Annotated in this window: 50 protein-coding genes and 2 pseudogenes (1 of these 52 running past the window's edge); 20 read left to right on the top strand and 32 right to left on the bottom strand. The window is 53.7% G+C overall.

The features are described from left to right. A pseudogene (csiE, locus tag OGV85_RS03540) lies at positions 1-826 on the top strand (stationary phase inducible protein CsiE); it begins 452 nt to the left of the window's first position. On the opposite strand, the gene OGV85_RS03535 reads toward csiE, so the two are convergent. The 4 genes from OGV85_RS03535 to OGV85_RS03520 all read right to left on the bottom strand — a co-directional run bounded on the left by OGV85_RS03535 (position 821) and on the right by OGV85_RS03520 (position 7679). Then, on the bottom strand, positions 821-1969 hold the full coding sequence (locus tag OGV85_RS03535; protein WP_003037650.1) for a 3-phenylpropionate MFS transporter: 1149 nt from the start codon (positions 1967-1969) through the stop codon (positions 821-823). The pseudogene csiE and the gene OGV85_RS03535 overlap by 6 nt on opposite strands. Positions 1970-2057: 88 nt before the next feature. Next, on the bottom strand, positions 2058-2900 hold the full coding sequence (locus OGV85_RS03530) for an aldose 1-epimerase (RefSeq protein WP_061547737.1): 843 nt from the start codon (positions 2898-2900) through the stop codon (positions 2058-2060). After that, entirely contained in the window at positions 2900-4339 is a 1440-nt protein-coding gene (locus tag OGV85_RS03525; RefSeq protein ID WP_003838420.1) for a sugar porter family MFS transporter, read from the bottom strand. Before OGV85_RS03525 ends, OGV85_RS03530 begins: the two co-directional genes overlap by 1 nt. A gap of 73 nt (positions 4340-4412) precedes the next feature. Beyond that, a complete protein-coding gene (locus OGV85_RS03520; protein ID WP_286553012.1) occupies positions 4413-7679 on the bottom strand; it encodes a DUF5107 domain-containing protein in 3267 nt (1088 codons plus the stop codon). A 114-nt stretch (positions 7680-7793) separates the two neighbouring features. Between OGV85_RS03520 and OGV85_RS03515 the strand changes: the two genes are divergently transcribed. Next, entirely contained in the window at positions 7794-8987 is a 1194-nt protein-coding gene (locus OGV85_RS03515; RefSeq protein ID WP_003037640.1) for an ROK family transcriptional regulator, read from the top strand. A 3-nt stretch (positions 8988-8990) separates the two neighbouring features. On the opposite strand, the gene hcaR is transcribed toward OGV85_RS03515, so the two are convergent. After that, positions 8991-9884: a DNA-binding transcriptional regulator HcaR gene (gene hcaR, locus OGV85_RS03510; RefSeq protein ID WP_003037638.1), complete on the bottom strand. Its 894-nt coding sequence runs from the start codon at positions 9882-9884 to the stop codon at positions 8991-8993. 135 nt (positions 9885-10019) lie between these two features. On the opposite strand from hcaR, the pseudogene hcaE reads away from it, so the two are divergent. The 5 genes and pseudogenes from hcaE (at position 10020) to hcaD (ending at position 14235) form a co-directional block, all read left to right on the top strand. Further along, positions 10020-11379, top strand: a pseudogene (gene hcaE, locus OGV85_RS03505) (3-phenylpropionate/cinnamic acid dioxygenase subunit alpha). After that, positions 11376-11894, top strand: coding sequence for a 3-phenylpropionate/cinnamic acid dioxygenase subunit beta (hcaF, locus tag OGV85_RS03500; RefSeq protein ID WP_016150770.1), 519 nt, complete (start codon positions 11376-11378; stop codon positions 11892-11894). The pseudogene hcaE and the gene hcaF overlap by 4 nt, the downstream one beginning before the upstream one ends. Next, on the top strand, positions 11894-12214 hold the full coding sequence (gene hcaC / locus OGV85_RS03495) for a 3-phenylpropionate/cinnamic acid dioxygenase ferredoxin subunit (RefSeq protein WP_003838408.1): 321 nt from the start codon (positions 11894-11896) through the stop codon (positions 12212-12214). Before hcaF ends, hcaC begins: the two co-directional genes overlap by 1 nt. Then, on the top strand, positions 12211-13023 hold the full coding sequence (hcaB, locus tag OGV85_RS03490; RefSeq protein ID WP_061547739.1) for a 3-phenylpropionate-dihydrodiol/cinnamic acid-dihydrodiol dehydrogenase: 813 nt from the start codon (positions 12211-12213) through the stop codon (positions 13021-13023). The genes hcaC and hcaB overlap by 4 nt, the downstream gene beginning before the upstream one ends. Positions 13024-13032: 9 nt before the next feature. Further along, positions 13033-14235, top strand: a complete 1203-nt coding sequence (gene hcaD, locus OGV85_RS03485) for a phenylpropionate dioxygenase ferredoxin reductase subunit (RefSeq protein ID WP_061547740.1) — start codon at positions 13033-13035, stop codon at positions 14233-14235. Positions 14236-14327: 92 nt separating this feature from the next. On the opposite strand, the gene glyA is transcribed toward hcaD, so the two are convergent. After that, positions 14328-15581 carry a serine hydroxymethyltransferase gene (gene glyA, locus OGV85_RS03480; RefSeq protein WP_003037627.1) on the bottom strand — a complete coding sequence of 418 codons (1254 nt, stop codon included), beginning with the start codon at positions 15579-15581 and terminating at the stop codon, positions 14328-14330. Between the two features lie 325 nt (positions 15582-15906). Here glyA and hmpA point away from each other — a divergent pair, with 325 nt between their 5' ends. Next, the gene (gene hmpA / locus OGV85_RS03475) at positions 15907-17097 is read left to right on the top strand and encodes an NO-inducible flavohemoprotein (protein WP_049002473.1); all 1191 of its coding nucleotides are present in this window, start codon (positions 15907-15909) and stop codon (positions 17095-17097) included. A 101-nt stretch (positions 17098-17198) separates the two neighbouring features. On the opposite strand, the gene glnB is transcribed toward hmpA, so the two are convergent. The 5 genes from glnB to purL form a co-directional block, all read right to left on the bottom strand. Continuing rightward, positions 17199-17537 carry a nitrogen regulatory protein P-II gene (gene glnB / locus OGV85_RS03470; RefSeq protein ID WP_002914032.1) on the bottom strand — a complete coding sequence of 113 codons (339 nt, stop codon included), beginning with the start codon at positions 17535-17537 and terminating at the stop codon, positions 17199-17201. Positions 17538-17597: 60 nt separating this feature from the next. Continuing rightward, positions 17598-18932 carry a two-component system response regulator GlrR gene (glrR, locus tag OGV85_RS03465; protein ID WP_304411975.1) on the bottom strand — a complete coding sequence of 445 codons (1335 nt, stop codon included), beginning with the start codon at positions 18930-18932 and terminating at the stop codon, positions 17598-17600. After that, positions 18932-19675 carry a two-component system QseEF-associated lipoprotein QseG gene (gene qseG, locus OGV85_RS03460; protein ID WP_003037617.1) on the bottom strand — a complete coding sequence of 248 codons (744 nt, stop codon included), beginning with the start codon at positions 19673-19675 and terminating at the stop codon, positions 18932-18934. Before qseG ends, glrR begins: the two co-directional genes overlap by 1 nt. A gap of 22 nt (positions 19676-19697) precedes the next feature. After that, positions 19698-21128 carry a two component system sensor histidine kinase QseE/GlrK gene (qseE, locus tag OGV85_RS03455; RefSeq protein WP_003037614.1) on the bottom strand — a complete coding sequence of 477 codons (1431 nt, stop codon included), beginning with the start codon at positions 21126-21128 and terminating at the stop codon, positions 19698-19700. Between the two features lie 636 nt (positions 21129-21764). Then, the gene (gene purL / locus OGV85_RS03450) at positions 21765-25652 is read right to left on the bottom strand and encodes a phosphoribosylformylglycinamidine synthase (RefSeq protein WP_061547741.1); all 3888 of its coding nucleotides are present in this window, start codon (positions 25650-25652) and stop codon (positions 21765-21767) included. Positions 25653-25908: 256 nt separating this feature from the next. Between purL and mltF the strand changes: the two genes are divergently transcribed. After that, positions 25909-27459 carry a membrane-bound lytic murein transglycosylase MltF gene (mltF, locus tag OGV85_RS03445; RefSeq protein ID WP_003037607.1) on the top strand — a complete coding sequence of 517 codons (1551 nt, stop codon included), beginning with the start codon at positions 25909-25911 and terminating at the stop codon, positions 27457-27459. Positions 27460-27471: 12 nt separating this feature from the next. Here mltF and tadA read toward each other — a convergent pair whose 3' ends face one another. The 4 genes from tadA to murQ are packed head-to-tail and all read right to left on the bottom strand — an operon-like array spanning position 27472 to position 30932. Further along, positions 27472-28008, bottom strand: coding sequence for a tRNA adenosine(34) deaminase TadA (gene tadA / locus OGV85_RS03440; RefSeq protein ID WP_071524296.1), 537 nt, complete (start codon positions 28006-28008; stop codon positions 27472-27474). Positions 28009-28025: 17 nt separating this feature from the next. Continuing rightward, positions 28026-28661 (bottom strand): phosphatidylglycerophosphatase C, encoded by a 636-nt coding sequence (gene yfhb, locus OGV85_RS03435; RefSeq protein WP_003037603.1) that lies wholly within the window; start codon positions 28659-28661, stop codon positions 28026-28028. A 3-nt stretch (positions 28662-28664) separates the two neighbouring features. Beyond that, positions 28665-30029, bottom strand: coding sequence for a PTS transporter subunit EIIC (locus OGV85_RS03430; RefSeq protein ID WP_061547742.1), 1365 nt, complete (start codon positions 30027-30029; stop codon positions 28665-28667). Positions 30030-30038: 9 nt separating this feature from the next. Then, positions 30039-30932: an N-acetylmuramic acid 6-phosphate etherase gene (murQ, locus tag OGV85_RS03425; RefSeq protein ID WP_003037596.1), complete on the bottom strand. Its 894-nt coding sequence runs from the start codon at positions 30930-30932 to the stop codon at positions 30039-30041. 117 nt (positions 30933-31049) lie between these two features. On the opposite strand from murQ, the gene OGV85_RS03420 reads away from it, so the two are divergent. Both OGV85_RS03420 and OGV85_RS03415 read left to right on the top strand, forming a co-directional pair. Beyond that, complete coding sequence (locus OGV85_RS03420) at positions 31050-31898, top strand: MurR/RpiR family transcriptional regulator (RefSeq protein ID WP_003037593.1); 849 nt, start codon at positions 31050-31052, stop codon at positions 31896-31898. Positions 31899-31953: 55 nt separating this feature from the next. Next, the gene (locus tag OGV85_RS03415) at positions 31954-32214 is read left to right on the top strand and encodes a YfhL family 4Fe-4S dicluster ferredoxin (protein ID WP_003037590.1); all 261 of its coding nucleotides are present in this window, start codon (positions 31954-31956) and stop codon (positions 32212-32214) included. Positions 32215-32243: 29 nt separating this feature from the next. On the opposite strand, the gene acpS is transcribed toward OGV85_RS03415, so the two are convergent. From acpS to rseD, 12 genes are all read right to left on the bottom strand, one after another. Beyond that, on the bottom strand, positions 32244-32624 hold the full coding sequence (gene acpS / locus OGV85_RS03410) for a holo-ACP synthase (RefSeq protein WP_003037588.1): 381 nt from the start codon (positions 32622-32624) through the stop codon (positions 32244-32246). After that, entirely contained in the window at positions 32624-33355 is a 732-nt protein-coding gene (gene pdxJ, locus OGV85_RS03405) for a pyridoxine 5'-phosphate synthase (protein ID WP_016150781.1), read from the bottom strand. The genes acpS and pdxJ overlap by 1 nt, the downstream gene beginning before the upstream one ends. Positions 33356-33366: 11 nt before the next feature. Further along, positions 33367-34095 carry a DNA repair protein RecO gene (gene recO, locus OGV85_RS03400; RefSeq protein WP_003037583.1) on the bottom strand — a complete coding sequence of 243 codons (729 nt, stop codon included), beginning with the start codon at positions 34093-34095 and terminating at the stop codon, positions 33367-33369. 27 nt (positions 34096-34122) lie between these two features. Then, positions 34123-35028, bottom strand: a complete 906-nt coding sequence (era, locus tag OGV85_RS03395; RefSeq protein WP_003037581.1) for a GTPase Era — start codon at positions 35026-35028, stop codon at positions 34123-34125. Continuing rightward, complete coding sequence (gene rnc / locus OGV85_RS03390; protein WP_003037579.1) at positions 35025-35705, bottom strand: ribonuclease III; 681 nt, start codon at positions 35703-35705, stop codon at positions 35025-35027. Before rnc ends, era begins: the two co-directional genes overlap by 4 nt. 269 nt (positions 35706-35974) lie before the next feature. After that, positions 35975-36949, bottom strand: a complete 975-nt coding sequence (lepB, locus tag OGV85_RS03385; protein ID WP_003037578.1) for a signal peptidase I — start codon at positions 36947-36949, stop codon at positions 35975-35977. A 15-nt stretch (positions 36950-36964) separates the two neighbouring features. Next, positions 36965-38764 carry a translation elongation factor 4 gene (gene lepA, locus OGV85_RS03380; RefSeq protein WP_003037577.1) on the bottom strand — a complete coding sequence of 600 codons (1800 nt, stop codon included), beginning with the start codon at positions 38762-38764 and terminating at the stop codon, positions 36965-36967. A gap of 270 nt (positions 38765-39034) precedes the next feature. Next, positions 39035-39499 carry a SoxR-reducing system protein RseC gene (gene rseC / locus OGV85_RS03375; RefSeq protein WP_061547743.1) on the bottom strand — a complete coding sequence of 155 codons (465 nt, stop codon included), beginning with the start codon at positions 39497-39499 and terminating at the stop codon, positions 39035-39037. Then, on the bottom strand, positions 39496-40452 hold the full coding sequence (gene rseB, locus OGV85_RS03370) for a sigma-E factor regulatory protein RseB (protein WP_032949816.1): 957 nt from the start codon (positions 40450-40452) through the stop codon (positions 39496-39498). The genes rseC and rseB overlap by 4 nt, the downstream gene beginning before the upstream one ends. Next, complete coding sequence (gene rseA / locus OGV85_RS03365; RefSeq protein WP_003037574.1) at positions 40452-41102, bottom strand: anti-sigma-E factor RseA; 651 nt, start codon at positions 41100-41102, stop codon at positions 40452-40454. The genes rseB and rseA overlap by 1 nt, the downstream gene beginning before the upstream one ends. A 31-nt stretch (positions 41103-41133) precedes the next feature. After that, positions 41134-41709 (bottom strand): RNA polymerase sigma factor RpoE, encoded by a 576-nt coding sequence (rpoE, locus tag OGV85_RS03360; protein ID WP_003037573.1) that lies wholly within the window; start codon positions 41707-41709, stop codon positions 41134-41136. Further along, entirely contained in the window at positions 41706-41870 is a 165-nt protein-coding gene (rseD, locus tag OGV85_RS03355; RefSeq protein ID WP_156485344.1) for a rpoE leader peptide RseD, read from the bottom strand. Before rseD ends, rpoE begins: the two co-directional genes overlap by 4 nt. Before the next feature lie 263 nt (positions 41871-42133). Between rseD and nadB the strand changes: the two genes are divergently transcribed. Beyond that, positions 42134-43756, top strand: a complete 1623-nt coding sequence (gene nadB / locus OGV85_RS03350; protein ID WP_003037572.1) for an L-aspartate oxidase — start codon at positions 42134-42136, stop codon at positions 43754-43756. Here the strand turns inward: nadB and trmN are convergent. After that, positions 43741-44478 carry a tRNA(1)(Val) (adenine(37)-N(6))-methyltransferase TrmN gene (gene trmN, locus OGV85_RS03345; protein ID WP_048232567.1) on the bottom strand — a complete coding sequence of 246 codons (738 nt, stop codon included), beginning with the start codon at positions 44476-44478 and terminating at the stop codon, positions 43741-43743. The genes nadB and trmN overlap by 16 nt on opposite strands. Positions 44479-44608: 130 nt before the next feature. Between trmN and srmB the strand changes: the two genes are divergently transcribed. Further along, positions 44609-45937 carry an ATP-dependent RNA helicase SrmB gene (srmB, locus tag OGV85_RS03340; protein WP_003037569.1) on the top strand — a complete coding sequence of 443 codons (1329 nt, stop codon included), beginning with the start codon at positions 44609-44611 and terminating at the stop codon, positions 45935-45937. Positions 45938-45954: 17 nt separating this feature from the next. On the opposite strand, the gene OGV85_RS03335 is transcribed toward srmB, so the two are convergent. Beyond that, entirely contained in the window at positions 45955-46851 is an 897-nt protein-coding gene (locus OGV85_RS03335; protein ID WP_086504434.1) for a LysR family transcriptional regulator, read from the bottom strand. A 102-nt stretch (positions 46852-46953) separates the two neighbouring features. On the opposite strand from OGV85_RS03335, the gene eamB reads away from it, so the two are divergent. Further along, the gene (gene eamB / locus OGV85_RS03330; protein WP_061547744.1) at positions 46954-47541 is read left to right on the top strand and encodes a cysteine/O-acetylserine transporter; all 588 of its coding nucleotides are present in this window, start codon (positions 46954-46956) and stop codon (positions 47539-47541) included. Between the two features lie 79 nt (positions 47542-47620). Here eamB and grcA read toward each other — a convergent pair whose 3' ends face one another. Then, a complete protein-coding gene (gene grcA / locus OGV85_RS03325) occupies positions 47621-48004 on the bottom strand; it encodes an autonomous glycyl radical cofactor GrcA (RefSeq protein ID WP_003037563.1) in 384 nt (127 codons plus the stop codon). Positions 48005-48321: 317 nt separating this feature from the next. Between grcA and ung the strand changes: the two genes are divergently transcribed. Next, complete coding sequence (gene ung, locus OGV85_RS03320) at positions 48322-49011, top strand: uracil-DNA glycosylase (RefSeq protein ID WP_003037561.1); 690 nt, start codon at positions 48322-48324, stop codon at positions 49009-49011. A 33-nt stretch (positions 49012-49044) separates the two neighbouring features. Here ung and OGV85_RS03315 read toward each other — a convergent pair whose 3' ends face one another. Continuing rightward, complete coding sequence (locus OGV85_RS03315; protein ID WP_061547746.1) at positions 49045-50124, bottom strand: tRNA/rRNA methyltransferase; 1080 nt, start codon at positions 50122-50124, stop codon at positions 49045-49047. A 207-nt stretch (positions 50125-50331) separates the two neighbouring features. Here OGV85_RS03315 and trxC point away from each other — a divergent pair, with 207 nt between their 5' ends. The 5 genes from trxC to OGV85_RS03285 all read left to right on the top strand — a co-directional run bounded on the left by trxC (position 50332) and on the right by OGV85_RS03285 (position 56054). Further along, the gene (gene trxC / locus OGV85_RS03310; protein ID WP_003037559.1) at positions 50332-50751 is read left to right on the top strand and encodes a thioredoxin TrxC; all 420 of its coding nucleotides are present in this window, start codon (positions 50332-50334) and stop codon (positions 50749-50751) included. A gap of 69 nt (positions 50752-50820) precedes the next feature. Further along, positions 50821-51519: a tRNA-uridine aminocarboxypropyltransferase gene (gene tapT / locus OGV85_RS03305; protein ID WP_003037557.1), complete on the top strand. Its 699-nt coding sequence runs from the start codon at positions 50821-50823 to the stop codon at positions 51517-51519. Between the two features lie 36 nt (positions 51520-51555). After that, the gene (locus OGV85_RS03300) at positions 51556-54216 is read left to right on the top strand and encodes a bifunctional acetate--CoA ligase family protein/GNAT family N-acetyltransferase (RefSeq protein WP_003037556.1); all 2661 of its coding nucleotides are present in this window, start codon (positions 51556-51558) and stop codon (positions 54214-54216) included. Between the two features lie 114 nt (positions 54217-54330). Continuing rightward, positions 54331-55686 (top strand): CDP-diacylglycerol--serine O-phosphatidyltransferase, encoded by a 1356-nt coding sequence (pssA, locus tag OGV85_RS03290; RefSeq protein WP_008319601.1) that lies wholly within the window; start codon positions 54331-54333, stop codon positions 55684-55686. A 32-nt stretch (positions 55687-55718) separates the two neighbouring features. After that, the gene (locus OGV85_RS03285) at positions 55719-56054 is read left to right on the top strand and encodes a YfiM family lipoprotein (RefSeq protein ID WP_153687927.1); all 336 of its coding nucleotides are present in this window, start codon (positions 55719-55721) and stop codon (positions 56052-56054) included. Here the strand turns inward: OGV85_RS03285 and OGV85_RS03280 are convergent. After that, the gene (locus tag OGV85_RS03280; protein WP_061547748.1) at positions 56051-57349 is read right to left on the bottom strand and encodes an MFS transporter; all 1299 of its coding nucleotides are present in this window, start codon (positions 57347-57349) and stop codon (positions 56051-56053) included. The genes OGV85_RS03285 and OGV85_RS03280 overlap by 4 nt on opposite strands. Positions 57350-57671 lie beyond the last annotated feature (322 nt).

The following is a 57671-nucleotide window of genomic DNA, read 5'->3' as shown; positions in this document are numbered from 1 at the left end:
CCTGCGCTTGTATTTACAATATTGTCTGCTACAGCACCACGCGGGGATCACCCCGGAGTTTAATCCACTCCAGCAACGGTGGGCGCAATCCTGCGCGGAGTATCCGCTCGCCGAGGAAATTGGCCGCCACTGGCAGCGCCACGTCATGCAAAGTGCGCCGCTGGGCGAATCGCTGTTTATGGCGTTGTTATTCTCAATGATCCGCATCCCCGACCCGATCCGCGATAATCACCAGCAGGATCGCCGCTTGCGCCTTGCTATTGCGCGGCTGGTGTTGCGTTTTCGCGAGTATGGCAACGTGCGCTTCAGCGACGAGCAAGGGCTGAATGACCAGTTGTATATCCACCTGGCCCAGGCACTGAACCGCAGCGTGTTTGCCATCGGCATTGATAACACGCTACCGGAGGAGTTCAGCCGACTTTATCCCCGGCTGGTTCGAACTACCCGCGAGGCGATTCACGGCTTTGAAGCGGAATACGATGTCCAGTTTTCAGAAGAAGAGATCGGCCTGGTCGCCGTTATTTTCGGCGCCTGACTGATGCAGGAGAAGGATTTGCACGAAAAGCAGATTATCCTGCTGACCGGTAGTAACGAACAACTTGAAGCGCATATAGAGCAACAGCTGCGCGAACTGACGCTGCTGCCGCTCAACGTAAAGCATATGCCGATGCAGGACTTTCAAAAAGAGGGAGCGCCGCGTGGCGTAACGCTGATTATTACACCGTACACCACGCCGCTACCGCTGTTTTCTCCCCCGCTGATTCATGCGGATCTGGCGCTTACGTCTCACCAGCAGCAGCAAATCCGCAAAATCCTTGAATCATAACGTCGCAGGCTGCGCCACCACTTTCGGGCGCAGAACGATAGCTGGTAGCGCCACCAGCGCCATCACCCAGAATACGCCGCTGCCCAGGTTCTGGTATAGATAGCCGGCGAAAACGGTCATGATGGCGATACTGCCGCCCATCGCCACCGCAGAATATACCGCCTGGAGACGAATCACTTCACTGCCCTGTCGCGCAGCAATGTAACGCATCGCCGCCAGGTGGCAGACGGTAAACGTTCCGCAATGCAGGATTTGCACCACAATCAGCCATGGCAGCTCTGTGCTCCAGCCCATCAGACCCCAACGCGCCACGCCGCAAACGGCGGAAAGCAGCAGAAGATCGCGAGCGCTAAAGCGGCGGAACAGCTTGTGGCTGAGCGCAAAAATAATCACTTCCGCCACCACGCCTAATGACCATAAATAGCCCACCGCCGAAGCGGAATACCCGGCAGACTGCCAGTAAATGGCGCTGAAACCGTAATAAGCTGCATGCGCGCCCTGCAGCAGACTCACGCAGGCCAGAAAGCGCCAGCTTTGGGTTATTAGCGCGCGCCAGGCGGGCCATCCTGCGCTCTCCTGCTGACGGTTTTCACCCGCTGGCTGCACGCTCGGGCGAATCATCATGCCCAGCAGCATTGAGGCGGCGCCAAGCGATAACAGGACCAGGATCACCCGATAGTCGAACAGGCTCACCAGTTTGCCGGTCAACGCAGAGCCGATCACAAAGGCCACGGATCCCCACAGTCGCACCCGACCGTAATCCATGGTTATCTGTTTTTGCCAGGTGTTGGCCAGTGCGTCGGTCAGCGGCACCAGCGGCGAGAAAAACAGGTTAAAGCCGACCATCACCACCATCAGCCACGCCACGTTGGTCCCCGCCCAGAAGGCCAGCGCAAACACCAACGTCAATAAGGCCAGAATACGTAACGCTGAGATCAGCCGAGAGGGATCGCTCACACGCGGTGCAATCAGCAAGCTACCGAGAAAACGGGCAATCAGCCCCGCGCCCAGCAGTAAACCGATGGTTTCCGGCGTCAGCCCTAACCCTTCGAGCCAGACGCTCCAGAAAGGCAGAAAGATACCGTAGCTAAAGAAGTAGGTGAAATAACCGAGCGCCAGCCAGCGCGTGGAATGCAAAGCCATGAATCCCTCCCGTTTGGAGGCGATAGTCTGGCGACAAACGCAGGCTGGCGCAAGAGAGCATTAACAGGCAGATAACATGATTTTTGCCCTATTCGACGCTAATTTGCATCGCAAAATGGCAGCGTTCTCCCTGCGCTAAAACCTGCAATCCCGGCTGCCCCTGCATGTTGTGGGCATTCACCGGATGCGTTTGCGGCTCCAGGCACAGGAACTCCTCACCCGACATTCTGAACAGCATCAACCACGGAGTTTGCGCTAAAATCGTGACTTTCATCACATCCCGCTGAATAACGGCCCGCCCGCTCCAGCCAGAATATCCGACATTCAGCCAGCTATTCTCACCGTATTGCGCATGCATGAAATCCGCCGCTGAAGGGATATCGCATTGCCATTCCAGCGGCAGATGCTGTTCCCCCTCCGGCCAGTAACCGCTGGCAGTGAACTGCGCCGTGCTGCGCTTATCAAAGGCGAAAAACGGATGGAACCCACAGCCGTAAATCATTGGCTGTTCACCGCAATGAGTGAGCGTCAACGAGGCGTGCAGGCTTGAGGTTTCCAGTTGATAGCAAAGCTGCGCCGTATAGTCGTAGCCGCAGGGGTGCCAACTGCGCAACTGCAGCAAACAGCCGCTTTGGGTAGCGGTAATAATCTGCCAGCGTTGCAGCCAGCCGTCACCGTGCAGGAAGAAAGTGTCGTCTGCGCCATGCTGAGGTAAAACCACCTCTTCACCGCGCAGCATAAAACGATTTCCCGCCACCCGATTCGCGACCGGCAGCATCGGGAACAGGCCGCAATCACCAGGCCGCTGACCATGACCTTCGCGTAAAATGGCCTGTTGATGTTGTAACGAAACCAGGCTTAATAGAGAACCGCCCTGCGGATCGACGCACATCCGCAGATGTGCGTTTTGTAGCGTCAGCAGACCATCCATTAGCGGGCGCTTCGCGGTTGGGTTGATGCACCAACTTTTGTATGCTGCGCCGCCAGCTGTTCTTCCAGCGCTTCCAGCGTCACGCCTTTGGTTTCCGGTACATTACGCAGAACATAGATGAAGCCCATCGCGCAAATCACACCGTACAGCAGGAAGCTTCCCGACGCGCCCAGACTCGCATTGAGCAGCGGGAAGGTATAGGTCAGCAGGAAACAAGCAATCCACAGCGCCAACGTCCCCAGCGACATTGCCAGCCCGCGCACGCGGTTGGGAAAAATTTCTGATAGCAGCACCCAGGTCACCGGCGCCAGCGTCAGAGCATAAATCGCGATTGCCGCCAGCACCAGAACCAGAACCGGCCAGCCCATAATGCCCAACCCGTACGCCCCGGCAATCAGTACGTAGATAACCGTCAATCCTGACGCGCCGAACAGCATCAATTTACGACGGCCAATTTTGTCCACTAACGGCAGAGCGGCAAGGGTAAAGACCAGATTGATGATCCCTGTCGCCACGATCGATTTTAACGTACCGTTGATGTCGAATCCGGCAGAGGCGAAGATCTCCTGCGCATAGTTGAAAATAACGTTGATCCCACACCACTGCTGGAACACTGCCAGCACCATGCCAATAATCACGATCGGTTTGATCTGCGGTTGTAACAGCGTTGACCACGCGACCTTGTGATTATCTTTTTGCAGCGTATGTTCAATCTCTTTCAGCGTTTGCCCGGCATATTCCGCCGAACCAATGCGCTGCAGCATGGCACGCGCACGATCGGCTTTGCCCGCTTTCACCAGCCAGCGCGGCGATTCAGGTACAAAGAACATCAGCACCAGGAAAATTACCGCAGGCACTAATTCAGCACCAAACATCCAGCGCCAGCCTGTCTGACCGTTCCAGCTTTCAACAATTGCCTGCTGCGTAGCGCCTGTGGCAACAGGTTCGGCAATCATCAGGTTGATAAGCTGCGCCGCCAGCACGCCAATGACGATGGTGAGCTGGTTAACGGCAACAAAGCGACCACGCTTTTCAGCGGGGCTGACCTCGGCGATATACAGCGGACTTAGCGCAGACGCCAGACCAATCCCCACGCCACCCACAATGCGATAGACAATAAACATGTCGAAATTGCTGGCGACGGCAGTTCCCCAAGCAGAAGCGCTAAACAGGATCGCTGAAAGAATCAGCGGCATTTTTCGGCCAAATTTATCGGCGCACCAGCCGGAAATCAGTGCGCCAAAGATACAACCAACCAGCGCGGAACTCATCGCCCAGCCGGATTGCGCCGGATCGGTAATCGAGAAATATGCTTCATAGAAGGGTTTTGCCCCGCCGATCACCACCCAGTCATAGCCAAACAGTAAACCTCCGCAGGCCGCAACCAGGCAGATAGTCCAGACGTAACCAATCTTTAAATGTGTCTGCGCGTTATTCATTATGATTCCTCTTTCAGGGAAACGCAGGGTACAGTAGGTTTCGGGTGAGGTTATCCCCCACCCGTTTCGAGTGTTACTGGAAAAGCCTTACGTTAATGGCGTGACGCAGCAGTAATGCCTTGTCATGTGCCGGATTGAGTTGCAGGAGTTCATCAAGTTCACGCTGACAGGCGGCGCTATTTCCTAGCCCCAGATGCCCGAGCGCATTGATAAACAGGCAGTGTTGCTGGTGTTTTGCTTGTGCTGAGGTATCCAGCACCACCAGGTCGGGTAGCGATACGGCAAAGAAATCGACATCCGGCACGTTGTCGTGATGCGACTCAACCCATTGCAGGAAGCTATTGAACAGAGCGTCCGCCTCTGCATCATCGCCAAGTTTTCTCTGCGCCATACCCTGCCAGAAGAGATAGTCCACTGGCTGGTCGTTATAGTAACGTCCGGCATCCAGTGAGCTTCCGCCGCGCGTCGCACGGGAGAAGTAGCGCTGAGATTCTTCGAAATGGCCTTGCAGCTGCGCGCAATACCCCAGCAAATACCAGATGTCGTTATCCGTTTGCCCTGGCAAACGGCCTTCCCCGAGGTTTTGCGGATAGTGCAGCGCCTGTTGCAGTTGCGTAATAGCAGTTTGCGGGTCGCCGGACTGCACGGCAGCCAGCGCGCGATGTAATTGATTAAGCAGATATTGCCCGGTGGCTTTACCTTCACCGCCTTCCCACGGATGGAACACCCGCTCACGTAATACTGCGGCGGCATCGTCATAGCGCCCCAACCCATTCCACAAGCTGAGCAGTTCCACCGTCAGATCATCACGCAGGAAGACAATCTCTTTACTGGCTTCCAGCCGCTGCAGGCGCTGTTCAGCCGGTTGTGCCATCAGCTTGTTGAGATAGTCGAGTTCAAACAGGAAGCGGGCATTTTGCGGCTCCAGCGCCACGGCTTGCGACAGATACTGTTTCGCCTGCTGCGCATCGTGCAGTTTGTTCCAGGCGTAAATCCCCAGTAAACGATGCGCCGGAGCGAAATCCGCTTCCTGCGCAAGCGTGAACTGCCAGCAGGAAACCGCCTCGGCATAACGCCGTTTGCTGTACCAGAAACAGCCGAGTAAATAGCGGGCAAAAGCGCTTTGCTCAAGAGTTTGCAGCATCTGCACTTCATCCAGCGTATTGGGGAAACGCACGCGGTTTTGCAGACACTCACGAGCACGTTCAATGAAGGGTTGTGGATTATCGCTCAGCGAGGCGCGCCACAGCATCGGCAGCGTTTCCTGGCTGTCGAGCAGTTCCAGCACGCCACGGGCAGCATCCTTTTGCCCCAAAGAGGTCAGCCAGCCTGCCAGTTCACACGCGTTGGTCCCGCGACGCCCGGTAATCGAGATCAGCGCAAGCGCTGTCGCCTCGTCCTGGCAGATAGCCCAGCGCGCATAGTGCAGGGTATAGCTCAGCGGATAATCCACCAGCTGTTGGCGAATGTAGTCCAGCGCTTGCGCATTGCGATCAAGCTTTGCCAGCGCCAGCGCTTTCAATCCCATCGCCAGGTTATTACTGCCGTTAAAGCGCAGGCTCTGCTCCACCTTTTCCAATGCGCCAGCGTAGTCCTGACGCTTCATCGCCAGACGCGCTAACGACCAGAAAGCCGCATCCCGGCAGTTGCCGCTCCAGCTGGCCTTATAATAATTATCCCACGCGCTGTCATCATCGCCCTGACGTTCCTGTGCGGCGGCCAGCAGCATACTCGCCTCGCCATCACGCGGATTTTTATTGAGCTTATGCGCCCGCTCCAGCGCCTTGCCGGCACATTGTGCCGCCAGCGCCCAGTCCGCGCGGTTTAGCGCCAGCGTCCCCAGGGCCACATTATTGCGGTAGTCCAGCGGATCAACGTCCAGCGCGCGGCGATAATAATCTTCGGCATAGCGGCTGGCATGGTTGTACTGCTCCAGATGCTGACCAATAAAATAGAGTTCATCGGTATTAGAAAGCGCTTCTGGCAGCGCTGGCGCGACGGCCGCCGATGGCAGTGGTAACTCTTGCGCGATGTGCTCTTCGTACTGCAAAAGCGTAGTGCCATCGGCGCCAGTGACAGTTATCGTTACCCGCGCATGATTATCATCAGACACATCAGCCAGCCAGCTTTGTCCGGGCTCCAGGGTCAGCGTATGCTCATAGAACGGTTGTCCATCGGCAGAAAGGGTAATCTGCACGTCGTGCAGCGGCGCAATGGCATAAACGCCCACAGAAAGCTGGTTACTCTCACGTACCAGACGAAGCGCCAACTGCGTACTGGCGTTTTGCACCATGCCCAGTTCGCTGTAGGGCAGGAAGTTTTGTACGAAGACTTTCTCTTCGTACGGCGCAAGCCAGGTGAAATCCGGCTGGTTGTCAGTAAAGACCCCGGTCATCAGTTCAATATAAGGACCGTTGTCATCGGTAAGGTTACGATCCCAGGCAACGCCAAAGTCGCCATAGCCCCAGGTCCACTGTTTTTTCCCTGGCGAAACGTGGTGGTCAGCCACATGTAGCAGCCCGCCTCGCTCACCGTGATGCCATGCGCCAACAAAATCATAATCTGATTTTTCAGCCATGTAGGAGGTCGGTACCGGCACGTTTTTGTAGCGCGAGATATCCACGCCAGCCGAGTAGTCCACTTTATAGTATGTGCCGGTGGCGATAGGAAACGCAGAAACATCACGCTTACCGTGGTCAAATACTGCGGTCACATCCGGCGGAAACACGCTCTGGTGATCGTCGCCGCCCTTCACCGCTGGATTCGCCCACCATAAAAAATGGCGCGGCGTAGCGTTACCGTTAAACACCTTCCCGGTTATCTCGATCAGGGCGCGATCCGGATACAGCGTAAATCCGGTCATCACCTGTAAACCGCGCATAGGTTCTACCTCACCCATCCATACGGTATATTCGCCATGCTCACCCTGCTGCTGCGTAAAATCGACTGGCATAAAAGTGGTTGGGCGATGATGCTGCGGCCAGTTAAATTCAATGCCACCAGAGATCCACGGCCCAAGCAAACCAACCAGAGCGGGCTTCACCACTTCGTTGTAGTAGACAAAATCGCGTTGCTGTACTTTGTCATACGCTCGATGAATACGCCCGCCTAACTCCGGCAACAGCATGACGCGAATGAAGTCATTCTCCATCCACACCGCCTGATAGTCGCGCATTTCACGTTTGCCGGTCAGCGTATCAATCACGCCATACGGATACACCGCGCCAGAAGATCCCTGGTAAACCCGCTTTTCCAGAAACATTGGGTTGACATCTTCTTCACCCGCCGTCCACGTTGGGAGGGTTATCGTTTCTTGCCAGACTTTAACTGAACCGTACATGCCGCTCTCCACTCAATAAGCAAAAGTAAAAATTCAACTTGATGCTATTCTGCGGCAGTTAAGTGGCGCTAAAATGCGCAATGCTCACGCAATATAGTTAAGGGAGTTAAGTGAATGCAGCGTTCGGGGTTCAACAACGCCAGGGTTCGTCAGGCGAATAAGCAGATCTTTTTGTCGCACCTGTGGCGGGAAAAGCAGCTCAGCAAGTCACAGCTGGCGCAGCTCACCAGCCTGTCGATCCCGGCGGTCAGCAATATCCTCGAAGAGCTAATGGATGAGGGGAGGATCAGTCATTCGCGAAAAACCTTAAGCCAGCGCGGTTTGAGCAGCGGCAGCTATCATTTGCCAGAAAAAGGCGCATGGACGCTATGTATCAACGTCACCCCTACCAGTATCACCAGCCAACTGGCGGACGCACGGCTGGTTGCCATCGGCGACTGGCGTCATGAGGTCATTAAGCCGGAAACCCCCAAAGCGCTGCTGTCAGCCCTGGCTGCACACTGGCGGGAATACCGTCGACAATTTCCCGAGGTCACGATTAATCTGGCACTCGGCGTTCACGGCCAGGTTGATCCGATCACCGGCGCATCAAAAACCATGCCCCAGGCCCCGTGGAAAACACCGGTGGAAATAAAATATCTGCTGGAAGAGATGCTTGGCGTACAGGTCCGCCTGGACAATGACTGCGTGATGCTGGCGCTGGCCGAAAAATGGCAAAACCCAGCGGCTAACGGTGATTTTTGCGTGATTAACGTTGATTACGGTATCGGCTCATCGTTTGTGATTAACGACAATATCTGGCGCGGTAGTCTGTATGGCAGCGGCCAGATTGGACACACCATCGTTCATCCCGATGGAATTGCCTGTGACTGCGGTCGCTATGGCTGTCTGGAAACGGTGGCATCATTGAGCGCGTTGAAAAAACAGGCCCGCGTGTGGATGAAATCGCAGCCGACGTCCCTTTACGATCCGGAAACACTCACCACCGACCAGCTTATTACTGCCTGGCAGAACGGTGATGTTCGTATTCAGGCCTGGGCCGAGCATGCCGCCAGCGCCATTGGGCTTAGTTTATATAACTTTCTGAATATACTGAATATTAATCAGATATGGTTATACGGTCGTAGCTGTGCTTTTGGCGATAGCTGGCTCAATACCTTGGTGCAGCAAACTGGGTTTAACCCGTTTGATCACGGTGATAACCCGCGCGCCAGAGCGACTCAGATAAGCTTCGGCCAGCTCAATCGTGCCCAGCAACTCATGGGAATTGGCTATCTGTATGTCGAGTCACAGCTCAGCGAGTTGTAACCATTACACCGTCAGACTCACGGCCAAACGTTCATGTACCGTGGCGATAAAATCGGTCAGTGCCGGTTTGAGCGATCCTTTTTTCCACGCCATCAGCAACGCGATGGTTGGGACATCACCAATAATTGGCCGAAAAACCACCTGTCCGGTATTAAAATTATTCATATAACCGGGTATCAAAGTCACCCCCAACCCCATGCCGACCAGGTTCATGGTCACCAGAATGTTGGTTGCCACTTGCACAATGTTAGGCTGGCTTTTTTGCTGCTGAAACCAGTTTTTGACAATCATCGCTAACGCGCCGGAATAGGCCGGATCGGTGCTGACAAAATTCACGCCGTGTAGTTGTTCTGCGGAGATTGCCTGCTCATCAGCTAACGGATGATTCACCGGTAACACAACTACCAACGGCTCATGAATCAGCTCCAGATAATCGAGATCCGGGCTGTACACCGGGTGGCGCATTAAGCCAACGTCCAGCTCTCCGCTGAGGATTTTCTCTTCCTGCTCGGTGGTGATCAGACTCACCAGTTCAATGTGCGTATCCGGTTGTTTTAAACGAAACAAAGGCAGCACCTTCGGCAACAGATTGACCTCTGCGGAAGGAACAAAGCCAATGGAGAAATGATTATCTTCCTGCACCGTTCTACGGGCACGAACTTTGGCGTTTTCCGCCTGTTCGAGGATCGCCAGCGCATCCTGTAAAAAGCACTCACCGGCCGCCGTCAGCGCAACTTTTCGTTTATCCCGCACCAGCAACGGAACGCCCACGCAGGTTTCAAGATCGCGGATCTGGCTGCTTAATGACGGCTGAGAGGTATGCAGCTTTTCTGCCGCTCGGGTGAAATTCAGCGCCTGCGCCACTGCTACGAAATAGCGTAAGTGCCTCAGTTCCATGCCCTTCTCCTTGTTATCGAAAAAATGTCTCAACTGGTAGAAATTAACTATTTCACAGATTGATAACTAACCAGCAACATCCTTAGGGTACAAAAAAAGAAGGTCAATACATCTTAGCTTTCAGGATTAAAAAATATGACCACACCCTCAAATTTAGACATCTACCAACTGATCGACACGCAAAACGGTCGCGTAACCCCACGAATTTATACCGACCCTGAAATTTACCAACTGGAGCTGGAACGCATCTTCGGACGCTGCTGGCTATTTCTCGCCCACGAAAGCCAAATCCCTAAACCCGGTGATTTTTTTAACACCTACATGGGCGAGGATGCGGTGGTGGTGGTTCGCCAGAAAGACGGCAGCATCAAAGCGTTTCTCAACCAGTGTCGCCACCGTGCGATGCGCGTCAGCTACGCCGACTGCGGCAATACCCGCGCCTTTACCTGCCCGTATCACGGCTGGTCGTACGGTATTAACGGCGAGCTGATCGACGTCCCGCTGGAGCCGCGCTTATCCGCAAGGTTTATGCAAATCGCACTGGGGGCTGAACGAAGTGCCTGGCGTAGAGAGCTACAAGGGACTGATTTTCGGTAACTGGGATACCTCCGCGCCTGCGCTTGGCGATTATCTCGGCGATATCGCCTGGTATCTCGACGGCGTACTCGATCGTCGTGAAGGCGGCACCGAAATCGTCGGTGGCGTACAAAAGTGGACCATCGATTGTAACTGGAAATTCCCCGCCGAACAGTTTGCCAGCGACCAGTATCACGCGCTGTTCAGCCATGCCTCTGCGGTGCAGGTGCTGGGAGCGAAAGACGACGGTAGCGATAAGCGCCTCGGCGATGGTCAGACCGCCCGCCCGGTGTGGGAAACCGCCAAAGACGCGCTACAGTTCGGTCAGGATGGGCACGGCAGCGGATTTTTCTTTACTGAGAATCCCGATGCCAACGTCTGGGTCGACGGTGAGGTCTCCAGCTACTACCGCGACACCTACGCGGAAGCCGAGCAGCGTCTGGGTAAAGTTCGCGCCCTGCGTCTGGCCGGTCACAACAACATTTTCCCAACGCTTTCCTGGCTCAACGGTACCGCCACGCTGCGCGTCTGGCACCCGCGTGGGCCGGATCAGGTTGAGGTGTGGGCGTTCTGTATTACCGATAAAGCCGCCTCTGATGAAGTGAAAGCCGCGTTTGAAAACAGCGCCACGCGGGCTTTTGGCCCCGCCGGGTTCCTGGAGCAGGACGACTCGGAAAACTGGTGTGAAATTCAAAAACTGCTGAAAGGTCATCGCGCACGCAACACGAAATTGTGTCTGGAAATGGGGCTTGGCCAGGAGAAACGTCGTGAAGACGGCATTCCGGGGATCACCAACTACATCTTTTCGGAAACCGCCGCGCGTGGCATGTACCAACGCTGGGCCGATTTGCTCAGCAGCGAAAGCTGGCAGGAAGTGCACAAGAAAACCGCCGCCTACCAGCAGGAGGTGATGAAATGAGCGCTTTAGTTTCTCTTGAACTGCATCATCGCATCAGCCAGTTTCTGTATGAAGAAGCGCGTATGCTCGACGACTGGCAGTTTCGCGACTGGCTGGCGCAGCTGGATGACGACATTCGCTACACCATGCGTACCACGGTGAACGCCCAGACGCGCGACCGTCGCAAAGGCGTGCAGCCGCCGACCACCTGGATTTTCAACGACAACAAAGACCAGCTCGAACGTCGTATCGCGCGGCTGGAAACCGGCATGGCCTGGGCGGAAGAACCGCCGTCGCGTACCCGTCATCTGATTAGCAACTTACAAATCAGCGAAACCGACGTGCCCGACGTGTTCGCCGTGCGCCTCAACTATCTGCTGTATCGCGCGCAAAAAGAGCGGGACGAGACGTTTTACGTCGGCACGCGCGTGGACAAAGTCCGTCGTTTGCCCGGCGATGAGTGGCGCTTACTGGCGCGTGAGATCGTGCTGGATCAAGCGGTGATCACCTCCCATAACCTGAGTGTACTGTTCTGATGAGCCGTGTATTTGCCTGCCCTGTAGGGGATTTGCCGGAGGGTGAAGCGCTCCGGCTTGATACCTCGCCCGTCATCGCGCTGTTCAATGTTGGCGGCGAGTTCTATGCCATTAACGATCGCTGTAGCCACGGTAACGCCTCGATGTCGGAAGGCTATCTGGAAGAAGACGCTACGGTGGAATGCCCACTGCATGCCGCCAGCTTCTGCCTGAAAACCGGCAAGGCGTTGTGTTTACCCGCCACCGATCCGCTAACCACCTACGCAGTATATGTGGACGGTAGCGATGTGTTTGTTGATATTCCGGAGGACGCCAGATGAGCGATTTACGCGATAACGTGGTCTTTATCACTGGCGGCGGCTCCGGTCTTGGCCTGGCGCTGGTCGAGCGTTTCATCGAAGAAGGTGCGCGGGTCGCCACGCTGGAACTGTCGCCAGCTAAAGTTGCCAGTCTGCGTCAGCGCTTTGGCGAACATGTGCTGGCTGTGGAAGGCAACGTCACCTGCTACGCCGACTATCAGCGCACGGTGGATCAAATCCTGATGAATTACGGTACGTTGGACTGTTTTATCGGTAATGCGGGCATATGGGATCACAACGCCTCGCTGGTCAATACGCCTGCAGACGCACTGGAGAGCGGCTTTCATGAGCTGTTTAACGTCAACGTGCTGGGTTATCTGCTGGGGGCGAAAGCCTGCGCCCCGGCACTTATCGCCAGCGAAGGCAGCATCATCTTTACCCTGTCCAATGCGTCGTGGTATCCCGGCGGCGGCGGGCCGTTGTATACCGCCTCTAAACATGCAGCTACCGGGCTGATTCGCCAGTTGGCCTACGAGCTGGCGCCAAAGGTACGTGTTAACGGTGTCGGTCCGTGCGGTATGGCGACAGATCTACGCGGCCCGCAGGCGTTGGGACAAAACGATACATCGATTATGCAGTCGCTGACACCGGAAAAAATCGCCGCTATTTTGCCGCTACAGTTCTTCCCTGAACCTGCGGATTTTACCGGCCCGTATGTGATGCTGGCGTCAAAACGCAACAACCGCACATTAAGTGGCGTAATGATCAATGCCGACGCCGGTCTGGGTATTCGCGGTATTCGTCACGTTGCCGCCGGACTGGATCTCTGAGGAGGCGTTATGAACCAAAAAACTATCGCTATCGTCGGCGGCGGCCAGGCTGCTGCTATGGCTGCTGCCGCACTGCGCCAGCAGGGATTTGACGGCGAATTACACCTGTTTTCCGATGAGCAGCATCAGCCCTATGAACGTCCACCGCTCTCCAAAGCGATGCTGCTGGACGACAATCCGCAACTTCAGCCGATACTCCCCGCTGACTGGTGGCGGGAACACAACGTACAGCTGCATCTGGGTGTTACTGTACAGACGCTCGGCCGCCAAACGCATCAGTTGGTGCTGGCTGATGGGCAGAGTTATCCATGGGATCGGTTACTGATTGCGACGGGCGCTGCGGCACGCCCCCTTCCGCTGTTGGATAAGCTGGGCGATCGATGCTTTACTCTGCGTCATGCCGCTGATGCCGAGCGCCTGCGCGACACTTTGTTGCCGGGTAAGTCGATTGTCATTGTCGGTGCGGGCACCATTGGTCTGGAACTGGCGGCCAGCGCGACTCAACGAGGCTGTCAGGTGACAGTGGTGGAGCTGGCACCAACGGTCATGGGCCGTAACGCGCCTGCTCCGGTGCGCGACTACCTGCTTGCCCGCCACCAGCAGGCGGGCGTGCGGGTGTTACTCAACAGCGCCATTGAACACGCCGAAGCGGGAGAGTTTCTCTCGCTGACGCTGCAAAACGGCGAGACGCTACTGGCCGATGCAATGGTTTACGGCATCGGTATCGTGGCCAATGATGCGCTGGCCCGCGAAGCGGGGCTGGAGACGGCGAACGGCATTATCGTTGATAGCGCCTGCACCACCTCCGATCCGGACATTTTCGCCGCCGGTGACGTAGCGCTCACTCGCCAACCGGACGGTTCACTGCGCCGGGTAGAAAGCTGGGAAAATGCCAATTTTCAGGCACAGATTGCCGCCGCCGCAATGCTAAATCTGCCGTTGCCGGAGAAGACACCTGGCTGGTTCTGGACCGACCAATTTAATGACAACCTACAATTTGTTGGCGAAATGCAGGGAGAAAGCTGGTTCATACGCGGCAATTCAGATGCGCATAAAGCAATATGGTTTAACCTGCAGGATGGCGTGATTGTCGGCGCAGTAACGTTGAATCAGGGCCGAGAAATACGTTTATTGAGAAAATGGATTCAGGCAAAGAAAAAGCCACCAATGGCGGCTTTAGTCGATGAAACAATCTTGCTTAAGTCAATATAACTGCCGGATGGCACTTCGTTTACCCGGCCTACATGTGAGTTACCTGTAGGCCGGATAAGGTGTTTACACCGCCATCCAGCAATCAGTATGGCTTACGCGTAAACCGGGAAGCGTGCGCAGATATCCAGAACTTTACCTTTGACGCGCTCGATTACGGCTTCGTCATTGATGTTGTCCAGCACATCACACATCCAGCCAGCCAGCTCTTTCGCTTCCGCTTCTTTGAAGCCACGGCGAGTGATTGCCGGAGAACCGATACGGATACCGGAAGTCACAAACGGGCTCTTCGGATCGTTCGGTACGCTGTTTTTGTTAACGGTGATGTTAGCGCGGCCCAGCGCGGCATCAGCTTCTTTACCGGTCAGGTTTTTATCAACCAGATCCAGCAGGAACAGGTGGTTTTCAGTACCGCCAGAAACCACTTTGTAGCCACGGTTCAGGAACACTTCCACCATCGCTTTAGCGTTTTTAGCAACCTGCTGCTGGTAAACCTTGAACTCAGGCTCCATCGCTTCTTTCAGCGCCACGGCTTTCGCTGCGATCACGTGCATCAGCGGGCCGCCCTGCGCGCTTGGGAACACAGCAGAGTTCAGTTTTTTGTACAGCTCTTCGTCACCGCCTTTCGCCAGGATCAGGCCACCGCGTGGACCCGCCAGGGTTTTGTGGGTGGTGGTGGTCACAACGTGTGCATGTGGAACCGGGTTCGGATAAACGCCTGCGGCAATCAGCCCCGCAACGTGCGCCATATCGACGAACAGGTATGCACCGATGCTGTCAGCGATTTCACGCATTTTTGCCCAGTCAACAACGCCGGAGTAAGCAGAGAAGCCACCGATGATCATCTTCGGTTTGTGCTCTTTGGCCTGCTTCGCCATGTCTTCGTAGTCAATTTTGCCGGACTCATCAATACCGTAAGGGATGATGTTGTACAGTTTGCCGGAGAAGTTAACCGGGGAGCCGTGAGTCAGGTGGCCGCCTTGTGCCAGGTTCATACCCAGAACGGTATCACCCGGTTGCAGCAGAGCGGTGTAAACAGCGAAGTTAGCCTGAGAACCAGAGTGCGGCTGTACGTTAGCGTAGTCAGCGCCAAACAGCTCTTTTGCACGATCGATAGCCAGTTGCTCAACGATATCAACGTACTCGCAACCGCCATAGTAGCGTTTGCCCGGATAACCTTCAGCATATTTGTTGGTCAGCTGAGAACCCTGCGCCTGCATAACACGCGGGCTGGTGTAGTTTTCGGAGGCGATCAGTTCGATGTGCTCTTCCTGACGTACTTTTTCCTGCTCCATAGCCTGCCACAGTTCGGCATCATAATCGGCAATGTTCATTTCACGCTTTAACATCCGCATCTCCTGACTCAGCTAACAATAGAATTTCGGCCTAAAAAGGCAGTCCCTAGGACTTCGGCCAACAGTATAACCGAATCATTCTTCGATAACAGGTCTTGACAAAGGATTTTACGCAAACGATTACCTTCACGGCACGCAAGGCTTTGGAGAACAAAGGTCTGCTGAATTTCAACGGATTTCTTTTCAGGTTTGTGATGCAGATTTTTCACGATGTAACCTTTACAACGCAAAGTTACAAAGAACCATTTACAATGCAGGGGTATTTTTTATAAGATGTATTTGACATACATCATTAAAGTCTCAGATAAAGGAAGACCGTATGCTTGACGCACAAACCATCGCTACAGTGAAAGCCACCATTCCCCTGCTGGTTGAAACAGGTCCGAAGCTGACCGCACATTTCTATGATCGCATGTTTACGCATAACCCAGAGCTGAAAGAAATTTTCAACATGAGTAACCAGCGTAATGGCGATCAGCGCGAGGCGCTGTTTAACGCGATTGCCGCGTATGCCAGCAATATCGAAAACCTGGCGGCGCTGTTGCCAGCGGTTGAGAAAATCGCGCAAAAGCATACCAGTTTCCAGATTAAACCAGAGCAGTACAACATCGTGGGTGGTCATTTGCTGGCAACGCTGGACGAAATGTTCAGCCCAGGCCAGGAAGTTCTGGATGCGTGGGGTAAAGCGTATGGCGTACTGGCGAACGTTTTCATCAACCGTGAAGCGCAAATCTATAGCGAAAATGCCAATAAAAATGGCGGCTGGGAAGGTACCCGTCCTTTCCGCATCGTGGCAAAAACCCCACGCAGTGCACTGATCACCAGCTTTGAGTTTGAACCTGTCGATGGTGGCGCAGTAGCTGAATATCATCCGGGACAATACCTGGGCGTCTGGCTGAAGCCGGAAGGTTTCCCGCATCAGGAAATTCGTCAGTACTCACTGACCCGTAAACCTGATGGCAAAGGCTATCGTATTGCCGTTAAGCGTGAAGACGGTGGTCAGGTTTCCACCTGGCTGCACAACTATGCGAATGTTGGCGACGTTGTTCACCTGGCCGCACCTGCGGGCGATTTCTTTATGGACGTCGCGACCGACACCCCGGTATCTCTGATCTCCGCAGGAGTGGGACAAACCCCAATGCTGGCGATGCTGGACACGTTGGCGAAAGCGAAGCATACGGCGCAGGTTAACTGGTTCCACGCGGCAGAAAATGGCGATGTACATGCCTTCGCTGATGAAGTAAATGAACTCGGCAAAACGCTGCCACGCTTTAGTGCGCACACCTGGTATCGTGAGCCAACCGAAGCCGATCGCGCGAAAGGTGCGTTTGATAGCGTAGGTCTGATGGATTTGAACAAGCTGGAAAGCGCAATCAGCGATCCGGCGATGCAGTTTTATCTGTGCGGTCCGGTTGGTTTCATGCAGTTCGCCGCGAAGCAGCTGGTCGGCCTGGGCGTGAAAAACGAGAACATTCATTACGAATGCTTCGGTCCGCATAAAGTCTTGTAATGTATTACGCGAGTAGGCCGGATAAGGCGTTTACGCCGCCATCCGGCAATCACTCGGCCTGATGCGCTACGCTTGTCAGGCCGACAAATTAACGGCGCGGCTTAGATTGCCGCGTCGTCTTCTTCACCGGTACGAATACGAATAACGCGAGCCACGTCGAAGACAAAAATCTTACCGTCGCCGATCTTGCCGGTCTGGGCAGTACGGATAATGGTGTCGACGCAGGTATCGACGATGTCGTCGGTAACCACAATTTCAATTTTTACCTTCGGCAGAAAATCCACCATATATTCCGCGCCACGGTACAGCTCGGTATGGCCTTTCTGACGGCCAAAGCCTTTCACTTCCGTTACCGTCATCCCGGTGATACCGACTTCTGCCAGCGCTTCGCGGACGTCGTCCAGCTTGAAGGGTTTAATAATCGCATCAATCTTTTTCATGCTATTCCTTGAAAAGGTCGCCTGTCTTTTGATCGAATAAAGCTAACATAATCCGCAGATTTATTCTTTGAAATCGTTTGCATCCAGCTCGTGTCGAGAAAGCAACTTATAGAATTCGGTGCGGTTGCGCCCCGCCATTCTTGCCGCGTGAGTCACATTGCCCTTGGTGATTTGCAGCAGCTTACGCAGATAGTTGAGCTCAAACTGGTTACGCGCCTCAACAAATGTCGGCAGCGCGGTGTTTTCCCCTTCCAGCGCCTGCTCCACCAGCGCGTCGCTGATCACTGGCGAAGAGGTCAACGCCACGCACTGCTCAATTACGTTGACCAGTTGACGCACGTTGCCCGGCCAGCTGGCGGTCATTAACCGCTTCATGGCATCGGTTGAAAAGGCGCGTACGAACGGTTTGTGCCGTTCAGCAGACTGGCGTAGCAGATGGTTCGCCAGCAGCGGAATATCTTCCGTACGCTCGGCCAGCGCAGGGATCTTCAGGCTCACCACGTTGAGGCGATAGTACAAATCCTCGCGAAATTCGCCCCGAGCCATCGCTTTGGGTAAATCGCGGTGGGTCGCAGAAACGATCCGCACATCAATGTCGATATCGCGGTTACTGCCCAACGGTCTGACTTTTCGTTCCTGCAATACGCGCAGCAGTTTCACCTGTAACGGTGCAGGCATATCGCCAATCTCATCGAGAAAAAGCGTGCCGCCTTCCGCGGCCTGAAACAACCCTTCACGATTACTCACCGCGCCGGTAAAAGCGCCGCGCGCATGACCAAACAGTTCAGACTCCAGCAGTTGTTCCGGCAACGCGCCACAGTTAATGGCAATAAAGGGCTTGTGGCTGCGCGGGCTGGCGTTGTGAATAGCCTGGGCGAAAACTTCTTTCCCGGTTCCGCTTTGGCCGTTGATCAAGACACTAACATCCGATTGCGCCACCATTCGCGCCTGTTCCAGCAGACGTAGCATCAGCGGGCTGCGGGTGACAATGGACTCACGCCAACTGTCATCAGTAGCAGGCGCAAACTGTTCCAGCGCCCCGTCAATCGCGTGATATAACGCATCCTTGTCGACTGGCTTAGTGAGAAAACTGAACACCCCTTGCTGGGTCGCCGCAACGGCGTCCGGGATGGAGCCGTGAGCGGTCAGGATAATCACTGGCATGCCCGGCTGCACTTTCTGGATTTCAGTAAACAGCTGCATGCCGTCCATTTCATCCATGCGCAGATCGCTGATAACCAGATCCACTTTTTCACGGTTCAGTACCCGTAACCCTTCCTGCCCACTTTCCGCGGTCACGACGCTGTAGCCTTCGCTGGTCAGTCGCATTCCAAGTAATTTCAACAGGCCCGGATCGTCATCCACCAACAGCAGATGCGCGGGCTTACGGCTTATCATGGCGTAACCTCATCGGCAGACGGCGCTGCGCCTTCTTCGTTATCAGGCATAGTGAGTTTATCGTTCCCGTGCGGCGCATCAGGATTGTAGTTACCGGCGGGTTTGCGCGTTGAAAGCTGGCGCTCAATATCGGTCAGATTCTCCAGCTTGCGGGTCGTGAGATCGAGCTGGGACTGCAAATGCTGTTGCTGTTGACGCAGCGTATCGAGATCGCTGTCTGACGACTGCTGGAGCTTACTGTAGCGCAGGCGCTCTTCGGCAAGCTGTAACTGCAACATTTGATTACGGAACCAGGCCTGATAAAGCGGTCGAACCTGACTCGGAATTTGTGGGCTTAACGCGTCGAGACGCGTAACTGCCTCTCGCCGTTCAGGCGGGGTAATGCGGGCGTTATCAAGCAGGATCCCGCGTTTGAAAGCGCCCTGCCAGGTATCCGTGAGCTGAGCACTGGCTTCACTGCGCGCCTGTACCGGCATCATGCGATCGGCACAGTCCATCGCCCGCAGCCAGTACAACGGGTTGGTTTCTGTGGACTGGCCAGACAGCGACCAGATATCCGTACAGTCGGTTGCAAGGTAGTCCGCCAGTTGATTAGGCGGAATTTTCTCCTGCGAAGGATCGCCGATAATATGATTCACCGCGTTCGGGACGCAACCAACCAGTGCCAGGCACGGCAGGCTTGCAAGGATGACGCGATGAAGAAAATGTCGTTTAAGCATTCGGGCAACAACGTATGGCATACTCACCAGACTTAGGTTTATTTTAGTGATTTTTCGCAGCAGCTAGCGGCAGTTCTATGCGAAAACAAACGTTTTGCGCATGGTCATCAACCAGATACAGTTTGCCCCGCATACGGCGAATGCAATCTCTGGCAATGCTTAGCCCCAACCCGCTTCCTTTTACCGCCCCTTTTCGCTGATGGCTACCCTGGAAAAAAGGCTCGAAGATCATGGTCTGTTCTGCTTCTGGGATCGGTGTGCCGGTATTCATTACATCGATGTATACCATTGATCCATGCAAACTGCTGCGGATCCAAATGTTACCGGATTCAGCGCCGTAGTGCACCGCATTGGAATAAAGATTGTCCAGCACGCTCATCAACAGCATCGGTTCTGCCAGGCAGGCGTTCACCGCAAGCGCAACATCAGTATGTATCATTTTGGCGCGAGCGGGCAGGCTATGCGCAGAAACAACGCTTTCCACCAGCGGCGCGATTTCCACACTTTCAAGCTCAGCCTCGTCATCCGCCAGCTTGCGGTTGTAATCGAGAAGCTGCTCAATCAGTTTTTGCAAGTTGCGGCTGCTGTCATCGAGGATGCCGACCACCTCTTTTTGCTCCGGTGTTAACGGGCCCACTACCTGATCGGCCAGCAATTCAGTACCTTCACGCATACTCGCCAGCGGTGTTTTCAGCTCATGAGAAAGATGGCGTAAAAACTGATGCCGCTGCGACTCAAGCCAGGAGAGGCGTTCGCTTAACCAAATAATACGCTGCCCCACGGATCGCAGCTCACGGGGCCCAGTTAATAATACGCTATCGCCCAGCGAGCGCCCTTCTCCCAGACGATTGATCATCCGTTCGATGCCCTTCACCGGACCGATAATCATACGGGTAAACAACAGCACCATCGCCAGGCTAAGGAGAAACAGCACCAGTGCCTGCCAGCCAAAAAACTGCCCGCGTTCGGCTATTTCCTGCTGTAACTGCTGGCCACGAGAAAAGACGACGGTACGCGTCGCTTGCACCATCTCGGTATTGGCATTAGCGAACGCTTCCAGCCGTGCAGCCGACACACTGTCAGGGCCGCTGTTTTTACACTGCAACTGCGCGAGATCGTTAAGATCCTGACGCAACGCCTGGTAGAGCTTGGTATCTGGCAACACCCCCGCATGCGCATCCAGCATATCACTGTAGCGTTTACGCTGACTTTGGTAGACCTTGGCCAACGTTGAGTCATCAAGCACACAGTATTGCCGATAGCTGCGCTCCATCTCCAGCGCAGCATTGGTCATCGCTTCACTGCGTCTGGCGTCAATCAGCGTGGTGCGGTTCGTCAGCGCAGCCTGCGCGCTCAGGGCATTCAGACTTTGCCATGCCTGCCAGGCCAAAACTAACAACGGCAACAGGATCAGCAAAAATGCCAACATCACCAATTGACGTAAAGATCGGGGGAAAACTGACCAGCGCTTCAAGGCGTTACTCTCAATGGACAGGAATAGGTTGATGCTAACTGAGGGGAACGCCAGATACAACAAAGCCGGGATTAACCCGGCTTTGTTGTGGAATAAGGCGGTGCCTAACTCGACGTTTCGCCCGGAGGTTGATATGAGCTTCGCTAATATCAGATGTTGGACGGCAGGCACCTTGTTGTGCGTCATTCGAAGTTTATGTAGCACGTCCCGAAGGGGCTGACATAAGAAGGTGAATGAGCCACTGGTTAATATTATGCAGCATCTGTGCCAATATTCAAAACACTTTGTTAACACAATGATAAATATAGAAAATATGATTATTTATATGAGAAATGATATTGTCTATTTTTCACCCACACCGTCGCCAATCAGCAACACCCGTAACACTTAAAAATAAATTCGTTTTAAATCAAATAATTAAATGTCTCTTTTTGGCGACAATGTAACCTTACCTATGTCGGCATTTCCCGACACTTTACTTTTAGGTGCAAGCGCTGAGTTTATTGCCGGATAGCGGCGTGAACGCCTTATCCGGCCTACAACCGCATTTCCCCGAAAGCCTGATAAGCGTAGCGTCATCAGGCGGCAGACAAAAAAAAGCCCCTCACGAAGAGGGGCTTGATGATCATAGACTAATTATCCAAGCTGTTTACGCGCGTTGCGGAAGATACGCATCCACGGGCTGTCCTCGCCCCAATTTTCCGGGTGCCAGGAGTTGCTCACGGTACGGAACACGCGTTCCGGGTGCGGCATCATAATGGTGACGCGACCATTTTCAGTGGTCACAGCAGTAATACCGTTCGGCGAACCGTTCGGGTTAGCCGGGTAAGCCTCGGTCACCTTACCGAAGTTATCGACGTAGCGCAGTGCCACCAGACCTTTGCTCTCAAGCTGAGCCAGATGCGCACCGTCACGCACTTCCACACGACCTTCACCGTGAGAAACGGCAATCGGCATCATCGACCCCACCATATCGGCAAGCAGTAAGGACGGGCTTTGCGTCACTTCGACCAGGCTGAAGCGGGCTTCAAAGCGGTCGGAGTGGTTACGCACAAAGCGCGGCCACAGGTCGCTTCCTGGGATTAGCTCACGCAGGTTAGACATCATCTGGCAACCGTTACACACTCCGAGCGCCAAGGTTTGCGGGCGATGGAAGAAGGTTTCGAACTCATCACGCACGCGGTTGTTGAACAAAATTGACTTCGCCCAACCTTCCCCTGCGCCGAGTACATCGCCGTAAGAGAAGCCGCCGCAGGCTACCAGCGCCTGGAAGTTACCCAGGCCGATGCGTCCCCCCAGCAGATCGCTCATGTGTACATCGATGGCGTCAAAGCCCGCACGGTGGAAAGCTGCCGCCATTTCGACGTGGGAGTTAACGCCCTGCTCGCGCAGCACGGCCACTTTCGGACGCGCACCGGTGGCGATATACGGCGCGGCAACATCGTCGTTAATATCGAACGTCAGTTTGACGTTGAGACCCGGATCGGTATCGTTGGTTTTAGCGTCGTGTTCCTGATCGGCGCATTCCGGGTTATCGCGCAGACGCTGCATCTGCCAGGTGGTTTCCGCCCACCACATACGCATCGTGGTGCGTCTTTCGCTGAACACCGCATGACCATCTGCTTCGACCACGAAGCGGTCGCCCTGCACGGCTTTCCCCAGATAGTGCACGCAATCGGCCAGGCCATGTTGAGCCAGCAACGCCTCAACCGCTTCACGATCACCTGCGCGAACCTGAATCACCGCGCCCAGCTCTTCGTTAAACAGCGCCGCCAGACGATCTTCACCCAGAGAGTGGATATCAGCTTCAATACCGCAGTGACCAGTGAAGGCCATTTCCGCCAGCGTCACCAGCAAGCCACCGTCGGAGCGATCGTGGTAGGCCAGCAGCTTACGCTGTGCGACCAGTGCCTGAATGGCGTCGTAGAAGCCTTTCAGTTGCTCTACGTTACGCACATCGGCAGGCTTATCCCCCAGTTGACGGTAAACCTGCGCCAGCGCCGTCGCACCAAGCGCGTTGTGACCCAGACCAAGGTCAATCAGCAACAGGGCGTTGTCTTCAGTAGAAAGCTGCGGGGTAATGGTGTGGCGCACATCTTCCACGCGGGCAAAGGCGGTGATCACCAGCGACAGCGGCGAGGTCATTTCACGCTGCTCGTTACCTTCCTGCCAGCGGGTTTTCATCGACATAGAGTCTTTGCCCACCGGAATGGTCAGGCCAAGCGCCGGACATAATTCTTCCCCAACGGCTTTTACCGCTTCGTACAGTCCGGCGTCTTCGCCAGGGTGACCCGCAGCCGCCATCCAGTTGGCCGACAGTTTAATGCGTTTGATATCGCCAATCTGCGTTGCCGCAATGTTGGTCAGCGCCTCACCGACAGCCAGACGCGCAGAGGCTGAGAAGTCGAGCAATGCGACTGGCGCGCGCTCGCCGAGAGACATCGCTTCGCCGTAGTAGCTATCGAGGCTTGCGGTAGTGACCGCGCAGTTGGCGACCGGGATCTGCCATGGACCAACCATCTGGTCACGCGCCACCATACCGGTAACGGTACGGTCACCGATAGTCACGAGGAACGTTTTTTCCGCGACAGTCGGCAGATGCAGCACGCGGTTAACCGCATCTGCAATCGAGATTTCACTACGATTCAGTGCATCGCCTTTGGCTTTCAGCGTCTGCACATCGCGGGTCATTTTCGGTGTTTTACCCAGCAGCACATCGAGTGGCATGTCGATCGGCTGGTTGTCGAAGTGGCTGTCGCTCAAGGTCAGATGCTGTTCTTCGGTTGCTTCACCGATGACCGCGTACGGCGCGCGCTCGCGCTTACACAGTTCGTCAAACAGCGGCAATTGATCGGCAGCAACCGCCAGCACGTAGCGCTCCTGGGACTCGTTACACCAGATTTCCAGCGGGCTCATACCCGGCTCATCGCTGAGGATATCGCGCAGCTGGAACTTACCACCGCGACCGCCATCGCTTACCAGCTCCGGCATGGCGTTAGACAGACCACCCGCGCCAACGTCATGGATAAACAGAATTGGGTTCGCATCACCCATCTGCCAGCAACGGTCGATAACTTCCTGGCAACGACGTTCCATTTCCGGGTTATCACGCTGTACAGAAGCGAAATCAAGATCGGCATCAGACTGACCGGAAGCCATAGAGGAGGCTGCCCCGCCGCCAAGGCCAATGTTCATCGCCGGGCCGCCGAGGACGATCAGCTTGGCGCCAACGACGATCTCGCCTTTCTGCACGTGATCGGCACGGATGTTACCGATCCCGCCTGCCAGCATGATCGGTTTATGGTAACCGCGCAGCTCTTCGCCGTTATGGCTGTTGACCTTTTCTTCATAGGTACGGAAGTAGCCGGTCAGCGCCGGGCGACCAAATTCGTTGTTAAACGCCGCGCCGCCCAGCGGGCCTTCGGTCATGATGTCGAGCGCGGTGACAATACGATCCGGCTTACCAAAGTCCTCTTCCCAAGGCTGTTCAAAGCCAGGAATACGCAGGTTGGAGACGGAGAAGCCTACCAGCCCGGCTTTCGGTTTTGCACCACGACCGGTTGCACCCTCATCGCGGATTTCTCCGCCGGAGCCGGTTGCCGCACCTGGCCACGGAGAGATAGCCGTCGGGTGGTTATGAGTTTCTACCTTCATCAGGATGTGGGCTGGTTCCTGATGGAAATCGTAGCGGCCGGTTTTGTGATCGGCAAAATAGCGGCCCACTTCAGAACCTTCCATTACCGCGGCGTTGTCTTTATAGGCAGACAGCACGTGGTCCGGCGTGGTTTCGAAGGTATTCTTGATCATCTTGAACAGCGACTTAGGCTGTTGTTTACCGTCGATAACCCAGTCGGCGTTAAAAATCTTGTGGCGGCAGTGCTCGGAGTTGGCCTGCGCAAACATGTACAGTTCAATGTCGTTCGGGTTGCGCCCCAGTTTGGTGAACGCATCCTGCAGATAGTCAATTTCGTCTTCCGCCAGCGCCAGACCCAGACGCAGGTTAGCGTCGATCAGCGCCTGACGTCCCTCACCCAGTAGATCAACGCTGGAGACCGGCGCCGGTTGGTGATGGACAAACAGTTTTTCGGCATCGTTCAGCGCAGAGAAAACCGTTTCCATCATGCGGTCGTGCAGTTCGTCGGCCACCATCTGCCATTGCTCAGCGGTCAGCGTAGAGGCTTCTACATACCAGGCAATGCCACGTTCCAGGCGGCTAATCTGATGCAGACCGCAGTTGTGGGCAATATCAGTCGCTTTAGAAGACCACGGGGAGATGGTGCCAGGGCGAGGCGTAACCAGCAGTAGTTTTCCTTCCGGGGCGTGGCTTTGCAGAGCAGGACCATATTTCAGCAGGCGTGCAAGCTGCGCGTGCTCATCTTCATTTAACGGTGCATTCAGATCGGCAAAATGGACGTACTCGGCGTAAATATTGTGGACCTGGAGGTTGGCAGCCTGAAAACGTGCCAGCAGTTTGTTAATACGGAATGCAGACAGTGCAGGTGAACCACGCAGAATTTCCATCATAAGTCTCTCGTCTTCTAAGCTTTCGGTGTGCCCAAGTGGGGAAACGGGCGTCATTATAAAGAATCTACCGCGCCGACGAAACCGTTTGCGTCGAAATAAAATCACGACCGTCACTTATCATCAAATGCGGTCAGATTTCTGAATAAGTTGCCAACTGACGCAAGTTTAAGCAAAATGCCGTTCATTAATGACGACTTCACTTCTTAATCAGCACCACAGCAGGCAGAGAAAACGTACGGTTCAGAGAATTAACTAATTGAAAAAATTAAAGATTAATTATCTGTTCATCGGCATATTGACGCTGTTGTTGGCAGCGGCCCTTTGGCCATCTATTCCCTGGTTCGGTAAAGCCGAAAATCGTATCGCCGCCATTCAGTCGCGGGGAGAGCTGCGCGTCAGTACCATCGACTCGCCGTTAACTTACGCGACCCTCAACGGCAAAAAATTCGGCCTGGATTATGAACTGGCCCAGGAATTTGCCGACTACTTAGGCGTGAAGTTAAAAGTTACCGTACGCCAGAACATCAGCCAGCTTTTTGACGACCTGGATAACGGCAATGCCGACCTGTTAGCCGCAGGCCTGGTCTATAACAGCGAGCGGGTGAAAAATTACCAGCCAGGCCCGACCTATTATTCGGTTTCACAACAGCTGGTGTACCGGGTTGGGCAATATCGCCCGCGCACGCTTGCCACCGTGAACGAAAGCCAACTGACTATCGCCCCGGGGCACGTGGTGGTTAACGACCTCCAGCAGCTAAAAGAGAAAAAATTTCCCGATCTGAGCTGGAAAGTTGATGACAAAAAGGGCACCACCGAATTGCTCGATGATGTAATCGCCGGAAAGCTGGATTACACCATTGCAGATTCTGTCGCCATCAGCTTATACCAACGCGTGCATCCTGAGCTTGCCGTGGCGCTGGACGTCTCTGACGAACAGCCGGTGACCTGGTTTAGTCGTCTGGACGATGACAACACGCTGTCTGCCGCCTTGTTGGATTTCTTTAACACCATGAATGAAGACGGTTCTCTGGCACGGCTGGAAGAGAAATATCTCGGGCATGGCGATGATTTTGACTATGTCGATACCCGCACCTTTTTGCGCGCCGTAGACAGCGTGTTGCCGGACCTTAAGCCGCTGTTTGAGAAGTATGCGCAGGAGATAGACTGGCGACTGCTGGCTGCTATCTCATATCAGGAATCACACTGGGACGCGCAGGCCACCTCTCCAACCGGCGTACGCGGGCTGATGATGTTGACCAAAAATACTGCTCAAAGTCTCGGGCTGACCGACCGTACCGATGCCGAACAGAGTATCAGCGGCGGCGCGCGATACTTGCAGGATATGATGAGTAAAGTACCGGATACCGTCCCCGAAGGAGAACGCATCTGGTTTGCCCTTGCAGCCTATAACATGGGTTATGCGCACATGCTTGATGCGCGGGCGCTAACGGTGAAAACCAAAGGCAATCCAAACAGTTGGTCCGACGTAAAACAGCGGCTACCGCTGCTCAGCCAAAAGCCGTATTACAACAAGCTGACCTATGGCTATGCGCGTGGCCACGAAGCTTACGCCTATGTGGAAAATATCCGTAAGTACCAGATTAGCCTGGTGGGGTATCTGCAGGAGAAAGAAAAACAGGCGCAGGAAACGCAGCAACTGGCTCAGGATTACCCGGCGGTGTCGCCGGCTGAGCTGTTGGGTAAAGATAAATTTCCGCTTTCAGCCTTTCTGACTCAGACGTCGTCAAACTACCTGTCGCACTCCCCTTCCCTGCTATTTTCGGCACAGAAGAAAGAAGGCCAGTAGTCTGATTGGTATTTACTGATTAGCGGATTTTTTCAGGGCCTTGATTTCCTGCCGACGCATGCGAAAGAAATCACTGAGCAACGTGGCACATTCATCCCGCAGTACCCCCTCTGTCACTTCAACCCGATGATTCATCCCTGGGTGATGCAGCACATCCATTAATGACCCGGCAGCGCCCGTTTTCGCATCGCGTGCACCAAAAACGACCCGACCGATACGGCTGTGCACCATCGCGCCTGCGCACATCACGCACGGCTCCAGAGTGACGTACAGCGTGGCATCTAACAGACGGTAGTTTTGCAGCACCAGGCCGCCCTGACGCAGCGCCATAATCTCAGCGTGGGCAGTCGGATCATGATGACCTATCGGGCGGTTCCAGCCTTCGCCAATCACTCGGTTGTTATGTACCAATACCGCACCCACCGGGACTTCACGCTCATCCCAGGCGCGCTTAGCCAGCGTTAAAGCATGACGCATCCAGTATTCGTGGCTAAATTCAACATCTGACAAAGGGGTTACTCCACCAATAAAAGCGGGCGCATTATACACAGACGCTATCGTTTACTCTATTCGAGTTGTTGCAGCTCTCCGCGCGGCGTGACGCGCCAGCGATGCTGGCAAAAAGAGAGTAACGGATTATCCTGCTTACTGTCGCTGTAGCCGCTGTAGAGAGACAACGGTGCGCCAATCTGCCGCTCCAGTTGCGTCACTTTCTCATGGCCCAGACAGCGCAGAGTCAGCACCCAGCCGCCGTATCCCCGCGCCATTTTGCTGGCGATCAGATTGACTCGCGGTAGCCACGGAGTATCAAAGTAAACCTGCTCGACCAACGACTGCGGAGAGCCGGTGATAAGCCAGATGTCAGCGTCAGAGCTTAACAGGTAGGTTGTCAGGCGCTGCTGAACGAGCGGAAACGCCGTCACGTTACTGCGAAACCAGCGCACAAAGTCGGCCTGATGCGCTTTCAGACGCGCCTCGCTGCGACCAAAAGTGCATCCCCATAACAGCAGGCTCATTGGCCAGCGGGCGGCGCGCCCTTGTATTAGCAATGCCAGCGCAATCACCGGTAGCAGAGGCAGCACCAGCAACGCGTTCAGCGGCTGACGACGTAGCAGATAACGTATAAAACTACCGAACATATCCTGCTGGTGTAACGTGCCATCCAAATCAAAAAAGACAACGCGGCGCTGGTGATTGGTCAAACCTTATTCCTCTGGATCAGTGAATCCCAATAGCCAGGTAAACAGGAACCCGGCGATAACTGCTACCAGATAGCCTAACAGATAGAACATCACTTTTCCGGCAACAATCGTCAGTGCCAGCGGTAATCCGGAGATGCCAAACGTGATGACCGTCGCCACCTTCCAGTAGCTAATCAGCGCTCCACCTACCGCGCCGCCAAGACATGCACCGATAAACGGCTTACCCAACGGCAGCGTTACGCCAAAAATCAGCGGCTCGCCTATACCCAGCAGTCCGACAGGCAGTGCACCTTTGATTACTTTTTTTAACCGCGCATTTCGGGTTTTCATCAGAACCGCGATCGCAGCACCTATTTGCCCAACGCCCGCCATCGCCAGGATCGGAAAGAGCGCGTTATAACCGTGTGCCTGAACCAGCTCAACATGGATGGGCACCAATCCCTGATGAAGTCCAGTGAGCACCAACGGCAGGAAGGTTCCTGCCAGCACGGCACCGACCAGAAAACCGCCGCGATCGATAGCCCAGGATGCGCCGTGAGCAATAGACTCAGAAATCCAGCCGCCAAGCGGTTGCAGCGCCACAATCGCGATTACGCCGGTAATGATGGTAGTCAGCAGCGGATTAAGGATAAGCTCCAGTGATTCTGGCAACAGCTCGCGGAATTTGCGTTCGATCCAACACATCAACGCCACCACCAGCAGTACCGCGATCACTCCGCCGCGCCCCGGCTGCAACGCTTCGCCAAACAGCGTGATTTGTGCCAGTTGCGGGCTGGAGAGAATCCCCGCCATCACCCCGCCCATCGCCAGGGAACCACCGAAAACTTTGGCGGTATTCACCCCGACCAGAATATTCATAATGGCAAACACGGCGCTGCCAAATATGCCCATCAACCCCAGCATATTCGGATAGTGGGTCGCAAAATCCCCCACGATGTCCGGGCGCTTAAGGATGTTAATAATGCCGGTAATCAAACCAGAGGCGATAAACGCCGGAATAAGAGGGATAAAGACGTTCGCCAGCTTGCGCAGCGCATCGCTCATCGGCGCTTTGTACTTCGCTTTGGCATCTGACTTTGTGCGCTCGATATCATTGGAACCAGCTCGCTCGCCGCCATCGGCAATCAGGGAACGCATGGCATCCACCACTTTGGCCGCTTTACCGGGGCCGACAATAATTTGGTGTTGCGCGCCCTGCTTCACGTAGCCGCTGACACCGGGCAGTTGCCTGAGACGAGGGATATCGAGCTGTCCATCATCCTGAACTTCAACCCTGACGCGGGTCATACAGTTTTCCAGGCGCAGAATATTTTTCTCTCCGCCAACGCCCAGTAGAATATCGCTGGCCAGCACCACCGTCTTATCCATATACACCTCTTAGTGTTCTAACGCCGCGCGTAAAAAACCCTGGTGAGCGGCAAGCTTTTCGCGGGCGGCAGCGGCGTCAAGGCCGGTGAGCGCCATTAAAATAGCTGGCTTAACGTCAAAATCAGTCTGCTTTAGCAGCGCTTGCGCCTGTTCACGCGCAATTCCCGTGGCTTCAACCACCATACGGCACGCCCGATCGACCAGTTTGACGTTGGTTGCCTGCATGTCCACCATCAGGTTCTGATAAACCTTACCGAACTTCACCATCGCTCCGGTGGAGATCATATTGAGCACCAGCTTCTGCGCGGTGCCGGATTTCAGTCGTGTTGACCCGGTCAGCGCCTCTGGCCCCACTACAGGAGAAATGGCAATATCCGCTTCATGCGCGATAGGGGAATCCGGATTGCAAGAAATAGCCACCGTCGTACAGCCCACCGAACGCGCATATTTCAGCCCACCAATTACATACGGCGTGCGACCAGATGCTGCCAGCCCCACCACCAGATCCTGCGCGGTAAGATTGAGCGCACACAGATCGTCTTCACCTAACTGTGGGTTATCTTCCGCACCCTCAACCGCCTTCAGCAGCGCGCCCGGCCCCCCGGCAATCAATCCAACCACCAGACCGTGTGGAACGCCGAAGGTCGGTGGGCATTCAGACGCATCCAGTACCCCGAGACGCCCGCTGGTCCCCGCTCCCATGTAAATAATGCGACCACCTGCTTTTAGTGCGTTAGCTGCCGCATCAACCGCACACGCAACTTGAGGCAGAGTTGCTTTTACTGCTTCGGCTACCAGCGTATCCTGTTGATTAAAACGATGAACCAACTCCAGCGTGGAGAGCGCATCCAGGTCCATGGTCTGTGGATTGCGGGTTTCTGAAACTAATGCACCGAGATTCATTTTTTGTTCCTTAGGAATTTTTAATTCATAATAATCTGCCATAATGGAATATTATATTCATCCAGGCGAATGAAATTTTGTTTTGTAATCGCCATCACGTTTTCGCCAGGAGACAGCATGAACTGTTTAATTCGCATTCGTCAGCGTTACCCAGACCTCGCGCAAAGCGATAAAAAATTGGCGGATTATCTCCTTTCCCAGCCGGATACTGCGCGTCATCTCAGTTCGCAGCAGTTGGCCGCGGAGGCGGGCGTCAGCCAGTCCAGCGTGGTGAAGTTCGCGCAAAAGATGGGTTTTAAAGGATTTCCTGCACTCAAACTGGCGATCAGCGAAGCGCTGGCCAGCAATCCCAACCCCCATTCCATTCCGGTACATAATCAGATTCGCGGTGACGATCCTATGCGTCTGGTGGGGGAAAAGTTGATTCAGGAGAACGTGGCGGCGATGCATGCGACGCTGGACGTCAACAGCGAAGAGAAACTGATGGAGAGCGTCACAATGTTGCGCTCAGCCCGGCGCATTATCGTGACCGGGATTGGCGCATCGGGTCTGGTGGCACAGAATTTTGCCTGGAAGTTGCTGAAGATTGGTTTTAACGCGGTGGTGGAACGCGATATGCACGCCCTGCTGGCGACGGTGCAAGCCCTTTCGCCCAACGATCTGCTGCTGGCCATTTCGTATACCGGAGAGCGCCGCGAGCTCAACCTGGCTGCAGATGAAACGTTGCGCACCGGCGCGAAAATCCTCGCCATCACTGGATTTACACCGAACGCCCTGCAGCAACGGGCAAGTCATTGTCTGTACACGATTGCCGAGGAGCAGGCCACGCGCAGCGCAGCGATTTCCTCCACTCATGCGCAAATGATGCTCACTGATTTACTGTTTATGGCGCTGGTGCAGCAGGATCTGGAGCATGCTCCGGAACGTATTCGCCACAGCGAAGCTCTGGTAAAAAAACTGGTTTGAACAAAGAATGCGCGTATAATGCCCGCCCGATTTGTGATGTTTTGAGAGTTTCCTGATGGCCCTGTTAATCACTAAAAAGTGTATCAATTGCGATATGTGCGAGCCCGAATGCCCGAATGAGGCGATTTCGATGGGTGATAGCATTTACGAGATTAACAGCGACAAGTGTACGGAATGCGTAGGCCATTACGACACGCCAACCTGCCAGAAGGTGTGCCCGATCCCCAATACTATTTTGAAAGATCCGGCACATGTCGAAACAGAAGAGCAGTTGTGGGATAAGTTTGTGCTGATGCACCACGCCGATAAACTTTAACCGCGTCGCCATCCGGCAACGTGCAGAATCTAACTCTCGATAATCACCGTGGCGCAGGCGTAGTGACGCTCATCGGCCAGCGTCACATGCATATGCGCGACGCCGAGTTTTTCCGCCAGTTTTAACGCCTCTCCCCATAATCGCAGACGCGGCTTACCGAGTTCGTCGTTAAAGACTTCAAACTGATTAAACGCCAGCCCATTGCGAATACCCGTGCCAAAGGCTTTTGCTGCCGCTTCTTTGACTGCAAAACGCTTCGCCAGAAAACGCACCGGCTGCTGATGCGTTTCCCAGATTGCCCATTCGTTGTCGCTGAGCACACGTCTTGCCAGGCGGTCGCCGGAACGGGAAATTACCGCTTCGATGCGGGCAATCTCCACGATATCCGTACCTAATCCCAAAATCGCCATTAGCCACGCGCTTCCAGCATCAGGCGCTTCATTTCGACTACGGCATCTTTCAGACCGCTCATCACCGCGCGCCCGATAATGGCATGGCCAATGTTCAGCTCGTGCATTTCCGGGATCCGTGCGATAGCTTTAACGTTGTGATACGTCAGACCGTGACCCGCATTCACCTTCAGGCCAAGGCTTGCAGCATAGGTCGCCGCTTTGGCGATACGCGCCAGTTCGCTGGCCTGCTCTGCGTCAGTTTTCGCATCGGCGTAACAGCCGGTGTGAATTTCAATAAACGGCGCGCCAACTTCCGCAGCGGCCTTAATCTGTTCTTCGTCGGCATCGATAAACAGCGAAACCAGAATGCCTGCGTCCGCCAGGCGTTTGCAGGCATCGCGCATCTTGTCACGCTGACCGGCGACGTCCAGACCACCTTCAGTGGTAACTTCCTGACGTTTTTCCGGCACCAGACAGCAAAAATGCGGCTTAGTCTCAACGGCAATCGCCAGCATCTCTTCGGTGACTGCCATTTCCAGATTCATGCGCGTATCCAGCGTCTGGCGCAAAATGCGCACGTCACGGTCGGTGATATGGCGACGGTCTTCACGCAGATGTACGGTAATACCGTCCGCGCCCGCCTGTTCAACGATAAATGCTGCCTGAACCGGGTCCGGATATGCGGTACCGCGTGCATTACGTAACGTGGCAATGTGGTCAATATTGACGCCTAACAGTAATTCAGCCATGACAATCCTCGTTAATCATTATTTGTTTTTACTGCGCGTTTTGGCATAAATTGCCGGAACAGTTCCCGGCTTTTTAACGGCTTACCACCAAGATACGGCTTTAACGCCATGCGGGTAAAGCGTTTCGCGGCGCGTAACGTATCGACATCAGGAAATTCACGCGACTCAAGTGCTTTGAGATGGCGTCCGGTAAAGGTGTTGTTATCAATAACGACGCTGGCAATAAACCCTTTTTCTTCCCGGTAACGATAGGTCATAGTGTCGTCTACCGGCTCGCCGCTGCCCGCACAGTGGGTAAAATCGACGCCATACCCCAGATGTCCAAGTAAGGCCAGCTCAAAGCGACGCAATGCAGGTTCTGGCGAACCCGTCGCGCCAGCCAGCGCCTGAATACAGTTCAGGTAATCGAAAAAGAGTTCAGAAAAGCGGGTTTCGTACTCGAGTACGCGCGAGACAAGCTCGTTGATATACAAGCCGCTGTACAGCGTGATACCGCTAAGAGGGAGTGCCAGAGAAACGGCTTCAGCACTACGTAGGGTTTTGACCTCTCCACGCCCACCAAAGCGAAGCAACAACGGGGTAAAAGGCTGGAGCGCGCCTTTGAGATTAGAACGTTTGGAACGTGCGCCTTTAGCCACCAGACGCACGCGACCCGACTCTTCCGTGAAGACGTCCAGCACGAGACTGGTTTCGCTCCAGGGGCGACTATGCAAGACAAAGGCTCGTTGCCATCCTTCCATATACTCGCCGTTTTTCAGAAGATGGGTTTAGACGTCGTCGCCGTAACCGAGGCTACGCAGCGCGCGTTCGTCATCGGCCCAGCCGGATTTCACCTTCACCCACAGTTCGAGGTGAACCGGCGCTTCGAACATCTCCTGCATGTCTTTACGCGCTTCGATGCCGATGGTTTTAATTTTGGCCCCTTTGTTGCCAATAACCATCTTCTTCTGCCCTTCACGTTCAACGAGGATCAGACCGTTAATATCGTAACCACCGCGCTCATTGGAGATAAATCGCTCAATTTCCACGGTAACGGAGTACGGCAATTCAGCACCCAGAAAACGCATCAGCTTTTCACGGATGATTTCTGAGGCCATAAAGCGCTGAGAACGATCGGTGATGTAATCTTCCGGGAAGTGATGAATAGCTTCCGGCAAATGCTTACGCACGATGCCCGCAACGGTATCGACATTCAAGCCGGTTTCGGCAGAAATCGGCACGATATCAAGGAAGTTCATCTGGCTTGCCAGGAACTGCAGGTGCGGCAGCAGATCGGCTTTTTCCTGAACGTTGTCTACTTTGTTCACAGCCAGAATAACCGGGGCTTTGCCATCACGCAGCTTGTTGAGCACCATTTCGTCGTCCGGCGTCCAGCGGGTGCCTTCCACAACGAAAATAACCAGTTCAACATCACCGATCGAGCTGCTCGCCGCTTTATTCATCAGGCGGTTGATCGCTCGTTTTTCTTCCATATGCAGGCCCGGGGTATCGACATAAATCGCCTGATACGCGCCTTCGGTATGGATGCCAACAATACGGTGACGTGTTGTCTGAGCCTTACGTGAGGTAATAGAAATCTTCTGCCCAAGCAGATTATTCAACAGGGTGGATTTGCCGACGTTCGGGCGACCGACGATGGCAATAAATCCGCAGTAAGTTTTCTCTTCGCTCATTCCAGCTCCAGTTTTTTTAACGCCTGTTCGGCGGCAGCCTGCTCAGCCTTACGACGGCTCGAACCCGTGCCAACCACCGGTTCACTCAGGCCGCTGACCTGGCAGTGGATAGTAAATTCTTGATCGTGTGCTTCACCACGGACCTGCACCACCAAATAAGACGGCAGAGGCAGGTGGCGACCCTGCAAATATTCCTGCAGGCGCGTTTTCGGATCTTTTTGTTTGTCGCCTGGGCTAATTTCATCCAGACGAGTTTGATACCAGTTCAGGATTAATTGCTCAACGGTTTGAATATCGCTGTCGAGGAAGACGCCGCCGATCAACGCTTCAACGGTATCGGCCAGGATCGATTCACGACGGAAGCCGCCGCTTTTCAGCTCACCAGGCCCCAAACGTAAACATTCACCGAGGTCAAACTCACGGGCTAATTCAGCCAGCGTATTGCCGCGAACCAGCGTTGCGCGCATGCGGCTCATGTCACCTTCGTCCACTCGAGGGAAACGGTGATACAGCGCATTAGCGATAACAAAGCTCAAAATAGAGTCGCCCAGAAATTCTAAACGCTCGTTATGTTTGCTGCTGGCGCTCCGGTGAGTTAATGCCTGCTGCAACAGCTCCTGATGATTAAAAGTGTAGCCCAGCTTCCGTTGAAGCCGATTAATTACGATGGGGTTCATGCGATACCAATAAATGAATGCGTCAACAATTCAGCACACGAAACAGACCTGATATACGCACTTTGCGGAGCCATCTGGCTTCGCCTGCATGCTTTTATATACAAACCAACGCTGTTTCGTGTGCCGTGGCAACCTGTCGGTGCCAACCTAAAACTTCGGGGGAATATTCTATACACAACGACAAGGGATGTCGTTAGTCTGCGGGAATTTATCCGAGAAATAATTCACGCTGCCGCCGTAATGACGACAACGTGAACGATTATCGGCGATTAGTGAATGCCACCAATACGGCTTAAACGCACACCGGTCGGCCATTCACCTTCTTGCTTATCGAAACTCATCCAGATAGCGGTCGCTTTACCCACCAGATTCGCTTCCGGCACAAATCCCCAGTAACGGCTGTCCGCACTGTTGTCACGGTTATCACCCATCATGAAGTAGTGCCCTGGCGGGACGATCCAGGTTGCCAGTTGCTGACCAGGCTGGCGGTAATACATTCCCACCTGATCCTGCGCGATTGGCACGGTCAGAATGCGGTGCGTGACCTCACCCAGCGTTTCTTTACGCTCAGAGAGACGAATACCGTTCTCTTTCGTTTCGTTCAGCGGAACTTCAAAGAAGCCACTGGTCGCTTCCCCACCGTTACGGCGCGCAAAGGTCTGTACGAAATCACTTGGCTGAACATCCGAATACGTTACCGGCAGCGCGTTTTCACACGCCTGACCGGAACGGCATCCTGGCTGAATAGTCACCTCTTTAGCCACTGGATCGTACGTTACTTTGTCTCCCGGTAAACCGACAGCACGTTTAATGTAGTCCAGGCGCGGATCTTCCGGGTATTTAAACACCACGATATCACCGCGTTTCGGATGGCCGGTTTCGATCAGCGTTTTCTGGTAAATCGGATCTTTAATCCCGTAGGCGAATTTCTCCACCAGGATAAAGTCACCGATAAGCAGCGTCGGCATCATCGAACCTGACGGGATCTGGAACGGCTCATAAATAAATGAACGTACCACCAGCACAATCGCCAGTACCGGGAAAACAGATGCCCCGGTTTCCAGCCAGCCCGGCTTAGGGGATACTTTTTTCAGCGTTGCTTTATCCAGTGAATCACCTGCAGCAGCTTGCGCTGCTGCCTGACGCTCCCGGCGTTTTGGTGCGAAGATGAATTTATCTACGCACCATAAAATGCCCGTCACCAGTGTGGCAATCACCAGAATCAGGGCAAACATGTTCGCCATGCCAACTCCTTAAGATTATTTGCTGTCTTTACCGACATGCAGAATGGCGAGGAACGCTTCCTGCGGCAGTTCGACGTTACCGATCTGCTTCATGCGCTTTTTACCCTCTTTCTGTTTTTGCAGCAGCTTTTTCTTACGGCTGATATCACCGCCGTAGCATTTCGCCAGAACGTTTTTACGCAGCTGCTTCACGGTTGAACGCGCGATGATGTGCGTACCAATGGCCGCCTGGATCGCGATATCAAACTGCTGGCGAGGGATTAGATCTTTCATCTTCTCAACCAGTTCGCGGCCACGGCTCTGGGAGTTGTCGCGGTGAGTAATCAGCGCCAGCGCATCGACACGTTCGTTGTTGATAAGGACATCAACGCGCACCATGTCAGACGCCTGGAAGCGTTTGAAGTTATAGTCCAGCGACGCATAGCCGCGAGAGGTCGACTTCAGACGGTCGAAGAAATCGAGTACTACTTCCGCCATCGGGATTTCATAGGTCAGCGCCACCTGGTTACCGTGGTAAACCATGTTCGTCTGGACGCCACGCTTCTCGATACACAGGGTGATGACGTTGCCAAGGTAAGCCTGCGGCAGCAGCATGTGACACTCAGCGATCGGCTCACGCAGTTCGTAGATGTTGTTCAGCGGCGGCAGCTTGGACGGACTATCGACGTAGATAGTCTCTTTCGCCGTGGTTTCGACTTCGTAGACTACAGTCGGCGCGGTAGTGATCAGATCCAGATCATATTCACGCTCCAGACGTTCCTGAATGATCTCCATGTGCAGCAGACCAAGGAAGCCACAACGGAAGCCGAAGCCCAGCGCGGTAGAGCTTTCCGGTTCGTAGAACAGGGAGGCGTCGTTCAGGCTCAGCTTGCCAAGCGCGTCACGGAAGTTTTCATAGTCGTCAGAGCTGACCGGGAACAGACCAGCGTAAACCTGTGGCTTCACTTTTTTAAAGCCTGGCAGCGGTTTGTCTGCCGGGTTACGCGCCTGCGTCAGGGTATCGCCAACCGGCGCGCCGAGGATGTCTTTAATCGCACAAACCAACCAACCTACCTCGCCGCATTTCAGCTCGGTACGGTCAACCTGTTTTGGCGTGAAGATCCCCAGGCGGTCGGCGTTATAGACCTGACCGGTGCTCATTACTTTAATTTTGTCGCCTTTACGCATGGTGCCGTTTTTAATACGCACCAGCGACACCACGCCAAGGTAGTTGTCGAACCAGGAGTCGATGATCAGCGCCTGTAATGGGCCTTCCGGATCACCTTCCGGCGGCGGAATGTCGCGTACCAGACGTTCAAGAACGTCAGTGACGCCAACGCCGGTTTTCGCCGAGCAGCGAACGGCATCTGTCGCATCGATACCGACGATATCTTCGATCTCTTCCGCTACACGTTCAGGATCGGCGGCCGGTAGGTCGATTTTGTTCAGAACCGGCACCACTTCCAGATCCATTTCCATGGCGGTATAGCAGTTAGCCAGGGTCTGTGCTTCTACGCCCTGCCCGGCATCAACCACCAGCAGTGCACCTTCACAGGCGGCAAGCGAACGGGAAACTTCATACGAGAAGTCAACGTGGCCCGGGGTGTCGATAAAGTTAAGCTGATAGGTTTCACCATCAGATGCTTTGAAATCGAGCGTCACGCTCTGCGCTTTGATAGTAATACCGCGCTCACGCTCAAGATCCATCGAGTCGAGAACCTGCGCTTCCATTTCACGGTCAGACAGGCCACCGCAGATCTGGATAATACGGTCAGACAGCGTCGATTTACCGTGGTCGATGTGAGCTATGATTGAAAAGTTACGTATGTTCTTCATATAGTGTAATTATTGTGCCTTACGCCCGCCTGAGCAGGCTCTGAGAAGTCGCTGTTCTGAGCTTAACGTCTGTTTAAGTGAAACGCCGCATTCTACACTACAACGCTGAGGCGAGGAAATGTTCATAGAGCAAGGATAGCGGGAACTGGAAACAACTTTGCAAAGTCGATGAAACTTTTGTCGGATGGCGACATAAACGCCTTATCCGGCCTACGCCTGCATCTGAGGACGCTGTAGGCCTGATAAGCGCAGTGCCATCAGGCAAAGATATCACTGCTGGGTTTCGACGCGAATAAGATCGGGTGGGAGAGCAACGTTCAGAATGACCGGCTGCCAGGCTTCGCGTTCAGCAAGCTTACGAGAGTATCCACGAGCAATCAGGAATCCGCCCACGCCCCCCAGCACTGCTCCGCTTAATGCCGCAAGATCGGAACCAAACAGCACCTGGAATAGCGACGCGAAAAGAAACAGTCCCGCCAACGGAGACATGTAGACCAGCATCGCCGAACCGAGCAGGCTACCTTCGGCAATGCCCAGTTCAACTTTTTGACCAGGGGTCAAGGGTTCGTCGCAGGGCACCACGATGGTGTGTGTGGTCTGAGGTCCCAGTTTGTTCAGCACTCGGCTCCCGCATCCGGCCCGGGAAGCACAGCTGCTACATGATGCTTTAACATCACAGCTGACCGTCGCCAGACCATTTTGCCAGGAGACGACCGTCGCCCACTCTTTAATCATTGTGCTGCCCTGAACTTAATATTGTCCGCGATACGCTTCGCCGTTTGCGGCGGAAGCTCACCGACAATAGTGATTTCGGCATTATCTCGCACGCTGGTGCTAACCGTGCGGCGTCCAGTGCGCAGCAGCTGATCGGCGCTATTTTGCGTCGCGCGGTTTACGTTCACGGAGAAACTGAACAGACCATCGGAATAAAGCCGTGATTCGATCGGCATGTTATCCATCGTCGGCAGCGGACGTCGACTGCTGGACACCTCGCTGAAGCCTTGCGGCAACCACGACGGACTCCAGTTGAAGTTGGTTTTCTCACCCGCAGGAACTGACAGCAACGGCGGCAGATTGGCTTTCGCCAGCGTCTGCATGCTGTCGCTGACACCGTTGTTAACAGTAAACGCGATGACGCGGAACTGTTCCAGCGTTTCGCCATCACGGTCAAGAAGATCAACACGCATTGGCAGCTTGGTCTCCGTGTCCATCCAAACGATATAGCTGTAACGGGTGCCGTCACGCGCCACAACGCGGATCACTTCACAGAGCCTGTCGGCAATACGGGTGCGGCCTACTGAGATAAAATCATAGTAGGGAGCAAGACGTTTGAAGTCGGTGTAAATCAGGGAGGGCAGCGAGTCAACGATATAGTCGCCGTTCAGCGTGAACGGTTCGAGACCTGGCTCAAAATAACTGATTTCGTTGCCACGTTGCACCACTTCCCGGCGCGGACCATCCATTTGCAACAGCTGCGCGAGCGGACGGTTATCCAGGCGGGCATGGCGATAACGTAGGGATTCAACACCCTGCTTATTGATGCTGACAAATGACAGCTCATAGGTGAGCGACTGGCTGGCCAGATTCATCTGCTGCAACAACGCCCCGGACGCAGGATTGGCCGAGGCGTTGACAGAGAAGAACAGGCTACCAGCCACAAGTGACATGGCAAACCAAAGTTGCTTCATTACTGCGATTGCGTTCCTAAAGTTTGAATTCCTGGCACCTGCACAGCGGCTTGCTGTGTCTGGGCCTGCTCAAACTGAAGCTGTTCAGAGTGCAGTCGACGTTGCAGTTCGTAATCCTGCAACATGGCATTAATACGACGACGCTGCTCCTGTACCTGCTGTTGCTGACCGCCGCTGGCCGTCGCATCAGAAGGTACACCCAGGCTTACCGGACTGGCTTTACCCATCATCGGTAATGTATTAAATACCGGCGTTTCGGGCTGCTGGGACGTTTCAGATTGCCCATTATAGTGCTGGACGCCAACAATAACTGCAAGTGATACACACGCGGCCACACCCATTTGAGTAAGCTGCGCGGCCCACGGACGCATTTTCTTCCAGAACGGCATTTTCTGCCACTGGTGCGGTGCTGGCTGGGCCTCAGGAATCAATGGCGCCGTCTGACGTACCGGCTCATCCTGGATGGCGGCCATTACGCGGGCGGAAATATCGAAATGGAGAACGTCGGCAGTATCACCTCGCATGGAATCGCGAATCAGGTGATAACTCTCCCAGGTTTTTTGCATTTCCGGGTCGTGAGCCAGCTCTTTGAGCAACTCAGTATCCAGCGTTTCGCCATCCATTAAAGCGGAAAGTTTTTCTTTCTGCATGCCTAATACCTTTTCCAGTATCCCGCTATCGTCAACGCCTGATAAGCGGTTGAACTTTATTATCAATAGCTTCCCTCGCTCGGAAGATACGTGAACGCACCGTACCCACCGGACAATCCATGATAGCGGCTATCTCTTCATAGCTCAGGCCATCCAGCTCCCGCAAGGTTATTGCCATGCGTAAATCTTCCGGGAGGGACTCAATAGTTCGGAAAACTATCTGTCTCAGTTCTTCTGACAACATTAAGTTCTCAGGGTTCGAAATTTCTTTCAGCGCACCGCCACTTTCGTAATTTTCTGCTTCAATCGCATCTATATCACTGGAAGGTGGACGACGCCCCTGAGCGACCAGGTAATTCTTCGCTGTATTGACCGCAATACGATACAGCCAGGTATAAAAAGCACTATCCCCCCGGAACGAGTCCAGCGCACGATAGGCTTTGATAAATGCTTCTTGTACTACATCGGGTACATCACCCGACGGTACATAGCGAGAAACCAGACTCGCCACCTTATGCTGATAGCGTACTACCAGTAGGTTAAAGGCTTTCTGATCTCCCTTCTGGACCCGTTCTACCAGGACCTGGTCCGTTAACTGCTCGCTCATCCGAGGTAAAGTCTCCCCAAACCAAATTTCCACGCGCCTTCGAAACGCCACTCCATCAGCTTCACTATGAGCAAGCAAATGCTTAGAGTGCTCAAGTTTTGTAAAGTTCCGTTACGCATTGTTTTTTGTTTGTCATGTTGTAGACAGGTCTTATCTCTCATTATAAGTCTACATAACCCGATCAACGCACTATCTGTACAGAAATGCCCATTTCACCGCTTGCAGAGTAACCCAACGGGCACTTTATTTCATCACATAATCTGATGCTAACGGCCTGCTTCACAAAATATTTTTGCCTATTTCACCCTCATCATGTTTTTCTTTCATGTTTAGTCATTGCAACACGTTTAAAAATAAAACGTGCAGTATCGCGCAATGTGGTGCTATGGTGACCAAACACTGTTTAGTAAATTAAACAAAAATCATGAATACGACTCCTGAATTATCCTGTGACGTGCTGATCATTGGCAGCGGGGCTGCCGGACTCTCACTGGCGCTGCGCCTGGCTGAAAAGCATCAGGTTATTGTCCTGAGCAAAGGGCCGGTCAGCGAAGGCTCGACATTTTATGCCCAGGGCGGTATTGCCGCGGTTTTCGATGAAACCGACAGTATCGACTCCCACGTTGAAGATACGCTGATTGCCGGGGCCGGGTTGTGCGATCGCCATGCGGTGGAATTTGTCGCCAGCAATGCCCGTACCTGCGTTCAATGGCTAATCGATCAGGGCGTCTTATTTGATACGCAGGTTCAGCCTAACGGTGAAGAGAGCTATCACCTGACCCGTGAAGGCGGTCACAGCCATCGACGTATCCTGCACGCTGCGGATGCTACCGGCAAAGAAGTCGAAACCACCCTCGTCAGCCAGGCACAAAATCATCCCAACATCCGGGTTCTCGAGCGCAGTAATGCTGTCGACCTGATTGTCTCCGATAAAATCGGTCTGCCGGGAACGCGTCGGGTTGTCGGAGCCTGGATCTGGAATCGTAATAAAGAAGCCGTAGAAACCTGCCATGCTAAGTCGGTAGTGCTGGCCACTGGCGGCGCGTCAAAGGTGTATCAATACACCACCAATCCGGATATTTCCTCGGGTGACGGAATTGCAATGGCCTGGCGTGCGGGATGCCGCGTCGCCAACCTGGAGTTTAACCAGTTTCACCCAACAGCGCTGTATCATCCGCAGGCGCGCAATTTTCTGCTGACCGAAGCGCTGCGCGGCGAAGGCGCGCACCTAAAACGCCCGGACGGTTCACGCTTTATGCCCGATTTTGACGAGCGTGGCGAACTGGCTCCCCGCGATATTGTCGCCCGCGCCATTGATCATGAAATGAAGCGCCTGGGTGCAGATTGCATGTTCCTCGATATCAGTCATAAACCGGAAGAATTTGTTCGCCAGCATTTTCCGATGATTTATGAAAAGTTGCTGGGACTGGGCATTGATCTAACCAAAGAACCTGTTCCCATCGTGCCTGCCGCGCACTATACCTGCGGCGGCGTGATGGTTGATGACTTTGGCCGTACCGATGTCGATGGGCTGTATGCGATCGGCGAAGTGAGTTACACCGGCCTGCATGGCGCCAACCGGATGGCATCGAACTCATTGCTGGAGTGTCTGGTTTACGGTTGGTCCGCGGCTGAAGATATCGACAGGCGTATGCCTTATGCACGCGGCGTCAGCACGCTCCCGGGCTGGGATGAAAGCCGGGTAGAAAATCCAGATGAATTGGTTGTTATCCAGCATAACTGGCATGAGCTGCGGCTGTTCATGTGGGATTACGTCGGTATTGTGCGCACCACTAAACGTCTGGAACGCGCCCTGCGTCGTATCACCATGCTGCAACAGGAAATCGACGAGTATTACGCCCATTTCCGTGTGTCGAACAACCTACTGGAGCTGCGCAATCTGGTGCAGGTTGCCGAGCTGATTGTCCGCTGCGCGATGATGCGCAAAGAGAGTCGGGGCCTGCACTACACGCTGGATTATCCAGAACAACTTCCAGAGGCGGGCCCGTCAATTCTCTCGCCGCTCAGTCATCACATAAACAGATAGAACGCCTGGGTCAGCGCCGTATAACCATCAGAGTAACGTTGGTCTGGCCCACGGATCACCAGCCTGTCGCTAAAGCACTCCCCGGCCTGCGGGGAGAATGCCAGCAATACCCGATGCGGTAGACGGGCCTCGGTTTCTGCTACATCCGTGCGCAATCGCAGATGCCAGCCCATGCTAAGCGCCTGCTGAGTAAATGCGTTACCAATCTGCTCCGGTAGCACCACACAAAAAAAGCCGTCTTCCGTAATGCTGTCCGCCGCCAGCGTAAGCAACGCCTGGTGATCGAGCGAGGTGGTATAGCGGGCCTGCTCGCGCTGCGGTGTAGCGCATTCCACGCCCTGTTCATAATAGGGAGGATTGCTGATTATCAAATCAAAACGCACAGTCTGACGCGGTATCCACTGTTGCGCATCTTCTGTATGAACACTCACGCGATGCATCCACGGAGATTGCGCGATGTTCTCCTGCGCCTGCTGCGCGGCGTCGACATCAAGCTCCACGGCGTCAATGATGACGTTTTCATCAGTGCGCTGGGCCAGCATCAGCGCCAACAGGCCGCTCCCGGTACCAATATCCAGGATCCGCTTTACGCCCGCAACGGGGGCCCAGGCCCCCAATAAAATACCGTCCGTTCCGACTTTCATTGCACAGCGATCGTGTGCCACAAAAAACTGCTTAAAAGTAAATCCATTACGTTTCAGTACGGATGTAGACTGGGGCATGAAGAACAACCTTCCTGGAAAAAAAACGATAACATAGGATAAAAACAATACCTGAGAAGGTATATCCATACAAACAGATGAAGATTGCAGCCGTAACGTCTATAATCAGCGCCCCACTCAGAGGTAGAACATGACTGTAACGACTTTTTCCGAACTTGAACTCGATGAAAGCCTTCTGGATGCCCTCCAGGAAAAAGGTTTCACTCGCCCGACCGCCATTCAGGCTGCCGCCATTCCGCCTGCGCTCGATGGCCGTGATGTACTCGGTTCTGCGCCGACAGGCACCGGTAAAACGGCGGCATATTTGCTGCCAGCGTTGCAGCACCTGCTCGACTTCCCACGCAAGAAATCTGGTCCGCCGCGCATTTTAATCCTGACGCCAACGCGCGAACTGGCGATGCAGGTTGCTGAACACGCCCGTGAGCTGGCGAAAAATACGCATCTGGATATCGCGACCATTACCGGCGGCGTGGCTTACATGAACCACATGGAAGTCTTTAGCGAAAACCAGGACATCGTGGTTGCCACCACGGGTCGTCTGCTGCAATACATTAAAGAAGAAAACTTCGACTGCCATGCGGTTGAGACGCTAATTCTCGATGAAGCAGATCGTATGCTGGACATGGGTTTTGCCCAGGACATCGAACATATCGCCGGTGAAACCCGCTGGCGTAAGCAAACCATGCTGTTCTCCGCCACGCTGGAAGGCGATGCGATTAAAGATTTTGCCGAGCGTCTGTTGGAAGATCCGGTCGAAGTCTCAGCGGATCCGTCCACCCGCGAACGCAAGAAGATCCATCAGTTTTACTACCGTGCCGATGACATCGAGCACAAAACTGCGCTGTTGATCCATCTGTTAAAACAGCCGGAAGCGACCCGCTCGATTGTCTTCGTACGTAAACGCGAGCGTGTGCACGAGCTGGCAGGCTGGCTGCGCCAGGCGGGCATTAACAACTGCTATCTCGAAGGCGAGATGGTGCAGAACAAACGCAATGAAGCGATCAAACGCCTGACCGATGGCCGCGTGAACGTGCTGGTAGCCACCGACGTTGCCGCTCGCGGGATCGATATTCCTGACGTCAGCCATGTGTTTAACTTCGACATGCCGCGCAGTGGTGATGCCTATCTGCACCGCATTGGCCGTACCGGTCGCGCAGGTCGTAAAGGTACTGCGATCTCTTTGGTTGAAGCGCACGACCATCTGCTTCTCGGCAAAGCGAGCCGCTATATTGACGAACCGCTGAAAGCACGCGTCATCGACGAACTGCGTCCAACCACGCGCGCGCCAAGTGAGAAATCCAACGGTAAACCATCCAAGAAAGTGCTGGCGAAGCGCGCCGAGAAAAAAGCGAAAGAGAAAGAGAAACCGCGGGTGAAAAAACGTCACCGCGATGCAAAAAATATCGGCAAACGTCGTAAGCCGAGCGGAGCTGCTACCCAGCAGTCCGACAAAGAGTAAACCGAATGCCGGGCCGTTTAGCCCGGCATTTTTTCACGTGATGCAAAACTCTCTTCAATACACTCAAGAAACACCCGCATCGCCGGACTAACGACTTTTCCGGCATGATAACCACACAATGCCGTAATTAACTCAGGTTGTTCACTGTACGGTAATTCAATCAATTCCCCAGAACGTAGCTCCTTCTCAACGGCAAAACGCGGCAAAAAGCTGACCCCAAGATTTGCCGATACGCACTGCTTAATGCTTTCAATGCTCCATAGTTCAATGGTATTTTCCAGCGTAATCTGTCGTTTACGCAGTAGCCCCTCGAAGCGCTGTCTGAAAATACATTGCGGCTCATTAATGATAAAACTGCAGGGAATGTGCTGGTTATATTGAGTAAAATCAACGTGCTGGAGCAGCGGCGAAGCAACTAATGCCAGTGACTGATCGCCAAGCGGCATCAACTCAAGGGCATCGTCATTACCCACCCGATAAAACACCCCCAGATCGACCTCATCACTGAGCAACGCATCGCGAATGACATAACAATTGAGTGACTGCAAAGACAACCGCACATGGGGCGCACGTTGTTTAAATCGCTGTAAAACCTGCGGCATTTTATACGCCAGCAGCGTTTCGCCCGTCGCGACACGTAGCTCGCCGCTCGGCTGCGCATCCTGATGTGCTGACTGTCGAATCGATGCCATCACGCGCGTCAGGTCATGGATATGCGGCATCAGCCGTTTTCCCTCACTGGTGAGACACATCCGGCGTCCAATTTTTTCAAACAACTGCACCGAAAGTTCTTGCTCAAGCTGTTGAATATGAAAGGTAACTGTTGATTGCGTACAACACAGTTTTTGTGATGCCCGCAGGAATGAGCCCTCTTCCACCACTGTTTTTAACGTAATAAACCGACGTAAATCCATTCGCACTAACCCATCGAAAATATCGAATTCAGAATGCAAAAACATTCATTTTTTTAAATGTTTTGTCTCGGGTACTGTCTACCAAAACAGAGGAGATAACAAGTGACCCCCACCCTTTTAAGTGCATTCTGGACCTATACATTGATTACCGCGCTAACCCCCGGACCAAACAACATCCTTGCGCTCAGTGCCGCGACATCACACGATTTTCGTCAGAGTACGCGCGTACTGGCCGGAATGAGTTTGGGCTTTTTAATCGTCATGCTGATGTGCGCCGGGATTTCATTTTCACTGGCGGTTATGGATCCTGCCATTATCCATTGGCTCAGTTGGGCTGGGGCAGCTTATATCCTGTGGCTGGCGCTGAAGATCGCCACCAGCCCGGCTACAAACGATGGTTTGCGGTCAGAGCCGATTAGCTTCTGGGCGAGTTTTGGCTTGCAGTTTGTTAACGTGAAAATCATTTTGTACGGCATTACCGCGTTATCCACGTTTGTATTACCGTACACTCAGGACGCACACTGGCTGATTGGGGTGAGTATTCTGTTGGCGCTGATCGGCACCTTCGGAAATGCCTGCTGGGCGCTGGCGGGCCATCTTTTTCAGCGCGTTTTTCGCCGTTACGGCCGGCAGTTGAATATCATTCTGGCGCTGCTGTTGGTGTATTGCGCGGTAAGGATCTTTTACTAACGGATGCAAAAAAGCGGAAGACACACTGGCATCTTCCGCTTTTTGATTCTTTGCTAAACGGGGCTATTCCCCGTGAGCCTTACAGGCTCTCAGTAAAGGTACGAGCAATAACGTCGCGCTGCTGTTCTGGGGTCAGAGAGTTGAAACGCACTGCATAACCAGAAACACGGATGGTCAACTGCGGATATTTTTCCGGATGCTTAACTGCATCTTCCAGCGTTTCGCGACGCAGAACGTTCACGTTCAGGTGCTGACCACCTTCCACGCGGACTTCCGGCTGTACGTCTACCGGTACTTCACGGTATTCGATTTCGCCCAGTTTGCTGACAGCAACGACTTCATCAGCATTGAAACCTGCTTTCGCAACGATGCAGCGTGCTTCGCCTTTTTCGCTGTCCAGCAGCCAGAAAGAGTTCAGCAGGTCGTCGTTTGCAGCTTTAGTAATCTGGATACCTGTAATCATTTGATGCCTCCCCGGCAAAATTATTTGATCTCGGTTGGCCGTCATCCGGCCAATTGGTAAAACCATTGTTGCTTGAGTGTATATATACCCCTCACACACCCTTGAATCTTTGATTTAAATCAATAAAAACCACACATGAAAAGTGGTGATAGATAGATTTTATTGTTTTACATCAACTTACGCCGTGTACATAGCTAAACGTTTTACATAAATTTTCAACTATCTTTAAGGGGTAGACCATTGAGAAACGTACAGAATTTTGCGACGTCGAAAGAAGCAGTTAAGCTAGGGGGATTGAAAATTCGCAGGAGAGCGAGATGGCCACCGAATTAACCTGGCACGATGTGCTGGCTGAAGAAAAACAGCAGCCTTATTTTGTTAACACACTGCATACTGTTGCCGGCGAGCGTCAGTCAGGAATGACAATTTATCCGCCGCAAAAAGATGTGTTTAACGCGTTTCGTTTTACCGAGCTTGGTGACGTGAAAGTTGTCATCCTGGGTCAGGATCCTTACCACGGCCCAGGCCAGGCACACGGTCTCGCGTTCTCTGTCCGCCCCGGCATTGCCACTCCGCCTTCGTTGCTGAACATGTACAAAGAGCTGGAAGCAACAATTCCCGGCTTCACACGCCCCACGCACGGATATCTGGAAAGCTGGGCACGCCAGGGCGTACTGTTACTCAACACCGTACTCACCGTTCGCGCCGGTCAGGCACATTCTCACGCCAGCCTTGGATGGGAAACCTTTACCGATAAAGTCATCAGCCTGATTAACCAACATCGGGAAGGCGTGGTTTTCCTGCTCTGGGGTTCTCACGCACAGAAGAAAGGCGCGATTATTGATGCGCAGCGTCACCATGTGTTGAAAGCGCCCCACCCATCACCACTCTCTGCGCATCGCGGTTTCTTTGGTTGCAATCACTTTGTACTGGCGAATGAATGGCTGGAACAACGAGGTGAAAAACCGATTGACTGGATGCCGGTATTACCCGCAGAAAGCGAGTAAAAAAATGCCAGCGATTCGCTGGCATTTTTATTATCAGGCTTTGTTCTGACGCCACCACTCCGCGAGCAACACGCCGGTCGCGACAGAAACATTGAGCGTTTCTACCTTGCCGGTACCGTCAATCGCCACGCACAGGTCGTCGGCTGAACATGCTGCTTCTGGCAGAGCTTCACGCTCACGCCCTAATACCAGCACCATTTTTTCCGGCAGCGTGGTAGTAAACAGCGGTTTACCTTTCACGCTTGAGGTCATCACTACCGTGTAACCCGCGTTACGGAAATCGTCCAACACATCGACAATGCTGTCACCGGTAATCGGCTGAACATGCTCTGCTCCACCTTCAGCAGTACGGATAGCCGCCCCCGATTCCAGCAGCGCCGCATCCTGAACCACCACGCCTTTCACACCGAAGTGCGCGCAGCTACGCATCATACCGCCCAGGTTATGCGGGTTAGCGATATCTTCCAGTGCCAGCACGCAATCCTGCGCCCCTGCCTGACCGACCCACTGCGTAACGGTAGTACCGTTACGTTTTTTGATCAGGAAACAGACGCCACCGTGGTGTTCAGTGCCAGAGGCTTTCGCCAGCTCGGCTTCGTCAACCACGTGATAGGCTTTGCGGTTTGCCGCCATCCAGCGTAATGCTTCTTTAAAACGCGGGGTTACGCTCTGAACAAACCAGGCGCGGACGATAGCGTCCGGACGACTCTGGAACAGAGCCTGACAGGCATTCTCACCATAAACGCGGGTTTCTTCCGCGCGCTGACGGCGTAATACTTCAGGATCGATAAAGCTCTTACCGCTAATACCGCCGTGATCGGCTTTATCCGCTGCGTCATCATTCGGTGCGCGGGAAACGGTACGCCACGGTGAATCTTCACGTCTGCGGTCGCGTTCTACATCGCGGTCACGCCCGCGTTCACGACCACGTTCGCTGTTCGGACCCTTTCGTTCATCACGGGCAGGGCGACGACCGCCTTCGGCTCGGGAAGTACCGGGGCGACCGCCGCCTTTGCCAGTACGTGGATTTTGGGTGCGTTTATCCGAGTCATCGTCACTGCGGACGTACATCACTTTGACCTTGCCGTTTTTGTTCTTCAGTTCGTCGCTCATGTTTTTCTCCACCTGCTCTGCGCGAAGCGCGCAGATTACCCGATGTGCACGTCGTTAGCCATTATTTCATTTAAAAGCTAAGGACTATTGTACTCATTGAATAAAACGCATTGTTGTTTAGAACAGACTCTCCGATAATATGTAACATAATAGAAACATACTGGCGTTTATGCCGTGAAGTCCACTCCACTCATCCAGAGGTTAGTTATGAATACCGTTTGTACCAGCTGCCAGGCTATCAACCGCATCCCTGACGATCGTGTCCAGGAAGCGGCTAAATGCGGACGCTGTGGTCACGACCTGTTTGATGGGGAGGTGATCAATGCGACCGGTGAGACACTGGATAAACTGTTAAAAGACGATCTCCCGGTTGTCGTTGACTTTTGGGCCCCCTGGTGTGGTCCATGTCGTAACTTCGCCCCGATTTTTGAAGATGTCGCGGAAGAGCGTAGCGGCAAAGTGCGTTTTGTTAAAGTGAATACGGAAGCCGAGCGTGAACTCAGCGCCCGTTTCGGTATCCGCAGCATTCCGACCATCATGATCTTCAGAAAAGGTGAAATCGTCGACATGCTTAACGGCGCTGTACCAAAAGCCCCGTTTGATAGCTGGCTTAACGAATCATTATAATCTCTACGGGGCGCATCTTGTGCCCCGTTTTCACCTCTGCGACAATAGCGTTTTTCAACGTGTTTCCCCATGACCGATAACGCTGTTCTTCAGTTACGCGCTGAGCGCCTCGCGCGCGCCACGCGTCCTTTCCTTGCCCGAGGTAATCGCGTTCGCCGCTGTCAACGCTGCCTGCTGCCGCAGAAGCTCTGTTTGTGCGCAACTCTGGCGCCCTCTGAGGCAAAAAGTCGCTTTTGTCTGGTGATGTTTGACACCGAGCCGATGAAGCCCAGCAACACGGGGCGTTTAATTGCTGATATTCTGCCCGATACCACGGCTTTTCAGTGGTCACGCACTGAGCCACCGCAGGCGCTGCTGGAACTGGTAAAAAATCCGGATTACCAGCCGATGGTTGTATTCCCGGCCTCCTATGCGGGTGAAGAGCGTGAAGTGATTTTCACGCCACCAGCCGGTAAGCCCCCATTGTTTATCATGCTCGACGGCACCTGGCCTGAGGCGCGTAAAATGTTCCGCAAAAGCCCGTACCTCGATAACCTGCCGGTGATCTCTGTTGATTTATCACGCCTTTCTGCTTACCACCTGCGTGGCGTTCACGCCGAAGGGCAATATTGCACAGCCGAGGTGGCCATCGCCTTGTTGGATCTGGCGGGAGATACGCAAGCCGCAGAAGGGTTAAGCGATCATTTTACTCGCTTTAAAACCCGCTACCTGGCAGGAAAAACTCAACATCAGGGAAGCGTCACAGCAGATTTATCAGAAAACGTTTAAAATCATTCGGTCACTGGTGTCATTAAGGAAGCCGATATGAGTCAGCGTGGTCTGGAAGCACTATTGCGACCGAAATCCATTGCGGTGATTGGGGCGTCAATGAAGCCTAATCGCGCAGGTTACCTGATGATGCGTAACCTGCTTGCTGGCGGTTTCAATGGACCTGTTTTACCGGTGACGCCCGCATGGAAAGCGGTGTTGGGCGTACTGGCGTGGCCCAATATCAACAGCCTGCCTTTTAGCCCCGATCTCGCCGTGTTGTGCACCAATGCCAGCCGTAACCTGGCATTACTCGAAGCACTTGGCGAGAAAGGTTGTAAAACCTGCATTATTCTCTCAGCACCCTCGGCGCAGCACGCGGAGCTGCTGGCCTGCGCATCACGCTACAACATACGTCTTCTGGGTCCCAACAGCCTGGGACTTCTCGCACCCTGGCAAGGACTTAACGCCAGCTTTTCCCCCGTCCCGATTAAGCGCGGCAAGCTGGCTTTCATCTCTCAATCCGCCGCCGTGTCCAATACCATACTCGACTGGGCACAGCAGAGAGAAATGGGCTTTTCTTACTTTATCGCGCTGGGTGATAGCCTGGATATCGACGTTGATGAGCTACTGGATTACCTGGCACGCGACAGTAAAACCAGCGCGATTTTGCTGTATCTCGAACATTTAAGTGATGCCCGGCGCTTTGTTTCCGCCGCCCGTAGCGCCTCGCGCAATAAACCTATTCTGGTGATTAAGAGCGGTCGCAGCCCTGCAGCGCAGCGTTTACTGCATACCAGCGCCGGGATGGACCCTGCGTGGGATGCAGCTATTCAGCGCGCCGGTTTACTGCGCGTACAAGACACTCACGAGCTGTTCTCAGCAGTCGAAACCTTGAGCCACATGCGTCCACTACGTGGCGACAGGCTAATGATCATCAGCAATGGGGCCGCGCCTGCCGCACTGGCATTAGATGAACTGTGGTCAAAAAATGGCAAGTTGGCGACGTTGAATGAAGACACCTGCCAGAAATTACGCGATGCCTTGCCTGAACATGTTGATATCGCCAACCCACTGGATCTGCGTGATGACGCCAGCAGCGAACACTACGTTAAGACGCTGGATATTTTGCTCGCCAGCCAGGATTTCGACGCGTTGATGGTGATTCATTCACCCAGCGCAGCCGCTCCCGGAACCGAAAGCGCACAGGCATTGATTGAAGCGGTAAAGCATCATCCCCGAGGAAAATTCGTCTCGTTGCTGACCAACTGGTGCGGAGAGTTTTCCTCTCAGGAAGCCCGCAGACTGTTTAGCGAAGCCGGATTACCAACCTACCGCACGCCTGAAGGCACTATCACTGCATTTATGCATATGGTGGAGTACCGGCGTAACCAGAAGCAACTGCGTGAAACGCCAGCGCTACCCGACAATCTGACCACCAACACCGCCGAAGCGCATAATCTGTTACAACAGGCGATTGCAGAAGGCGCAACGTCACTGGATACTCATGAAGTTCAGCCTATTTTACAGGCCTATGGCTTACATACACTGCCGACATGGATCGCCAGCGACAGCGCAGAGGCCGTACACATCGCGGAGCAAATCGGCTACCCGGTGGCGCTCAAGCTGCGTTCTCCTGATATCCCGCATAAGTCGGAAGTTCAGGGGGTAATGCTCTACCTGCGTACAGCAACAGAAGTGCAGCAGGCTGCCAATGCAATTTTCGATCGGGTAAAAATGGCCTGGCCGCAGGCACGCATTCACGGTTTATTAGTACAAAGTATGGCGAATCGCGCTGGTGCTCAAGAACTTCGCGTCGTCGTTGAACACGACCCGGTATTTGGTCCGTTGATTATGCTGGGTGAAGGTGGCGTTGAGTGGCGACCGGAAGAGCAAGCCGTGGTGGCCTTGCCGCCATTGAACATGAATCTGGCGCGTTATCTGGTGATCCAGGGGATCAAAAATAAAAAGATCCGCGCTCGCAGCGCACTACGTCCGCTGGATATCGCCGGGTTGAGCCAACTTCTGGTGCAGGTCTCCAACTTGATCGTCGACTGCCCGGAAATTCAGCGTCTGGATATTCATCCTCTGCTGGCCTCCGCCGAAGAATTTACCGCGCTGGACGTTACGCTGGATATTGCCCCTTTCGCGGGAGATAACGAAAGCAGGCTGGCTGTACGTCCCTACCCCCATCAGCTTGAAGAGTGGGTGGAGTTGAAGAACGGCGAGCGCTGTCTGTTCCGCCCCATTTTACCGGAGGATGAACCTCATCTACAGCAGTTCATTTCTCAAGTGACAAAAGAAGATCTTTATTATCGCTATTTCAGTGAGATCAATGAATTTACCCACGAAGATTTAGCCAATATGACGCAGATCGACTACGATCGGGAAATGGCTTTTGTTGCAGTGCGTTGTAAAGATAATCACGAAGAGATCCTCGGCGTAACGCGAGCAATCTCGGATCCTGATAACGTAGATGCTGAGTTTGCCGTACTTGTTCGTTCCGATCTCAAAGGGCTTGGACTGGGTCGCCGATTGATGGAAAAATTAATTGCATATACCCGAGATCACGGACTTATACGTTTGAATGGTATTACGATGCCAAACAATCGTGGGATGGTCGCCCTGGCCCGAAAACTCGGGTTTGTTGTTGACGTCCAGCTCGAAGAGGGAATTGTTGGGCTAACGCTTAATCTGGCCCAATGTGAGGAATCGTGAGTAAGGTACTGGAAATGTTGACCACATTAATGGGTACTGGTGGTATCATTGCCCGCTTATGTCGTCTGCATAGCACAGAGGACCCTTCAATGAACAGAGAAGAAATGCACTGTGATGTTGTCAAAATTTAAGCGTAATAAACATCAACAACACCTTGCCCAACTACCCAAGATTTCTCAGTCAGTTGATGATGTAGATTTCTTTTATGCTCCCGCTAATTTCAGGGAGACTCTGCTGGAAAAAATAGCCAGCGCGACGCGACGGATCTGCATTATTGCGCTGTACCTGGAACAGGATGACGGTGGTAAAGGCATACTTGACGCTCTCTATGCGGCAAAACGGCAGCGTCCTGAACTGGATGTCCGGGTGCTTGTCGACTGGCACAGAGCTCAGCGCGGTCGTATTGGGGCTGCGGCATCCAATACTAATGCTGACTGGTATTGCCGAATGGCGCAAGAAAACCCTGGTATCGATATTCCTGTTTATGGCGTTCCGATTAACACCCGTGAAGCACTTGGCGTCCTGCATTTCAAAGGCTTTATTATCGATGACAGCGTCCTGTACAGCGGGGCCAGTCTGAACGATGTTTACCTGCATCAGCATGATAAATATCGCTATGACCGTTATCAGTTGATTCGCAATGCGCAAATGGCCGATATCATGTTCGATTGGGTTACGCAGAACCTGATAAAGGGTCGCGGCGTTAACCGCCTTGATGATATCAACCGACCTAAAAGCCCGGAAATTAAAAACGACATCCGCCTGTACCGCCAAGAACTGCGTGATGCGTCATTCCATTTTCAGGGTGATGCTGATAACGAACAGCTTTCGGTTACGCCTCTGGTGGGCCTTGGGAAATCCAGTCTGTTAAATAAGACCATTTTCCATCTTATGCCCTGCGCGGAGCACAAACTCACAATCTGTACCCCTTATTTCAACCTGCCCGCCATACTGGTGCGCAATATCATTCAACTGCTGCGTGAAGGGAAAAAGGTTGAAATCATTGTCGGTGATAAAACCGCCAACGACTTTTTCATTCCAGAAGATGAGCCATTCAAGATCATCGGCGCGCTGCCTTATCTGTATGAAATAAATCTGCGCCGTTTCCTGAGCAGATTGCAGTATTACGTAAATACCGACCAGTTGGTCGTACGCCTATGGAAAGATGATGACAACACCTATCATCTGAAAGGTATGTGGGTTGATGATAAATGGATGCTGCTCACCGGCAACAACCTTAACCCTCGCGCCTGGCGTCTGGATCTGGAAAACGCCATCCTTATCCACGATCCTAAGCAAGAGTTGACTCCCCAGCGCGATAAAGAGCTGGAGCTTATCCGTACGCATACTACCGTCGTTAAGCACTATCGCGACCTGCAAAGTATTGCTGACTATCCAGTCAAAGTGCGTAAGCTCATTCGTCGACTACGCCGTATTCGTATCGACAGATTAATTAGCCGTATTCTGTAATCAAGACCCCGTCCAGTGACGGGGTTTTTCATATGGAGGCAACGGTGCGCCTGTTCATTCTTACCAGCATCCTGGCCATTTCTGGCTGCAGCCACATGGCTAACGACCAGTGGAGTGGGCAAGACAAAGCTCAACACTTCATCGCCTCCGCCATGCTTGCCGCAGCCGGCAATGAATATGCCCAACATCAGGGCAACAGCCGCGATCGCAGTGCGGCTATCGGCCTGATGTTCTCAGTCAGCCTGGGCGCGTCAAAAGAACTGTGGGACAGCCGTCCCGCAGGGAGCGGCTGGAGCTGGAAGGACTTCGCCTGGGATGTTGCAGGCGCGTCTACCGGCTATGCGGTCTGGCAACTGGCACATTACTAGAGGCGCAGACCTTTCCCCTTCCCATGCAGCATCAGCGATACTAAAAACGCGACAACTGCCAGCGCGGTGACGTACCAGAAGAATGTCGTTTCCATACCGACAGACTTCAGGGATAACGCCACATATTCAGCTGAGCCACCAAACAGGGCATTAGCCACCGCATAAGATAAGCCAACTCCCAGAGCACGCACCTGCGCCGGGAACATCTCAGCCTTCAAAATACCGCTGATTGACGTATAGAAACTCACGATTAACAGGGCACACATCACCAGAGCAAACGCCATATACGGGGATGTTACGCTTTGCAATGCTGTCAGAATGGGAACAGTGAAAATCGCAGCCAACGCGCCAAAACACAGCATTGAAGTACGCCGGCCAATCTTATCTGACAAAGCGCCGAACAGCGGTTGAACCAGCATGAACACACACAGTGCCGCCGTCATAATCCCGCTGGCTACGTTGGCATGCATACCAGCGGTATTGACCAGGTATTTCTGCATGTAGGTTGTGAACGTGTAAAAACACAACGAACCCGCGGCGGTAAAGCCAAGCACCATGACAAAGGCTTTGCGATTACGCCACAGACCTTTCAGGGAACCCGCTTCTTTCAGCGCGCGAACGTCCTGTTTCGAGGTTTCATCCAGTTGACGACGCAGCCATAGCGCAACAATAGCCAGCACGCCGCCCAACGCAAATGGAATACGCCAACCCCACGCTCTGAGCGCAGAGTCTTCTAACGTGTGCTGTAATATGACCACAACCAGCAATGCCAGTAACTGTCCGCCGATTAACGTCACGTACTGGAATGAAGCATAAAAACCTTTCTTACCTTCAACGGCAACTTCACTCATATAGGTCGCGCTGGTTCCGTATTCACCACCTACAGATAACCCCTGGAATAGTCTGGCCAGCAATAATAGCGCAGGGGCCCAGGTACCGATAGTTTCATATCCCGGTAGACAAGCGATCACCAACGATCCCATACACATCATACAAACGGACAGCAACATGGACTTTTTACGCCCGTGCTTATCCGCAATACGGCCAAACAACCAGCCTCCAATTGGTCGCATCAAGAAGCCTGCGGCAAACACGCCGGCGGTTTGTAAGAGTTGTGTGGTGGTATTTCCTGATGGGAAAAAGATATGAGCAAAATAAAGAGAACAGAAAGAGTAGATATAGAAATCAAACCATTCGACCAGATTCCCTGATGATGCTCCGACAATCGCCCATATACGACGGCGGGTATCGCCGTCTGCCAGCGCCCCGTTCTCAGTTACACTACTATCAGCCATTAGAATTGTACCCCTGCCAACGATCGCGTGAATTTCTCAATGATGGTTGTGTGTTTTTTGGTGAATTAAATGTTATATAATTGTTATATATTATTATGCAGAAAAGATCACGGTTTTAATTAGCAGAGAAAGGATTCAGATATGTTCGAGGGAGAGATCCGTGTAGTAGATCGAGACAGTGTGCTTTTGTTAGTCGATTAAGGCGGTTACGTCGAATCCAGCAATCTGCCGCCGGAATTGCGTGATGCGCTGCGCTTATCAGGCCTGCACAATACGTTCAGCCCGGCGGTTTTTACCCCGCACACACGCAAAAAAGCCCATC

It is taken from the genome of Citrobacter sp. Cf132 (assembly GCF_030333885.1).
Classification (GTDB): domain Bacteria; phylum Pseudomonadota; class Gammaproteobacteria; order Enterobacterales; family Enterobacteriaceae; genus Citrobacter; species Citrobacter freundii.
Note: the sequence above shows the minus strand (reverse complement) of the source record. Positions and strands in the feature narration are given on the sequence as shown.

What these genes read in the sequence shown, in the direction of transcription:
- OGV85_RS03420 (WP_003037593.1), top strand. Translation starts at nt 31,050, where the DNA reads ATGAACTGTTTAATTCGCATTCGTCAGCGTTACCCAGACCTCGCGCAA.
- recO (WP_003037583.1), bottom strand. Translation starts at nt 34,095, where the DNA reads ATGGAAGGATGGCAACGAGCCTTTGTCTTGCATAGTCGCCCCTGGAGC.
- trmN (WP_048232567.1), bottom strand. Translation starts at nt 44,478, where the DNA reads ATGCCCCAGTCTACATCCGTACTGAAACGTAATGGATTTACTTTTAAG.
- hmpA (WP_049002473.1), top strand. Translation starts at nt 15,907, where the DNA reads ATGCTTGACGCACAAACCATCGCTACAGTGAAAGCCACCATTCCCCTG.
- rseC (WP_061547743.1), bottom strand. Translation starts at nt 39,499, where the DNA reads ATGATTAAAGAGTGGGCGACGGTCGTCTCCTGGCAAAATGGTCTGGCG.
- hcaB (WP_061547739.1), top strand. Translation starts at nt 12,211, where the DNA reads ATGAGCGATTTACGCGATAACGTGGTCTTTATCACTGGCGGCGGCTCC.
- OGV85_RS03335 (WP_086504434.1), bottom strand. Translation starts at nt 46,851, where the DNA reads ATGGATTTACGTCGGTTTATTACGTTAAAAACAGTGGTGGAAGAGGGC.
- trxC (WP_003037559.1), top strand. Translation starts at nt 50,332, where the DNA reads ATGAATACCGTTTGTACCAGCTGCCAGGCTATCAACCGCATCCCTGAC.
- hcaF (WP_016150770.1), top strand. Translation starts at nt 11,376, where the DNA reads ATGAGCGCTTTAGTTTCTCTTGAACTGCATCATCGCATCAGCCAGTTT.
- srmB (WP_003037569.1), top strand. Translation starts at nt 44,609, where the DNA reads ATGACTGTAACGACTTTTTCCGAACTTGAACTCGATGAAAGCCTTCTG.
- rpoE (WP_003037573.1), bottom strand. Translation starts at nt 41,709, where the DNA reads ATGAGCGAGCAGTTAACGGACCAGGTCCTGGTAGAACGGGTCCAGAAG.
- ung (WP_003037561.1), top strand. Translation starts at nt 48,322, where the DNA reads ATGGCCACCGAATTAACCTGGCACGATGTGCTGGCTGAAGAAAAACAG.
- OGV85_RS03430 (WP_061547742.1), bottom strand. Translation starts at nt 30,029, where the DNA reads ATGGATAAGACGGTGGTGCTGGCCAGCGATATTCTACTGGGCGTTGGC.
- rnc (WP_003037579.1), bottom strand. Translation starts at nt 35,705, where the DNA reads ATGAACCCCATCGTAATTAATCGGCTTCAACGGAAGCTGGGCTACACT.
- pssA (WP_008319601.1), top strand. Translation starts at nt 54,331, where the DNA reads ATGTTGTCAAAATTTAAGCGTAATAAACATCAACAACACCTTGCCCAA.
- OGV85_RS03520 (WP_286553012.1), bottom strand. Translation starts at nt 7,679, where the DNA reads ATGTACGGTTCAGTTAAAGTCTGGCAAGAAACGATAACCCTCCCAACG.
- hcaR (WP_003037638.1), bottom strand. Translation starts at nt 9,884, where the DNA reads ATGGAACTGAGGCACTTACGCTATTTCGTAGCAGTGGCGCAGGCGCTG.
- murQ (WP_003037596.1), bottom strand. Translation starts at nt 30,932, where the DNA reads ATGAATCTCGGTGCATTAGTTTCAGAAACCCGCAATCCACAGACCATG.
- purL (WP_061547741.1), bottom strand. Translation starts at nt 25,652, where the DNA reads ATGATGGAAATTCTGCGTGGTTCACCTGCACTGTCTGCATTCCGTATT.
- OGV85_RS03530 (WP_061547737.1), bottom strand. Translation starts at nt 2,900, where the DNA reads ATGGATGGTCTGCTGACGCTACAAAACGCACATCTGCGGATGTGCGTC.
- tapT (WP_003037557.1), top strand. Translation starts at nt 50,821, where the DNA reads ATGACCGATAACGCTGTTCTTCAGTTACGCGCTGAGCGCCTCGCGCGC.
- rseB (WP_032949816.1), bottom strand. Translation starts at nt 40,452, where the DNA reads ATGAAGCAACTTTGGTTTGCCATGTCACTTGTGGCTGGTAGCCTGTTC.
- OGV85_RS03300 (WP_003037556.1), top strand. Translation starts at nt 51,556, where the DNA reads ATGAGTCAGCGTGGTCTGGAAGCACTATTGCGACCGAAATCCATTGCG.
- hcaD (WP_061547740.1), top strand. Translation starts at nt 13,033, where the DNA reads ATGAACCAAAAAACTATCGCTATCGTCGGCGGCGGCCAGGCTGCTGCT.
- qseG (WP_003037617.1), bottom strand. Translation starts at nt 19,675, where the DNA reads ATGCCATACGTTGTTGCCCGAATGCTTAAACGACATTTTCTTCATCGC.
- nadB (WP_003037572.1), top strand. Translation starts at nt 42,134, where the DNA reads ATGAATACGACTCCTGAATTATCCTGTGACGTGCTGATCATTGGCAGC.
- OGV85_RS03525 (WP_003838420.1), bottom strand. Translation starts at nt 4,339, where the DNA reads ATGAATAACGCGCAGACACATTTAAAGATTGGTTACGTCTGGACTATC.
- grcA (WP_003037563.1), bottom strand. Translation starts at nt 48,004, where the DNA reads ATGATTACAGGTATCCAGATTACTAAAGCTGCAAACGACGACCTGCTG.
- glnB (WP_002914032.1), bottom strand. Translation starts at nt 17,537, where the DNA reads ATGAAAAAGATTGATGCGATTATTAAACCCTTCAAGCTGGACGACGTC.
- OGV85_RS03535 (WP_003037650.1), bottom strand. Translation starts at nt 1,969, where the DNA reads ATGGCTTTGCATTCCACGCGCTGGCTGGCGCTCGGTTATTTCACCTAC.
- rseA (WP_003037574.1), bottom strand. Translation starts at nt 41,102, where the DNA reads ATGCAGAAAGAAAAACTTTCCGCTTTAATGGATGGCGAAACGCTGGAT.
- acpS (WP_003037588.1), bottom strand. Translation starts at nt 32,624, where the DNA reads ATGGCGATTTTGGGATTAGGTACGGATATCGTGGAGATTGCCCGCATC.
- pdxJ (WP_016150781.1), bottom strand. Translation starts at nt 33,355, where the DNA reads ATGGCTGAATTACTGTTAGGCGTCAATATTGACCACATTGCCACGTTA.
- OGV85_RS03315 (WP_061547746.1), bottom strand. Translation starts at nt 50,124, where the DNA reads ATGAGCGACGAACTGAAGAACAAAAACGGCAAGGTCAAAGTGATGTAC.
- rseD (WP_156485344.1), bottom strand. Translation starts at nt 41,870, where the DNA reads ATGAGAGATAAGACCTGTCTACAACATGACAAACAAAAAACAATGCGT.
- glyA (WP_003037627.1), bottom strand. Translation starts at nt 15,581, where the DNA reads ATGTTAAAGCGTGAAATGAACATTGCCGATTATGATGCCGAACTGTGG.
- lepA (WP_003037577.1), bottom strand. Translation starts at nt 38,764, where the DNA reads ATGAAGAACATACGTAACTTTTCAATCATAGCTCACATCGACCACGGT.
- lepB (WP_003037578.1), bottom strand. Translation starts at nt 36,949, where the DNA reads ATGGCGAACATGTTTGCCCTGATTCTGGTGATTGCCACACTGGTGACG.
- era (WP_003037581.1), bottom strand. Translation starts at nt 35,028, where the DNA reads ATGAGCGAAGAGAAAACTTACTGCGGATTTATTGCCATCGTCGGTCGC.
- OGV85_RS03415 (WP_003037590.1), top strand. Translation starts at nt 31,954, where the DNA reads ATGGCCCTGTTAATCACTAAAAAGTGTATCAATTGCGATATGTGCGAG.
- OGV85_RS03285 (WP_153687927.1), top strand. Translation starts at nt 55,719, where the DNA reads ATGGAGGCAACGGTGCGCCTGTTCATTCTTACCAGCATCCTGGCCATT.
- OGV85_RS03515 (WP_003037640.1), top strand. Translation starts at nt 7,794, where the DNA reads ATGCAGCGTTCGGGGTTCAACAACGCCAGGGTTCGTCAGGCGAATAAG.
- OGV85_RS03280 (WP_061547748.1), bottom strand. Translation starts at nt 57,349, where the DNA reads ATGGCTGATAGTAGTGTAACTGAGAACGGGGCGCTGGCAGACGGCGAT.
- hcaC (WP_003838408.1), top strand. Translation starts at nt 11,894, where the DNA reads ATGAGCCGTGTATTTGCCTGCCCTGTAGGGGATTTGCCGGAGGGTGAA.